This is a genomic window from Mangrovibacterium sp. (genome assembly GCF_041596335.1).
In the GTDB taxonomy this organism is placed as follows: domain Bacteria; phylum Bacteroidota; class Bacteroidia; order Bacteroidales; family Prolixibacteraceae; genus Mangrovibacterium.
In genome coordinates this window covers 1-57,671 of record NZ_JBFHIT010000031.1, presented here as the reverse complement: position 1 = coordinate 57,671, position 57,671 = coordinate 1, and the positions used below count along the sequence as shown (strand labels likewise).

Genomic DNA, 57,671 nt, shown 5'->3' with positions numbered 1-57,671 from the left:
CAAATACAGTATAAGCGGATCAACGGGAAAGCAGCGATACTTTGCCTTGGCGAGGGAGTGGAAGCCATCCACGATTTCTTTTCTAATTACAATGGCGAAATAATGCTGGGGCAAGAATCAATTGAATTAAAGGTTGAAAAAATAAAAGCACACCGCCACACGCTGAATGTATGGGATCGTGTGTTTTCTTATCGCCTGGCCAATTGGCTGCCTTTAAATCAGGAAAATTATCTGGCCTACAGAAATGCCGCGAACTACTCGACGAAAATGCAAATCCTCGAAAACGTACTTATAGGTAATCTATTGACCTTTTGTCAATCTGTTGATGATTCGTTTTCAATGCAAATACGAGTAGAAATCGTTCGTGTTGTATCAGATAAAGTAATCCGCTACAAGGGGCAACTGATGCAGGCTTTCGATTTAGACATCCAAACAAACCTGTCACTACCGGATCAGATAGGCATCGGCAAGGGAACCAGCCTCGGTTTTGGAGTGATCACCAGAAAATGGGAATAGATTTGCGAAAGAGCAACATCCAAATGACAATTCAAATCAGACTACCACATAAAACACACAACAATATTCTTAAAACACTATGAACCAAAGCATAAACACAGAACGTGACAAGATTTATTTAGCTGCGTTGTTGCATGACATTGGCAAGTTCTATCAACGAGCTGATGACGGAGGTGCAGCAAAGTCGTCAAAATTATTGGAGCATGTTAAGAATCTGGAGCAGATCCTTTGTCCTTCAAATCAAGATGGAATTCGGACACACAAGCACGTTTTGTGGACCGCTCAGTTTTTCGAAGACCACCACAGCGTTTTTAGTCAATTGATCGACAAAGCCGGATGGGATGGGATGACAGACAGGGAAAGTTTAATGCATTTAGCATCTGGGCACCATCTTCACAAATCACAGCTCAATAAACTGGGTCAAATAATTCAAGAAGCAGACCATCTTTCATCAGGAATGGATCGAACATCCATTGAAGCCTATAAGGATGACCAGGACACAAATCGTTGGGATGCTTTCAAAAAGAAGAGAATGACAAGTTTAATGGAAAACTTATTGTTATCCGACAAAACGAATGCTTACCACCTACCGGTTCAAGCAATGTCAATTAATAAAAACTATTTCCCTTCATCTAATTTTGAATATGATCCTCAATATAAGGTACTCTGGAAGGAGTTTGAGAATGAATTCAAGTTTATTCAGTCCAAGAATGGGTATGCTTTTAGTGAGACCTTTTTCAATTTGCTTCAAAAATATACGAGCACAATTCCTGCTAGTACGATACATTTCCCTGATGTTTCGTTGTTCGATCATCTAAAAACTACCGCAGCCATTGCCGTTTGTTTGTACGATTGGCAGCAAGGGGAAAGTGCCGATGATGAACCTTTCCTGATGATTGGTGGGGACTTCAGCGGAATTCAATCATATATTTATAATATTATTTCAGAAAATGCTGCTAAAAACCTGAAAGGCAGATCATTTTATTTAAAATTATTGGCGGACAGCGTAGTTGCCACGATATTGAAGGCACTGAATCTGTTTCAAGCGAACGTCATTTACAATTCTGGTGGTAGTTTTTATATCCTAGCCCCAAACACCAGTGAAGTCCGCCAGACCTTACGACATGTCATGGACGATTTGGAAGCGAATATTTTTAATACACACGGCAATTCAATCTATGTATCAATTGCCTATCAAATCATAAGTAAAGACGCACTAATGGGGCGCAATGGTCAATCGCTTCAAAAATGCTGGGGGGAATTATTTGAATCACGCGATAAACAAAAAAGTAAACGATATGCAAGAAAACTCGTTAATGACTATGGCCACTTTTTTCTACCTGGAGAATCAGGTGGTTTAAGTCCTCGTGATGCAATTACAGGTGAGGAGATTGACACGTTTTCTAAAGGGAAAATCTATTCACTGATCAAAAGCGAGGTTCAAGTATCTGAATTAACGTGGAAGCAAATTCAACTTGGGAAAAAATTAAAAGAAGCTGACTATTGGGTTGTGTCAAATGAACCTCTAGCGTATTGGACCGAAAAAAATGCAATTAATCCTGCAAACCTGGGCATTTATTACTACTTCTTATCCGAGCGCGAAGTTGTCGAAAAGAAGGCCTTACTGAAGGCTTCAGCAGATAAAGTTCGGATTATCTCTATAAATGGGAACGACAAAGGAATTTGTGATTTCTTGAACACAACTATCATGGGCACTGATAATATCTATGGTTTTGATTTCTTTGGAGGAAACAATTTCCCAGCCGATGATGAAGGCCTCCCCAAGTCATTCGACCAACTGTGCGATTCTGAAGGCTACAAACGCTTGGGTGTATTGAGGATGGATGTTGATAATTTAGGCCATGTATTCAAGAACGGCATCCCAAAACAATTGGGGACACTTTCTCGCTATGCGGCATTAAGCCGGAACCTCGATTGGTTTTTCAAAGCTTACCTGAACTCTATATGGAAAGCAAAATACAGTCAATCATCTTACATTGTTTATAGCGGTGGTGATGATTTATTTTTGGTAGGAAAATGGGACGAAATGATAGAGTTCGCGGAACAAATCAGACAAGATTTTGTCGAGTTTACATGTTACAACCCAAACTTATCTATTTCCGGAGGGGTTGCAATTGTAGCCCCCAAATACCCAATCAAACGTGCTGCGGAAGAGAGTGCAGAAGCTGAACGGTTAGCCAAAAATTACGAATTGGGCAACAGCGAGAAAAATGCGATTTCATTTATGGGGTTAGCCCTTGGCTGGGATCAGGAGTTTCCTATTGTAAAAAAGCTAAAAAGCGAACTAGTTAGACTTATTGAAGCTGAAAAGCTACCTAAGTCTTTTATATCCAAAATTTACCAGCACTACAGGCAGGCCCAGTTTGAAGACGAAAAATTAGTAAGTCCCAGAACCTACTGGTTGATGGCCTACGATTTTGGTCGGATGCTCGAACGTGAAAAGGATCCGGCTGCAAGGCAGCTAATTGAAAATTGCAAACTCGATGTAGTTTCTAATCACAACAGGTTGAACAATGAAGTTATTACATCAGCATACCACAATCTGAAACTTTGGAACTTTGCTGCTCGCTGGGCCGAGCTAGAATATAGAACGAACCATAATAGATTTGACAATTAAAAATACAACTTATGACATTCAAACAACATGGAAATTATTCCACGAACAATGGCCAAAGAGAGCGCCAGAGCTTTACTGAGCCGTTTAAACCGGAGTGGATTAAAAAAGGGATCAGCCAGGAAACTGTAAAATTTGCTGACAGCTTGGGAAAGTACGTAAAGGATAATGGATTAACAGCATCTCAAATCCGGAACGTTTTTGGTGAAATAAAACGGATACAGATGAAAGGTTTTGACAAGGAAACATCCAGTTTTTATCTTCTTCGCCCTAAAATGGCTTACGCTGCGAGCCGACATAACAAAGCTGGAATTAACACATTGAAGCGTTATTTCGACGAAGCCCATGAGGCGGTCACAGACAAACTTTCCTACCAAAATTTTGTCGACTTCTTTGAGTCGATTCTAGCCTATCATAAAGCTTACGGAGGTAAGGACTAGTAAAATTCGTTTAACTGTTAAATTGAGAAAATCATGACAAGCTTAGTAAAGAAAATAAAAATCAGTTCAGTAATAATACTGAAAACCGGGTTACACATTGGCGGAACCAACTCATCGCTAAATATAGGAGGGCCCGATAAATTTGTTGTAAGAAACCCTCTTACCAATATCCCTTATATTCCGGGCAGTTCGTTAAAAGGAAAAATGCGTTCATTGCTCGAATTAAACGAAGGTACAATACATATGGACAAAGGTAATTTTGGGCCTACAAAAGACACAACAACAAAAGCGGGAGCCCTTTTCGGAACTATCGGAGATCAGCAACAACCTTCCAGAATAATTGTCAGAGATGCCGAGTTGATCTCAGATTTGGAAGAATTCAATAATACCGACTTGCCATACACCGAAAGTAAAACGGAAGTCGCTATCGATCGGATTACGGCAAGATCCAACCCCCGCACTTTTGAGCGAGTTCCAGCCGGTGCTCGTTTTCGAATGGAAATGATTCTAAATGTTTTTGACACCGACGATGAAGCGAAACTCGTGAGTTCTCTGAAGCAGGCACTAAAACTGTTGGAAGATGACTATCTAGGGGGCCATGGCTCCAGAGGCTATGGGCAGATTGGAATTGAAAAATTATCCTTTGAAGAACGGGATCGAACTTACTATGCAAAAAACTAACCTATGGCAGAACACAAAATTGTAAAACTGAAGTTCGTCAGTCCACTACATTTGGGACACGGACAAGGGGACGCCTACGATACAGGACAAAAATTGCTACATTCTGATACCATTTCCGGGGCAATCGCATCTGTTTATTGTTCGATGTTTTCCCCCCGCGAGTTGTTACCATTCATGAAAAAGTACCGGCTGAGCAGCGCTTTTCCGTATGCAGGGGGCAGTGTTTTTCTTCCCCGCCCTCTAGCGAAAATTCCATTGCGATTTTCTGATCTGGACGATTATCGCCAACTGAAAAAGCTTAAGAAAATTGAATATATTGATTATAACCTGTGGCAGAGAATAGTTAGCGGCGAACCAGTAATAAGTTCAAAATACTGCTTGTCCGCTGACGGTCGCTTCCTTTTTTCATCGCCCGATCTTGTTCAAAAGGTTTATCGCGACGAATTACAACAACGTGTTTTCGTTCCACGTACAGGTGAAGATGCAATGCCATATTATTTCGAACGACGCTTTTTTGCCGCCAACTGTGGGCTGTATTTTTTTCTGGATACCGAGTCACCGGAAGTGGAAGCAAAAGTTCTATATCTGCTTCAAGTATTGGGTATGCAAGGATTTGGCACAGACAAAAGTATTGGAAATGGACAATTTGAGGCGACTCTGTCTTCTGTAAATCTTAATATTGAAAAGCAGTCTCACGCGCATATGTTAATCTCGTTGGCTTGCCCGGAGCAGAACGAAATCTCTGCTGATTTACTGGAAAAAAGCTCCTACCAACTTGCAAAAAGGGGTGGCTTCGTTGCAGGAACCGGCGACAATCGATTTCGACATTTACGGAAAAGATCGATCTATATGTTTACCGAGGGATCCGTCTTTATCGGAAAAACACCTTCAGGAAAAATTGAAAATCTTCGCCCTGAATGGAATGATGTTGATTTGCACCCTGTATATCGTGATGGCCGGTCATTTAGTTTACCTCTAAAGTTTACCTTATGAGTATTTTTGAAGTGCAAACAATCGGCCCGGTACATGTTGGAAGCGGACGTTTTCTCCAAAATAAACTGGAATATGTTTTCGGGGGCCAAAGGATTGGAATTATAGATGATAAAAAAGCGTTTGACCTAATCGGCTCTGACAGAATTGGCGCATGGGTCAGCTCGATTGACCGAGGCGAATCACTTGTCTCCTTTTTGAAGAATTATGGGATCAAGCCCAAGTTGGGACAATTGTGTTCAAGGCAGATAAAAATTCAATGCGATATTGACAAAGCAAAAAGCATGCAGAATTTGAAGGAGCTGATACACAATGGACAAGGTTTACCATACATTCCTGGCTCAACTATCAAAGGTGCAATACGGTCGGCTGTGCTCAATCATGTAGTCCGGGAAAAAAATCGGTTGTTTGACCAAGTAATAACCGGAGGTGGACGCCCTTCTGCCAAACTTCTGGAAAAGGAGCTTTTTGGTTCGGACCCCAACACCGACCTATTTCGTTTTTTACGAATTGGAGATGCTTACTTTGAGCAAGGCTCGGAGACTGCGGCTATTTTTACATCGCTAAACCAAAAGGGAAACCCTGAACGTCCAAAAGTCGCAATAGATCAAACAAAAAACCAGTTGGTTGAAACGATTGGAGCAGGACATAATACCAAATTTAAGCTCTGGTTCGATATGGTTGGGATGCAGAAAAATATTCATCACCGTAAAATCAACGTATTACAAGAATTCTGGGGCAATCCGCTGGCATTGGTTAAACTGCTAAATCAGAATACAACGCTCATTCTAAACGAAGAAATAAATAGTTGGTCTGAGTTTGATTCAGATGATGCTATGGTCTACAAGCAGAATATTAAAAATCTGCAAGAAGAACTGCAACAATGTCTGCCTAATGAATGTATCATTCGCCTAGCTCATGGAGCCGGATGGACATTTATTAATGGTAATTGGATAAAACAGGAAAAGTTGGTTGGGGATGAGGTTTATGAGCAGGTGCTTAACGCTGCTCGCCCCCAAAACGAAGCTCGCTACAGCGAATATAGTTTTCCTAAATCGAGAAGAGTCTCCAACAATGGGGCACTACCGGGATTTGTAAGATTGAGATTGATCGCTGATTAATTCTGAGATTAATGATCGAATCGCTTCTGTTCATTGACATGTTGAAAAAGATAGCTAGACAATAGAAAAAAAAGGTTAATTTTGCAGGCCTTAAAAAGGTACCCTTTTTTTGGCCTGCAAAGCCCTTTTCGACCGAAAAACACACGTTAAAACACTAATAAAAAGACAGTTACCACCAGGTACTGTCCGAGAGTATGTTCCAGCTAAAGAAGGATTAAGACTTTTCTTTATTGCTTCTTAAAATCTGAGTAATCAGGGTCCGAGAGTATGTTCCAGCTAAAGAAGGATTAAGACTTCAGCTACAATTGCCCAATGTTTAAACGAGCCCTCGTCCGAGAGTATGTTCCAGCTAAAGAAGGATTAAGACCGATGGATGTCGTATCGAGTCTTATCATTTTGCACTTGTCCGAGAGTATGTTCCAGCTAAAGAAGGATTAAGACAGTTAACTGCTTCTGTTGTGATCTTCTTTATCGTCACAAGTCCGAGAGTATGTTCCAGCTAAAGAAGGATTAAGACTAGCACTGCCAAACTCGAACCTACTTTTCTCTGATGTCCGAGAGTATGTTCCAGCTAAAGAAGGATTAAGACTAGCACCTAACGTACTTCACACCGCCCAGTGTCCTAGTCCGAGAGTATTTTCCAGCTAAAGAAGGATTAAGACTATTTCCCCGCTTTGGGTTTCGGCTGTCAAAAGTGTGTCCGAGAGTATGTTCCAGCTAAAGAAGGATTAAGACCCAAAGTGGTCAAGCGGTTACCACAGAAATAAACTTCGTCCGAGAGTATGTTCCAGCTAAAGAAGGATTAAGACCGGTTAGATTATTTACAAAGTTCAGCGATACAGATTGTCCGAGAGTATGTTCCAGCTAAAGAAGGATTAAGACAATTTTATGGACGTGTTAGAGGCGGATTCATGGAGCCGTCCGAGAGTATGTTCCAGCTAAAGAAGGATTAAGACCTACAATTCGGTCGATGTGAATTGTTACTGCCCCACCTGTCCGAGAGTATGTTCCAGCTAAAGAAGGATTAAGACCGATCTCGCGAATAGCCATCCAGGAAGTCCAATCAGGTGTCCGAGAGTATGTTCCAGCTAAAGAAGGATTAAGACGGATGTAAGATGTCGAGATTGCCTTTTTCTGATTTAGTCCGGGAGTATGTTCCAATACTTCGAAAGGTATCGGATCCTAGCTCGATTAACAGATTCTTTCAGTCTATCTTTTCAACTACACAAGTGACTATTTGACTTTGCACTTTTGTTTAAACCCAGAACCTCATGGTGTGGAAAAGTTGTCCACACCTCTAAAATATTATGCAAATACAAATGAGAAAAATACTATTAAGTTTCCTGGGAACAGGTTCCTATGTCGAAACGGGAAAAACCAGGCAGTACAAAACAGCCAACTACAAAATTGACAATAAGCAGTACGACACTTCGTTTGTATCAGCTGCACTGGCGGAACATTTAAACATAGATCAACGAGTAGTGATCGGAACAGTAAAATCTATGTGGGAAGAGTACTATCGCTACTTTGCCGAACAGGAAAACAACCTCGACGAGGATTTCTACCTCAATTTGAGCGAATTTGTAACCAATGCACAATACACCGTTCCCGACTTTCCGATGGCCAAGCAACTTGAAACCAGACTGGGTAAAACGAATATTGTACTCCTCAAGTACGGATTAAACCAGCTAGAGCTACGATACAATCTTGAGAAAATTCTAATGATTGACGATTTACTAATGGATAACGACGAATTGTATGTCGATGTCACGCATGGCTTTCGTTCGTTTCCTTTATTTGCCCAGCAAATTATTATGTACTTGAAACAGGTTAGCTCCAAGCGCATTCACATAAAGAAGATTTACTACGGGATGCTGGATGCATCACGCGATTTGGAGTATACTCCAATTGTTGATTTATCGATCATTCAAGAAATGAATGATTGGATAAACGGAGCAGGCTTATTAATTCAAAAATCAGACGGCAGCCAGCTAGTACCTCTCATCCAGCAAGAAGACCCCGATTTGGCAAAACTGGTCGACAATTTCAGTAAAGCATTAAATATCAACTACTCACACGAGATAAAAAAACAATACCAAAAAATTTTGGCATACGATTTTACCCGATTAAACCCAATGGAGCAGTTAATCGCAAAAAAAGCGTTCTCCGAGTTTAAAAAGCATTTTAAACACATCGGTAGTAAACACTCCTTGTTTCAGCTAGACTTGGCTTTCTGGTATTTTAATAAAAGACTTTACGGTGTAGCATACCTCACCCTTACGGAGGCAATTATTACGTATGCTGCCGAATACGAATCTCAAGCGAACTCTCTGGACAAGGAACTGCGCGAGAATGCCAAGCGGAATATTTTCAAGATAAATAAAGACCTTGGAAATCTTTACAAAACGGTCAATAAGATTCGTCGGAATGTTGCACACATGCTCGATCAACGACACGACTCGTACCTAAACGATGTTACCAATTTGGAGAAGCAATTACAAAAAGCTAAACGACTAATGAATTATTAATAAATAGCATGTTTATAAATTTAAGTAATCATCCGTCAAATGAATGGACGAAAGAGCAACTGCGAGCCGCCTCTGTTTGGGGTGAAATACTGGACATACCATTTCCTTCGATAGACCCCCTGCTAAATGAACAGGAAGTTGAAATCCTGGTAACTGCTTATCTGTCGAAAATAAGAGCAATTCGCCCCGTAGACAACTCAATATTTGTTATCCACTTGATGGGAGAATTGACTTTTTGCTTCGCCCTGGTAGCTCGTTTGCAGCAAGACGGAATTCGCTGTGTGGCTTCTACCACTAAACGTGAAACAAAATCCGGGATCGATGGAATAAAGCAGACATGCTTCCGTTTTATAAGATTCAGAGATTATTTGCAATTAACTAAATCGACCGATTGGGTTCGCTAGAAAAAGGACACGACAAAATTAATCAATCAAAAAATCTTACGTGCAGGGCAATTGCTTTAACACACATTAAATCAACTAATAAAAAAACCATGACGAAAAGACGTGTTTTCATGTCGGTGCTCGGATCCACCGCATACAGGGAATGTACTTACGTTTCATCTCGAAGTGGAGCTAAAACCTACTATCGAACTAAATTTATTCAGGTTGCAACTCTTAGCCTGATCGCTCGTGATTGGCAATCCAATGATTGTGTGTATATTTTTTTAACACGTGGAGAATACGGCTCAGAGCAACGCAATTGGATTGACAATGGACATAAAGACAAAGAAACCCAAAAGCCGGTTATGGCTGAAGGATTAAAATCGGAACTCGAAAATCTACAGCTCTCCTGTCAGATCAAGTCGATTTATCTCGAAAATGGAGACACCGAAGAACAAATATGGACAAATTTCCAACGACTATATAATTGTCTGCAAGAAGGAGATGAAGTATATTTTGATATAACGCACGGATTTAGGTCGCTACCAATGCTTGTCTTAGCTCTCAATAATTATTCTAAGTTTTTGAAAAACACACAGGTTCTTTCAATTACCTATGGTAACTATGAAGCGCGGAATCAGAACGACGAGGCACCAATAGTTGATTTAACTTCGGTGTCAGAGTTACAAACCTGGACCGTGGCAGCAAGTATGTTTATCACATCTGGGAATACAGAAATGATTTCACAACTCCTCGGTACAGGCAACCTAAACTCATTAAACAACTTTGTCGATGAAATTGCAACCTGTCGAGGTCTAAGTATCATTGATGGTGAAACTGCCCAAAATGCCTACAAAGAATTAGATAATTTAAATTACCAAAACCGCATCTTCTCTGAACTTATTGACAGAGTCAAGCAAAAAGTAGCCTGCTATACGAATAACGAAGTGTTAAACGGATTTCGAGCTGTTCAGTTTTGCATCGATCACCGACTTTTCCAACAAGGATACACCCTACTGCAAGAATTTATCACAACTTACATCCTACTGGATTGTGGCTATGACGATTGGAAAGATGAAACCTTACGCAATGCTGTTTCGGGTGCGATGAATATTAATAAGCGAGAAAATTTTAGGTTAACGAGGATTCCTGAATATAAAAGTGAAAACGAGGACGATGAAGATTTTGATAAGCGCATGAAGGACGTTTTAAAGAAACGTGAGATAGAGTCTAAACTAGCCGATAAACTGTTTAGTAGGCCCTATAAAAAGAAACTTTCCGACAAGGTGTTTAAAAATCTTTCTCAAGGAGCCAGAAACGATATTAACCACGCCGGCATTAGAAACTCACCGAAATCAACGAGCTATTTAAAGGATCGCCTGACAGGTTATTTCAACGCAACCCGTACTATTTTTAATCTTTCGATTTAAAAAATGACCCCATGCCAATTGAATCGTACATTCCTTATCAGCCAACAACCGGGCAATGGTTAGCATTGAAAAAATTACAGCAGTTTTTCGATGGCGGCGACGATGTTTTTATCCTTCGTGGTTTTGCCGGAACCGGAAAAACGACCTTGGTAAAAGGCGTGCTCGACTACCTGGATTCGCGCCACCGCCCCTACCAGCTAATGGCATCAACCGGCCGTGCAGCCCGGGTGTTGGCAAACAAAACCCAACGGCATGTGAACACGATTCACAGTTCGATCTACGAGTTAGATTACCGAAAAACCAAAGTGAACGAGAAAGTTAAGCAGCTGGCTTTCCGCATCCGTCCGAATTCTGATGGAGCCGAAACAATCTATTTTATTGACGAGTCGTCGATGATTGCCGATAAAACGGAAGTAAACCAGAACCTGCTGTTTGACGATGGCCGATTTTTGGAGCATATTTTTCGTTTTGCCGGAAAACGAAAGATTGTATTTATTGGCGATACAGCCCAATTGCCTCCGGTAAACTGCAATTTTTCGGCTGCCCTCGACCTGCCGTACCTAACCGATCGTTACCGAAAAAAGGTGATTGACACCGATTTGACTGAAGTAAAGCGACAAGACGAATTTTGTGGCATCCTTCAAAACGCCACCCGCCTGCGCGAAACACTTTCCACTGGCCGGATTCCACCAATGAGCCTCAACGCTTCAGGCTGGCCCGATGTGATTATTAAACCCAATGTGTGGTCTTCCATCAGTCATTTTGTGCGTTTCGGACATCCGGCAGGTCCCGACAAAGCGGTTTTCACAGCACTTTCAAACGGCTCAACTCACTTTTTAAACAACCAAATCCGGAAAAATATTTTTAAAGAGGCAACACCACCACTCATGCCCGACGATTGGCTGATGGTGGTTCAAAATAATTCGGCTACCGGCTACAACAATGGGCAACATCTGATACTGAAATCCTATTCCGATAATGGCGAACAAGTTGGCGATGTGGAGCTAATTGATGCAGTAGTGCAAGATCAGGATGGCGAACTGAAAAAAGTAAAATTGATAAAGAATTTACTCTTCGACGTTAAAACAAATCTCAGCCAGGAACAAGACCTCGCCCTCACGGTTGACTTTTCCATCCGAATGAAAAAAGCTGGCATTATTGCCGGCACCGAAGAGTTCGTACAACGACTCATATTCGATAAACGACTAAACGCGTTGCGTGTAAAATTCGGCTATGCCATTACCTGCCATAAAGCGCAGGGTGGCGAATGGGAGCAGCTGTATCTGCATCTGGAGCCAGCCTTCGAAAAGCTACCACGCGATGCTCAGTACCGTTGGATGTATACAGCAATCACCCGTGCTTCGAAATATCTTCTTGTACCCGAGCACCCAATGATCTACTAACCTATGGACCTAATTCTAAACAGCTACGGCACAGCACTCTCCCGCGACAACGAGTGCTTCGTTGTAATTCACACCGACGGGAAACAGCGGATTCATCCGCAAGGACTAAAAAGCATTTGCATTAGCAAAGGAGCGCAAATTACCAGCGACGCAGCCTTGCTGGCTATTGAACACGAGATTGAAGTCTTGTTTGTCGATCAAAGCGGAAATCCTCAGGGGCGTCTTTGGAGCCACCGATACGGATCGGTATCTACCATCCGAAAAGGGCAACTCGAATTTAGCTTTTCCAAAGAAGCCGTGCAGTGGATTTGCAAGCTAATCGCGTCGAAAATAGAAAACCAACAGGCGCTTCTGCTATCTCTGGCAAGCTCCGGTTCCGATGAAAAAAATCCGGTGAATAAATCCATCAACAAACTGGAGGACTATCGTGGAAAAATTCTTCAGCTCGAAGGCGAAGTTATACCCGACATTGCGTCCACACTGCGCGGATGGGAAGGAGCCGCTTCTCGTGTTTACTTCGAATGTGTCAACATCTATTTGCCAACCCCCTACCGACTAACTGGCCGAAAGCAACATCCTGCAACCGACCTCAGTAATTGCCTGCTCAATTATGCCTATGGCGTGTTGTATGGTAAAATTGAAGGTGCCCTGATCAAGGCCGGAATCGATCCCTATGTGGGCATCTTCCACCGCGACGACTACAACCGTCCCGTATTAGTTTTCGATGTCATTGAGCTTTATCGGGTATGGGCCGACTATGTGGTTTTCAATTTAGCGATGCAGGAAGCTATTAACGAAGACTGCTATAGTATTCGCGACGATGGCTCCTACTGGCTCGAATCTCTCGGCAAACGAATCTTGATTCAGTCGCTGAACGACTACCTCGACGAGGTTATCAACATTGGCGGGTTGCAACGCAGTCGGGCCAATCAGCTTCTTGCATATGCCCGGGATTTGGCTCAGAAATTCAAAAACTTTGCCTAAAACCAAACGCTATGCTACAAGCCGGAAAATCAATCACTCAAGCCAACGACCCCATGGTTAAAGTGCAGCCCGATTACCTGTACCATGCGGTATGCCATCCGAAGCCAGCAATCGAAGCAGCTATTCGCCAACTGAGGAATGTTCGACATCTGGATCAAAACAGCTATCGCTCGTTAAAAAAACAGCTGCCTTATGTTACCTGCGGAGTTTTTAACCCTCCATACCGTAAAACTGAAAACTTTGCCTGGATTAATCACTTCATTCTCGACATCGATCATCTGTCGGACAAAGAACGAAGTATCGAATCAATGCGTGAAACCCTTTCTGCCGACTCACGCGTTAAACTTCTTTTTACCTCACCGGGCGAAGATGGACTAAAAATTCTGTTTCAACTGTCCGAAAAATGTTTCGACGCCAATAAATATTCGATCTTCTACAAAGTGTTTGCCCAAAAGTTCTCGGCCCGATACGGCCTGGAGCAACTACTCGACAAACGAACCTCTGATGTTACGCGAGCCTGTTTTGTAAGTGTTGACCCCGAAGCCTTCTACCGGGCCGACTGTGAAATGGTGCGGATGGAGGACTATGTTGATTTTAATAACCCGTTTGAAGTTCAACAAATAGACTATGAGTTGAAATCGCAGGAAAAAGCCAAGGCGCCCGCGAAAACCGAACCTGCCGACAAAGAGCCCGCCGACGACTCGTTAGCCGAGATAAAAGCACGCCTTAATCCCCGATATAAACTTAAAGCCGAAAAACAAATTTTTGTTCCCGACGAAATAGAATCGGTCATCGAACAAATTATCAATCAGATGCATGAACTCGGAATAGAAACAACCGAGCAGCAAAACATCCATTACGGGAAGAAGTTTCGATTTCGATTGGGCAACAAAGAAGCCGAAATCAATCTGTTTTATGGCAAACGCGGATTTTCGGTGGTGCAGTCACCCCGACGCGGAACTCATTCCGAGTTCAACGGACTGTGTGCTCAGGCCATCGCCCAGTTGGTATCGCCTGAATAAACGTGGCAGGTGTGCCAACTAATTGCGCCGAAAAATTAACACGTATGCGAGAACGCCCCAAAAAACAGCCCGTGAAAAAGAAAAAAACGCCGCTTGGCTTTGTTGAAAAAATGAAACGAATGAAGGCGGCCGGGCTTGAAAATGCCGATCTAAAGACCAGAAAAACTGATCGGGACGATGGTATGCTGCCCCTACCCGAGCGGATTAGTAAACTCATGGGAATTGTAAAACCGAACGAACTAAAAGCCGGCCAAATGATCTATTTTGTAATGTACGATATTGAAAGCAACAAGGTAAGAACACAGGTGGTTAAGTACCTCCAGCGAAAAGGGCTGACACGGGTTCAGAAATCGATCTTTGTTGGGAAAACGGAGCGTATAATCTACGACCAAATTCGCGAAGATCTGAAAGCCGTTCAAGAGTGCTACGACAACACCGACAGCATTATTATGATACCGATATCGACTGACGAAATTCGGGCGATGAAATTAATTGGCAAAAACATTGATTTTGACCTGGCTCTGAACAACAGGAATACCTTATTTTTTTAACTTTGAAAAGGTTACCAAATCTGGGTTTTAACCCGCTTCTTTGACATGCTGAAAAACACCCAGCTAAATTATAAAAGAATGAGTATTTTTGCGCGCTCTAAAAACAGCCGCTTTTTTAGGCGTTTTGTTGTTATTTTGTTTGTTTTTAGGAGTTATACAACTCCTAATCAGCACCTTAACCATGGGTGCTGTCCGAGAGTATGTTCCAGCTAAAGAAGGATTAAGACCGTTTCACCCGATACTATATTCTTCGTAACTTTCTCAGTCCGAGAGTATGTTCCAGCTAAAGAAGGATTAAGACCCCTATCTTTTTTCTTATTTGTTGAATGTTACAAATAAGGTCCGAGAGTATGTTCCAGCTAAAGAAGGATTAAGACTTTTTGATTCTACAGCTTCATTTATTTTATTAATAGTCCGAGAGTATGTTCCAGCTAAAGAAGGATTAAGACAACCCTTCACGTCCGGTTTTCTTCACTTCTGATATGATGTCCGAGAGTATGTTCCAGCTAAAGAAGGATTAAGACACCTTTTTACTAATTAAATCTCTCTTTCCGGTAATGGTCCGAGAGTATGTTCCAGCTAAAGAAGGATTAAGACAGTAGTCAAGGTGTTTCACCTCTTCAAGTATCGAGCCCGTCCGAGAGTATGTTCCAGCTAAAGAAGGATTAAGACGTTATCCAACTCTGTGTAGGGTGACTCTTTCTTGCGTCCGAGAGTATGTTCCAGCTAAAGAAGGATTAAGACAGCCCTCGTTCTGCACGAGGCCAGGTGCTTCCACCAGGTCCGAGAGTATGTTCCAGCTAAAGAAGGATTAAGACTCGCGTACAAATTTCGCAGGACTTACCAGGTCGTGTCCGAGAGTATGTTCCAGCTAAAGAAGGATTAAGACTCCTCCAACTCGAAGTAAGGCTCCTCGCCCTTACCATCCGAGAGTATGTTCCAGCTAAAGAAGGATTAAGACACTCCTGAAACACTACCATTAAATTACCCTTGTAGGATATCCGAGAGTATGTTCCAGCTAAAGAAGGATTAAGACCATTATAGAAATTACGTCCTCCAGCTTCATGTTAAATCCGAGAGTATGTTCCAGCTAAAGAAGGATTAAGACAAATAATTAATTAATCAAATGTTGATGGTTTTATGTCCGAGAGTATGTTCCAGCTAAAGAAGGATTAAGACTCCAAAGTTGTCGTCATTAACAACGATACTGCGTAGAAGTCCGAGAGTATGTTCCAGCTAAAGAAGGATTAAGACAGGTTTGATTTTAACTTGGCTAATAATGATTTTAGAGTCCGAGAGTATGTTCCAGCTAAAGAAGGATTAAGACCATAGCGGGCTCTCACCTCGGTGGCGTAATTGCCGCCGGTCCGAGAGTATGTTCCAGCTAAAGAAGGATTAAGACAAGGTTGTTTTTTATTAAAGGAAAATATAAAATAACAGTCCGAGAGTATGTTCCAGCTAAAGAAGGATTAAGACCGGTTACCACAGAAGTAATATTCGTTTTTCATTTTAAATGTCCGAGAGTATGTTCCAGCTAAAGAAGGATTAAGACACCTTAATTTTAAGATCAAAGCCTTTTGAGCTGGTCCGAGAGTATGTTCCAGCTAAAGAAGGATTAAGACTATCTACAATTCGGTCGATGTGAATTGTTACTGCCCGTCCGAGAGTATGTTCCAGCTAAAGAAGGATTAAGACAATTGGCATAATTGCCGGCTCCTTCTTTAACTGGGTCGGTCCGAGAGTATGTTCCAGCTAAAGAAGGATTAAGACTGAATTTAACTACTCCGTTTGGCAGAAAACTGCCAGTGTCCGAGAGTATGTTCCAGCTAAAGAAGGATTAAGACTGCGGCTAGAGTTGTCAAGTTTGAAGATAGTCCGTGTCCGAGAGTATGTTCCAGCTAAAGAAGGATTAAGACCTAGCATACAGACCGCGTTTTGACGCGTTTTTTACCAGTCCGAGAGTATGTTCCAGCTAAAGAAGGATTAAGACTACACCATCCTCGATGGCTTGTTTGGTGGTGTAAGAGGTACGAGAGTATGTTCCAGCTAAAGAAGGATTAAGACTTGCCCTCTACCAGACCATTGAAGGCTGGAACACTAGAGTCCGAGAGTATGTTCCAGCTAAAGAAGGATTAAGACGATGTCGTATCGAGTCTTATCATTTTGCACTTGCTATGTCCGAGAGTATGTTCCAGCTAAAGAAGGATTAAGACCGGCGCGTTCCTTATTCTTATTGAACACTCCGATAGGTCCGAGAGTATGTTCCAGCTAAAGAAGGATTAAGACTCAACGAACACACATCGAACGCACTCCGAACACACTCCGAACACACTCCGAACAAATGTCGGCCAGCATGTTCCAGATTCGGAAGGATTATGATCTCATTTATGTTTCAACCAATAGATTTACTATAGTGTGTCTGAGATTCCGGATTACGACATTATAGGATGAACTCATCCCAGCCCAATGCTGTCGGCTTATAATCAGGTCGACTGATTCCGCCTTCCTTTTGAACTTTTAACAACAATTATGAGCTCTTTGCGACCCGTGCGAAATTTTATGCAGTATAATTTTAATTTATCGATAAAGACCGATAGCATACTAAACTATAATTTTATAAATTTGGTTTCTACAGCACAGTGCGTAATATAAGAGTTCATTGAATCTGAGGGATGCCGAATTCGGCGCGGGAAACATGTCGAACCGGGGCTATAAATTTGAAAAGGTGATGACCAGGTTAGGTTTCTCGATCAAATTCAAGCGATCGTCTATCCCCTCGCAAACGATCTAAAGACAAAGAGCTGATAATTAATCCGGAATCCGGAAAGAGCCGGGAAATATTTGGAATGCCTGATGTTGAAGAGAATCAAGCGATACCGATATTGGATCCAGCACCACTATTGCAAAAAACTGGTTAAAAATCAACACACCTAAACAGCACAAAATGGCCTATATAGACTTAACTATTGACAAATTATTACCCAATAAACTTTCTGAAAACGTGTTTTCGGGCGCCTATACTTTTGTGGGGATCGACTTTGGCACATCAACAACCGTAATATCAGTCGCCTCCATGTCGGCCGATAGCCGCAAGATAGGCAGTAAAACACTTTGGATTCCTCAAAAGTCGGCTGATGGTACCGAAATAAAAAGTGGCATTTGCCCTTCGGTTATCGCAGCGGTTAACAACACCATTTTGGTGGGCCAGGGTGCCGCCGATCTGAAGTTTGACTTAAAACGCAACCGCGATGTGTGGTATTCCTTTAAAATGGATTTGGGCGAAGACCGCGGTTCGTCTTTCTCCGAAAGCATTTTAAATACCGATAACGAATGGCGAATTCTGAACGGAAAGGATGCAGCCAGGGTGTTTTTTAAATACCTGAAGCTAAAAATCGATGATTTGATTTTATCCGAAGGGTGGTCAACCAATATTCAGTACGCCGTGAGTATCCCGGCGTCGTTCGAGGCCAACCAACGGAAGGATTTGATCGAATGTCTCGATGCTAATGGCATGCACGTGAACAGCCAGGCTTTGATTGATGAGCCCAACGCGGCCTTTATTAGTTATGTGTGGGAGTCAACTCAAAATAACAAACCGGTTAAAATACCCGATTACAACTCGAACATACTCGTGTTCGACTTTGGTGCCGGTACCTGCGATATTTCGATCCTCGAATTGGGCGCGGTGAAAAATGAAGTTTATTCAAAAAACCTCAGCATCTCCAAATTCGAAAAACTGGGCGGCGACGATGTCGACCGCATGATTGCCTTTGAAGTGTTGATGCCGCAGTTGTTTGAGCAAAATAAGGTTACTGCTCAAAACTTTAGAACGAAAGTCATCAGCAACACGATCTTGCCCAAATTATTAAAAACCGCCGAAAGCCTGAAAGTTCAGGTTTGTAAAGGTGTATCCATCCTCTCATACGGCTTCGAGCTTCCGGAAGAAGCAGAGAGTGATTTAATCATTGATCTGGACATCACGATAGACATACCGGTTGGCGACAAGGTGTTAACGCTGAAAAGGCCTAAAATGACCTATGCCCAGTTTAACAGGCTCATGCAAAAATTCACCTCCACCAGAGGATTCCGATTTAACTCAGGCGTCTATCATCAGGATGGCTCCACCAGCATCTTCTTGCCAATCGAATCTGCCCTAAAAAAGGCAAATCTCCTAAAAGACGATATTGACAATGTGCTGCTCATTGGGGGAAGTTCCAAAAATCCATATATACAGAAAGCACTCAAGGACTACTTTGGCCAGGCAGATATTTTGATTCCTTCCGACACGCAATTGCAGGTTTCGCGTGGGGCTGCCATCCATTCGCTGGTGCTCAATGGCTTAGGCAAAAATATCATTAAGCCAATCACAAGCGAGCCCATCTTGGTCATTACCAGAGACGAGATACCGAAAATCCTGATCGATCCGTCGACTGAAATTCCGACAGAACTAGCTCATTTTGAAGATTTGTACATCGATAGAGACAACCAAACCCTATTGGAGCTCCCCATTTGCATTGGGAATAGCAATAAACTGCTTTTCAATGTGAAAATTTCCCCGGAGTCGGGTTCGTTCAATCGGGGCGATAAGGTAAGCCTGTCGGTCGAGATTAGTGCAGATAAAATACTTTACATCAGAGCTTCAGTAGGCGGACAACAAATAATGGTTACCCCAATGAATCCCTTTTCAAATAAAGAGCTGTCTACCGTGGAACGCATGATTTTGGAAGCAGAAAAGGAATACAACAACGAAATTGCCCGCTTAAAAGGCGCAGATTCTGAAAACGCCCTGCGCAAACTATACCGCGTTTACCGGGACAAGGATGAAGAACTAAAGTCGGCAGAAACCCTTGAAGAGATCAATGAGAAATTTCCGGGCAACCACGATTATAATCAAATCGGCTTGCATTATAGCTCGGCAGGCAATACGAATAAGGCCATAGAGTATTATGAGAAAGCATTCCAATACTCACCTTCAGGGACAACGGCGTTTAACTCGGGCTATTTATTGGCATATCGCGATCCTGAAAAATTCGTGAAATATATGGAAGAAGCCATCAAACTGGAAAACGACCATGCGCACGCCCTGTTCGAATTGGGAAAGTACAAAATAGCCCACGATGAAAATGAAGAAGGGGAAAAGATGGTAAACCAGGCTTTTGAAATATGGAAACAACGCTATGAAACCCAGTCGCTGAATGATGGTGAATACGGATGGCTAAGCTCCTGCGCACACTACCTGGGTGAACACGATTTGGCAAGGGAAGTTTCCAACGCGAAACCTAAACGCCAAATTGAAAAGGGTTACAATGCGCAGAATTTGGCTGCAAATAAGGATTAACAAGCTTAAACAGGAGGTTAATATGGGTACTGAATGGATGATTCGCGAGGATCAATTGGATCCCGACCAACAAGAGTTCGTCAATACGAAAGTAAAAAGCAAAGGAAATATATGGATTCAGGGATTCGCCGGGAGCGGTAAATCAGTTTTGTTGATTCACAGCTTATTGGATACTATTCGAAAGGAACCGGGAGCAACTATTTGCATCGTTGTTTACACACATTCCCTGATCGATATGTTCCAAACGGGCATGAAAGAACTGAAATTTCCTAAAAAAATTCCGGTAGTGACTTACCATGAATTTCAGCGAAAAGGACTGTCCTTCGACTATATTTTTTGTGATGAAGTGCAGGATCTTCCCGAAGATGTTGTCACAGAGATGAATCGCAGAAGCAAAAAAGTAATTGTCGCGGGTGATACAAACCAGTCAATTTACGAGGATAGAGTCGTTCCGGCTCAAATCGAACGAATCCTTTCGGCTGAACCCTATGTTTTAACCATCATCCACCGCCTAAGTCGATCCATTATTTCGTTGGTTCAGTCCCTGATTCCCCGAATGGATATCTGGCGTGCTAAACGCGACCAAACCAAGGTCGATGTGGAAGTACGGTACTGCGTGGCATCTTCCAGAAGAAAAGAGATTGAGTATGTCTGGAAGGAAGCAACAAACGCGGTAAGGTATAATAGCACCGCTGTAGTATTACTGCCAAGTCATAAGAAAATTCTGGAGTTTATAAATCAACTCTGCGACAACAATAACACCTCGTATTGGGTGGTTGCAAAAAACAGCTACGGGAAACCGGATTACAATGATTTAAACCGTTTCATGAGATCAAAGGGGCTTAATCTAGAATATGTAGGGAATAGCTACGGATCTTTTCAAAATGCGATACAGCAAAAAAATGTTATCCTCATGACCTACCATAGTTCCAAAGGCATGGATTTCGAAAATGTATTCATGCCTTTATGTGAAACTCCAATGGGGCTTATGGGTGACGCGCAGGAAACAGTTTTCATGGTTGCGCTAACTCGCAGCCGAAAGAATCTTTATGTATCGTACTCTTCAACTCCGTATCACTTACTCGAGAAAATTAAATCCGTATGTCGATACATCGATATTGACAGAGAGCTGGCCCCCCAACAGGCATCTTCAAGTTCACAATTTGGTTTCTAAAAAAAACAGCAATGAATAATATATATACTTTTTTATCACGTTTCCAGTTCAATGCGTTGTATAAATCGGGAGAAATAAACATCGACCTGAAAAACTGTATTGATGCAGATATGCCGGAATCGGTACTCATAAAAAAAATGGCTGATGCACTGCTGCTATTGCCATTCTTTGAATACGACGAAGAATACCTGATTATAGGAGCGAAAATCAATTCGAATGATACATCCTTCCCTCGTATTGAAATTCCGAATATCGATGAGGTGCTGGTACTGAGCAATGAGGCAAAGCTCTCGCTTTCTACCAAATTGGATAACCGGATTCAGTTGAGCTACTACCCTTGGTGCAAACAAGTTCTTTCTGAAGTTCAGCAGCTATGGCAGCTCAAAATTCAAGAAAAAGGAGTCGACGCCTTATGGAAAATTAGTGGTTTTCAAGAGGATTGGAAAACGCTGGATTTTCTTCCACCCAACCTGACAGACGATATTTTTCAGGGACTAAAAGCACGAGAGTCATACAAATCAAAGGATAAACAATTTAATAATTTGATCATTCAATCGATCGTTTACGACCGAACTGAATTCTTCCCGGAAGGTTATGACGGTTACTTGTTTGATCTGTTTGAGATCATGTGTAATCATCTTCAGGAAGGTTATCAATTTAAATCGACCCAGCTTTTTCCGGTTTTGGAGGAGCTACACTACCACAAGCCCGGAAGATGTTGGGAGTTCTTTAAGTTGGACAGAGAAAATAAAAATCTTGAAGCAATTAAAACGAAGTTTAGAGAGCTGACTTCTGATAACCTAAGATGGGAATATGTTTTTGCCTGGTTTTTAAGTCAAAAAGAATACATCCAGAAAAAAGGCGAATTCAACCTGGAGCATTACCGGGTTGAACTGGAGAGAACTTTCGATGAATATAAAAATGAACGCAAAGTAGCTGTAATCATGTTAGGGGCCTTTTTTGGGTACAAATACTTCTACGATGCTTTATATGACTCGGTAACGCTCAAATTCTTTAAGCCAAAGAAAACGTCAAAAGGCAATGGTTCATCCCGGCTAGCAGAAAGTTCATTAAAAAGCCAAACAAGTAATTCAGGCAGCAGAGCGAATAAAAAGCAAATTGGTCTGAAAAATGAACCAGGTACTTTGTTATTCAAAGATGATGAAGGCAATGAAACAATTGTCACCTCGACGATCGAAGATAATATCGAATTCGTGACTGTTCAGAAAAAGCAGGCACCTCTGAAGGATGAAAAAAAACAAAGCGCGTCACTAGCCCCCGAAAAAACAGCGTTACCAAGGGGAAACAATTCTTTCGCTACAAGAAAGACAATAAAGAAACGGAAACCTTATAACAGAAAGATAAAAGGCCATCTAGAGGAAAAATCCGGCGTTTTCATCCGATCAAAACGGTATAGCAGCGATTCCCATTGGAAGAAGATCAGGAATAAAAAGTACCCTGGTCGGATTTGAAAACAGAGGGATCCGGACTGTAAACACCTACAAAATGCAAGAGGTAAGACAAGAGAGGTTACCAGACAGGTATTGCAATACTAAATGCCGGAAAGGATAACGAATTATAATGGAACTGCTACATTTGACTGGACGGTAGGTTAAGTACAATTTATTTACCTACATTATGAGTCCTATGAGAAAGAAGTTTGACAAAGAATTTAAGAGAAAGGCAGTCGAATTATCGTATGCAAGAGGGAACGCGAGTGAGATTGCAGATGAACTTGGGATCGACCGAGCATTACTTTACCGATGGCGCAAGGAATTTAGTCAGTACAAAGACAATAGTTTCCCCGATTACGGGAACCCGAAGATGTCGGATTTGGAGCGGGAAAATGCTCGTTTGCAAAAAGAGCTTCGAGAAGCCAGGATGGAGCGCGATATCCTAAAAAAGGCAATCAGCATCTTCTCCGTGAGCGATGGGAAATCTACCAATTTATAAGTGATCACCGCAATCGATTTTCTATTGAGATGATGTGTAAAGCATTCAAAATAAGCAAAAGCGGTTATTACCACTGGCTTCAGAACGGAGAGTCAAACCGATGGAATGAAATTCAAAAGTTATTGGTGGAAATTAAACGGATCTCTCAGGATAGTGGTCAAAGCTATGGAAGCCCACGGATGACCGAGGAACTCCGTTCTTTAGGGTACACAGTTTCACGTCCGCGCACGGCTCGAATTATGACCGCAGCAGGGCTACAAGCCAAGCGGAAACGAAAGTTCAAAGCGACAACCGACTCTAGACACAAATACCCAATTGCTCCCAACCTGTTAAATCAGGATTTTTCGGTTACGGCTCCAGCAAAAGTTTGGGGTTCCGATATCACCTATATCAGAACAAATAAAGGTTGGATGTACCTGACTGTCATTATTGATTTATTTGATCGTTAGGTGATTGGCTGGGCCATGAGCAAAGGCTTAAGTGCGGAAGAAACGAGTATTCCAGCATGGAGGATGGCCGTAAAGAATGGTCCGATTACGGATGAACTAATTTTTCACTCAGACCTTGGTGTCCAGTATGCCTGCAATGCTTTTACCAATCTTCTGGAACGTGAGAAGTTGGTTAGCCGAAGTATGAGCAGAAAGGGCAACTGCCGGGACAATGCTGTGGCCGAAAGCTTCTTTAAAACGATAAAAGTTGAGTTGGTCTATCAACGGAGCTTCCTCGATCAGGAACAAGCCAAGTTAACCTTGTTTCGGTGGATCGAAACCTGGTACAACAAACGAAGAAGGCACTCGGCTTTAGGGTACAAAACAATAATCGAATTTGAACAACTAAATAATAATCAAACAATAGCAGCGTAGCGCTTAATTAGCCGTACAGTTTTTTGTTGCATATCCATAACAACAACATTGGGTTTTTCGAGTAAAACAGCGAGAGCTTTTGTCGACTGACTGCAGGCACCAACCAGCGCAACTGTAGTCAATGACATCATCCTAAAACAGTATTTTTCCTGAGTATTTTCATATCGATATATTTTTCGATTTTAAATGACATCAACAAATTATTTTTTTCGGACCGTCCAGGTCGCTTTTTCGCGAATGGCTATGTTGCCTACTCTGCAACTTTGAATTGACTGGCGGATGGCTGTAAACTTTCTGCTTTAGCGATAACCTTCACTTCGCCGGCTTTGGCTTTTATTCGCACCAAAGCCGTTGCAATTCCTGCCTCTGCTTTAATCGCCCCTTGGTTCATGATTTCAGCATTCTCGTTGATTTCGAGATTGATCTCTCCGTCGAAATTCGGATTGATGGTTCCGTTTTCATCCACGGCTGCGATATACAGAAACAACACATCATTACAACCGGCCTCTGCCCTACGGCCACTTTCATCCAACCATATTTTCAAGGCAGTTGGTTTCTTGGGTGTCCTTACGACTGACTCTGCAACTGCGTCCCCTTCGATATAACCAACCGCTTTCAGTTCTCCTGGCTCAAATGTTTCCATTTTAAATGTAAATGGCGGGTGACTCAGGTTTGCCGATATGGAGTCGCTGTCAGGATTTTGGCGGGCAATAAGCTCTCCGTTCAGGTAAAGTTCAACCTCATCACTGTTGGAGAAGACTTTCACATCAAGTGGCGATCGTTCATTCCAGTAGCTGGCAATTTCAAGCACCTTTCTGACTTCAGGACTTTCCTGACTTTGGTAGAAGTAGTATGCATATTTTGGCAACCGGAAGATGTCCATCAAACCTGAATACTCAATATCATCGTGGTATCCTCTGTTATAATCGTACATTACCCAGTAGCTGTCGGCAAATGCGGCTGTTGTCAGGTTATCGCTGTGCGCTTCCTGCACGTTGCGGCACTGGTTTAACAAACGCGCCTCGCCGTATCCCCGCTTTTGGCGGCTGCTGGTCTCGTAACGGGTGGTCTTGTCCATTTTATGTTGGTTCAAACCAGCATTGCTTGAGTAGTATTCCCAATCGCCGTATTCTGAAACAGAGTAGAATTTTGTTGTGTCGCGATTTTCATAATCTTCGCTGTGACCGATTTTGTGCTGACGGGCTTGCAGAAAAATGTCGTAAACGCCATCCATCCAGCCAGCGGTATAGGTGTATGTACTGGGATATTCAACATGGGCTATCCGGTGCAATTCTTCCTGAAAAAATATCGGCATCTGTGTTTCATTCAACGAAACCTCCCAGCCCAGTACGCAGGGATGATTTCGGTCCCGGCGAATCAGCTCTTTTGCCGATCGGTAGCAATAATTCCGGAAATGGTCGTTGTCGGCATAATACTGCCAGCCTAAAATTGCGTCCAGAACCACAATCCCAAGCTCATCGCAGGCGTCCATAAATGCAGGCGACTGCGGGTAATGCGACAAGCGAATGTAGTTGAATCCACCCTCCTTAATCTTTTTTGCATCGCGATATTGGGCATTATCCGACAAGGCATATCCTACAAACGGATATTCCTGGTGACGGTTTACTCCCCGCAGAAAAGTCTTTTCCCCGTTGATATAGAGTCCATCCTTTTCCAGTCTGAATTCGCGAATGCCGAAACGGGTTTCTTGTTTATCAACCGGGGTTCCGTCAACCAAAACAGTTGTTTCCAACGAATACATGTTTGGTGAACCAGGAGACCACAACATCGGATTTGAGACCGGAATATCAACTGTAGAAGAAATATTTCCATTCGGGCTTACAACCAACGTTTCAGATTTTTTCCCGGCCACAACAAGTCCGTTTTGAACAACTGATTGTACAACCTTAACTGATTTTGGCGTTTGGTCATCATTCTCGATGTGCGTCTTCACCCGCACAACAGACTCCTCTGCTGAGACCTTTGGGTAGGTAATAAAGATACCTCCTCCGGCAACAATACCGGCCTCATTGGAATGACTGACATGAACCTTGTCTTTTACAATCATCCAAGCATTGCGGTACAAGCCACCATACATGTTAAAATCCAGAATCTTTAGCGGCTTGGGCCCGGTAATTGGGTTATCCATATTATTCAGGCGAACTGCGATCATATTCCTTTCCCCGAAAAGAATATGATCAGTAATATCAATCACAACTGGCAAATACCCGCCATGGTGTTCAGATACCTCATTCCCGTTAATCCAAACTTGAGAATAGTTCATCGCTGCCTCAAGTTCAATAAGCAGCTTCTTTCCTTCCAAATCAGCCGACACAGGAAATGTTTTCCGATACCAACAGATTCCCTGCCATTGGTTATTAACAACCAGCGACTCCAGTCGGGCGGTGTGAGGCAGACTGACGGCCTCCCAATCGGCATCGTCCAAACCGGGACTCTCATACGAATCGCCCCAAAGTGTCTTATCGTTGAGCAGCTTGAACTTCCATCCTTGATTAAAATTCTGTCGCCCGATAATCTCGGCCTTCAAATTATGGCTGCCCGACAAAACGAATAACAGTATCAGCCCAAAAATTTTATTCTTCATCCTGGTTGTTTCAATTATTATCTTCAAAATTTAGTTACAGCCGTTTTTTCCCATTCCTCCAGTTCAGCATGAAGCAGTTTCGCTTTTTTCGGATTGACGAAAATCAGGTCACCGGCTTCGCCAATATCGTCGCGAATGTTGTACAATTGTGAGGGGCCCTGGTGATACTTGATCAGTTTCCAATCGCCGTTGATAATCGCAGCATACTGATTTTCGTACGAACGGAAAAAGTACAGATTACGCTCGGGGAATTCCTCACCATTGATCAGCGGCATCAGGCTTTTCCCCTGAATGGCGGTATCGCTGCATGGTTTACCGGATGCAATCTCCAGCAGGGTGGGAAAAACATCGAGCGTCTGAATTGGCACGTGACATACAGCTCCTGCCTCGGTTATTCCCGGGTAATACAAAATAAATGGCACCCTAGCCCCTCCTTCTCCCAGTGTATTTCCACCTGTTTTCGCTCCGCGCAAAGGATAGTTCGAGAAAAATCCACCTTGATCTGAGGTAAAAATGATAATGGTGTTGCCGGCAATTCCTTTTTCGGTCAGTGCTTTTCTTAAACGCCCCAGCGATTCGTCGAGTGCGGTTACCATGGCTCCATATTCAGCATAGCGATCCTCCCAGCCCAGATCTTTGTAATGCTGAATTAAGTCTTTCCGTCCGATTTGAGGACCATGCACGCCAAAATGAAAAAGCGAAAGCTCGAAAGGCGCATCCCGCTCGTAATTTCGGATGAAATCCACTGCTTTATCTGTCAACAGGTCGGTCAGGTATTCGCTATGAGTTTTCGGAAAGGGATTGTCCTCCTTCCAATAGGGCGGATAATAATTTTGAGGATGGCCATGGGGGCATTCGCCGATTGCTTCGTCAAATCCCTGTTTGGAAGGATAAAAAGCCTCTCCGCCCAGGTGCCATTTACCAATGAAAGCATTGTAGTAACCCTGTTCATTTAAGCACTCGGCATAAGTCGTCTCTTCCAGCGGTAGCCAGTTGCGAGAAGGCATCTGCACCGGATCATTCGGCCACAGGTTGAATTCATCTGTTGTATTCTTCGGATCTTCATTCGTAACATGGCGCGGCATTGCAAATCGAATGGGCTCTTTTCCCGTCAGAAGCGATGCACGGCTTGGGCTGCATGTTGGCGTGGCAACATAGGCCCGGGTGAACTCCAGACCATCCTTTTTCAACTGGTTAATGTTCGGTGTATTGAAATCTTTGTTTCGGTAGCCCAGGTCGGCCCACCCCAAATCATCGGCAAAGAAGATGACGATATTGGGTTTTTCAGAAGCTGCCACATGCTCTGGAAGGCCAGCAAACAACATTCCGGCCTGTATAAATATTTTCAATTTCATTTGCTCGGGTTTGTTTTTATGATTCATTTATGGTTGACTTTCGATTCAATTAAATCCAAATCAACATCGCTGTCATGAATCCACTGCGAAGGAACATTTTCGTCGTTCATCTTTCGGTTATAAAAATTTCGGGCCTGACCTGCATACTCATATTGTTCGAAGATTTCGCCATTCCCCAAAATTCGCGGATCCTCTTGTTCTGTCAATTTCTCAATTAATTTCGATTTAAGCTTTTCCTTTAACTCTGAGTGAGCTGCTACAGCGGCCAGGTTAGTCATGCAATACGGATCTTGCTGTACGTTGTAAAGTTCTTCGGCCACCCGCTTGCCAAAATTCCACTGCCAATACCTCCAGTCGGAATTGTGACGACGGGTATTGAGGATGTAACTTTTTGTCGGACTTGCATCGCAATTGGGATATCCAACTTCGGGATTGCCTACCGGCCAACGCTCCGCTTCAAAATTGATCAGGTAAAGAAAGCCGTCTTCCACGATGCCCCGGATTGGGTAACCTTCATCGTCAGGCCGGCCAACATCGTGCCTCTCCTTTCCGATCAGCACATAGTCGCGTGAACTGGTTACGCGGCCATCATTTTCAGCATAAAGAATATCTGAGAGGCTTTTACCCTCAATGGACTGCATGCCTGCTGAGTGATCTGTCAATCCCGCCAGATCGAGAAAAGTCGGTGCAAAATCGATGAAGCTCACATAGTCGTCAACTACCCTTCCCGGATTTTTGATTCCGTCGGGCCACATGATTGCCAACGGCAGGTGGTTCGAATATTCATACTCCTGACCTTTGATACGGGGGAAAGGCATGCCGTTGTCGGCGCAAACCACCACAATGGTATTCCCGAGTTCTCCTGCCTTTTCGAGTGTTTCCAGCATCTTCATCAGCTGCATATCGAAATACTCAAGTTCGAAGGCATAATCCAATAGATCAGTTCGAACTGTATCCACGTCGGGCCAAAAGGGCGGCACTTCACGAATCTCTTGCATATATTTGCCACCTTTTCTGATTCCGGATCCATAGTCATAGGATCGGTGGGGTTCGTGTCCGCCATACCAAAAACAAAAGGGCTTGTCTTCAGGGCGCAACTTCAGGAACGTTTCAAAATTCGCTGCATAATCGATATCTGAAATACTGCTCGTAGGTGGTTCGGTTTTTATTTCATCGATCTTCGGACCGGCAAGTTCCCGTTTTTTCCCGTTTACTTTGCCGGGGTCGCCCGGAGACCAGCCTTTGGCTACACTTCCGACAAAATAGCCGTTTTCGCCCAGGGCTTCGGCATAGGTTTTAAACCGAGCCGGGAACCGGGGATTGTGGTTGCATGCCTCCGCCAGTTGCCAACTGTTTCGGCCGGTTAAAATACATGCCCGCGAAGGTGCGCATTTGGCATTTGGCGTGTAGGCATTGGTGAACAGGATGCCATCATTGGCTACTCTGTCGAAAGCAGGTGTTTTGATCCATTCACAGCCGTAGGCTCCAAAACTTTTCCAGGATGCATCATCAGCAATGGCAAATAAAATGTTGGGCTTCGGAGAAGCTGCTTCCGCCAGGCCGGCAAGAGTTAGCAACGCCAATGCAGCTCCGGCTATTTTCAACAATCTGTTTTTCATTTTCTTCATTTTCTAAACTATTTCGCAACGACAAAGGAGTACCTAAAAACCTGCATTAGATTCCATCATCAGCGATTGTCCGGATGTTTGATCCGACGCAATACTTGTTTTGCAGATCCCCTCGTAACTATTCCGGGTTAGGCTGACGTTTTTGCAATTTGACAACTCAATCAGCGGGGCATCAGGATAAAGCGGTTTGGCATCAAATGTCTGAATGATCGTGTTTCCTTTTACAACTAAACCATCAACCCTATCTGCCCATACGATGCGGTTATCAAAAGTCGTTATCTTATTGTTTTCAAACCGAATGTTGCGGTCGTACGTCAGGTGGGAGTTATAATTTGAACCCAGTTTTGGAGTAATGAAAAGCACCGCATGCTCGGTTCCGCTGTAGGCACAGTAATCGAATGTATTGTTACGAATGACAACATCTTCAACCGCCCCTGATTCAAACCAGAAAAAAGTTTCGCCCCTGAAAAGAATTGAGGACATCATAGATGAGAAGTAGTTATTCTCAACAACTGTTTTCAGCGGCGTTTTCAGAACGACATTCCGCGCCCGGTGGTCACGGATCGTACATCCGCGCATAGTAAAAGTCGGGTTCCAGGTTTTATTTTCCAGCACATCGCCAATTTTCAGATCTTTGGGCAAGGGTCTTTCAAATTGAAGATCGATAAAACGTTCGTTTACCGGCTTTGCTGCCAGGACAATATTAACTTCCCCTCTGCCCGGATCCGGGCTTTTTACAAACCAAACTTCATCCCCCGGAGCGGCAAACTCAAACCCATATTGCTCGAAATGTTTCAGTTCAACCTGCACCGCGTCTTCGTTGAGTATTTTACTGACTTCGACATAAGTACCATGAACATTGGTTCCATCGTCGAGCATATTTTCGAAACGGCAGTTTTCGATTAAAATATCGCCTTTACAATTCGCAAAGTGCGTTGCGTCAGCGGTGGATGATACGACGCGCGACGAACCTTCGCGCAGGTAGACTCCGCAATTTAAAATCGAAATATTTTCCGTCCGCTCAAACAAATACGCCATCCCCAACGCATGATGTACCACTGTATTTTCAAAAAGTACATTTTTAGATGCTTTCACTTGAAAAGCCGGAGCGTAGCGGTCGTGTTCCCGATCTCCTTTTGAGCACAAAACGTCCCCCTCTTCGGGATAGTGTTTCAGTGTCTCGTGAATGCGTAACATTCCACATGGCATTTCTTCCACCCATCTCGGCGAGCTGTGAAAATCCCAGGCTCCGTGCGCGACTCGACTTTCAACTTTATCGAAAGCCATCGTGCTGCCTAATTCCGGATAGATAAATCCGTCGATATTTGGGAATTGTATTTGTTCGTTTTTCAGTTGCCATGAAAAGCCATCCGTATAAGGCAAAACGTCAATCCATTGTTCCTCTTCATTGACGGCAAGAACCTCGCTTTGGAAAAGAAAAGGAATATCCCAATCAATTGTCAGGTTCCGTACTTGAATTTTATCACAGTCATCGAATAAAAACGGCATGACTTGTCCGTGAAAAATAAACTCAGAACCGTTGCCTTCGATCTCTACAGATTCATAACCTTCAAAATTGAAAATGATCTTCTTTAATCCGTTGCCATGATTGGTCACGACGCAGTATTTTGCCAAAGCGTAATCAGGTCGAAAGAAATAGGTTCCCTTTTCAAACACCAGTTTGATATTCTTATCCGTACAGCGTACCATTGCTGCGCGAACCACTTCTGTCATATCGTCGCCAGATGAAGAAAGACGAAGGATCTGTTGTGCCCCGGCCTTCAGTGTAAAAATCAATAGGAAAGTGATTATTTTTAACTTCATTTCAATAGAATTCTTTTGTACTCTTAAACTATACCCGGGTATTATTCTAAATCGTATTATTTCAATTGTTATTAGAAGTTACAATATCGGCAATACCGCTCTTTTTTGATTTATTCTTTTTACCCGGTATTGGCACAATTTTACCCCCTGATTAACCATAAAATGACTCAGATTGAGGAAAAATGACTTAACTTTTTACTGTGTCTTCGACATCTTAGCTACTAATTACGGGTTACTTTCAGACTTTTAATCAGATCGGCAGACAAGGTCTTAAAAATATTCGGCATTGGCCGTTCTATACTTCCGAAGTACAGCCTCCTGCTCAGCAGAGAGTTTCTGATTATTCAAAAACCAATACGCCCTGCGGCTGATTAGAATACTTCTGTCAAGAAGTAAAATTAATTTCTCATTTATGAGTTCACTTCCGGCATTTTTTTGCTCCATTAATCTCAGGAACAAATCCACAACTTGATACGAATCTAACCCGGGCAATAACTCGCCGATTTGGTCAAAATAACCCGCTGGTGCTAGCTTTTTGGTTTTCAGCAATGAATTTAGAGAAGCCACCTTTTGAAATTCATCATCTGTACTCACTAAAAGCCGCAACATTGAAAAGTAAACCGAATCAGGAGCTTGCTCCAAATAACGGATTTGATATCCACTCCATTCACGCATATCGGAACAGGAACTCCGAACGACTGAAGCAACAGTCTCAGGATCAAACAAGCGCCGCCTGGAGATTTGGTCAATGGCATACAGCTTCAAATTATCTTCGGCGTCAAGGTAACTTCTTAGGATAACCGGGCTCAATGCGTCTCCGGATATTCGTCTGATCGAGTCACAGACATCGCCATTGCCCCACCTCCACAGCGTGTAGCAAGTCAGTGTCGCTCCCCTGACTGTTGCATTATCGTCGAGCACGATTGTAGTAGCTCCTGAGATAGCGTCAACACCTTCAGAACTGCTGGTTTTCGTAATTTCACTCAGGGAGATCCCGCCGAAAGGAGAAGTTTTATCCTGAAGAATACGATCTAACTTTTGGCAATCTTTCTTTGAAAATGGCTTGCCTTTATTTTTCTCAAGTTTGTTGCGCTTCTCAAGTTCAAAGCGTTGATATTCTCCAATCGGATTCCAGAAAATCCGAACGGGAACTATTTTACATACACTGTCGTCACAATAGACGGAAGGGACATCCAAAAAAAATTCGCTTGGCAGCCCATTGGGGCTCTTTCGTTCCACCAGGTCGTACACTACCGGTTCTTCCAAAAAATGAGCCGGGTCAGAGAGGCCGACTCGATGAATCGTCCCTCCTGGATCCGTTCCGGGTGCAAGTACTCCATGCCGGTTAGCACTGCAAGCTAACACAACCAATATTAAAGCAGTATAGAAATAATACCTGGTCATTACGAGTAGCAGCGTACCTCAAACAATTTTGCGATTTTAGCGCCATAAGTTTCCTTTAAATTAATACGAACAGCTGTAGTCCTGACTGTATCAAAATTGAATTTCACCAAGCGGGTTTTATTCTTTTCAATTGAACCAATCTTCACCCATTGCCCATCTACTCTTGCTTCCAGATTGAGCGTTTTCATAAGTTCAACAGGAACATCATTCCAATGCGCATCATCCACGGTCGACTCTTTGAGCATCATCAGGTTACGTTTTACATTTGTATCACACTTCAGCTCTACTTTCGACAAATCAACCGGCTTTTCCCATTCCATTTGCACTGTTGACGGTAAGCCTGCAGAGGCCCAATGGTGGATTGTGCCCTCGAAATCGCGCGACACCCCATCGGTAAGCAATTTTGCATCGCCGCTCGATGTGGAAGAGGCAAAAACTGTGGCCGCTTTTGTCGCCAAATCAAGCGGATCGTTGGCCGGACGATTCGGTATAAAAGCATCGTCGCGCAGCAATTGCTCCTGCAATTCACTAACATGCTTAGAGGCAATATCACGCGGATTAACTCCCTTGGCTGCACAAAGAGCAGCAGCTGTTCCTGCGGCCTGTCCCATTAGCGAGCACGTGGCCATTACTCTCGACGACGACAAAGCGATATGTGTTTGGCTGATGTTACGCCCTGCGAACGAAAGGTTGGCTATGTTTCTGGAATATAAACTCCGGTAAGGAATTTCGTAAACACGATGGAAATAGTGGTGGAAATAACTTGGCGGGTCGGCGAGATTTTCGATCCCTGCCCAGCAGTGCTCGTCGAGCGACCAACCGCCATAAGCTACAGCATCGTCAAAATGGCGGTGTTCAGTAAGGTCCTTTTCCGAAAGGATGAAATCGCCGATAAAGCGACGCGATTCCCGCCGGCCAGGCAATGAGCCAACCCACTCCAGAGCCATATTTTCAGCCTCCGGAAACTTGCCCGAGTTTTTAATGTAATCCCATACTCCGTGCAGGTAGCCCATCAGCTTGTGCCGAATCTTTTCAGCATCAGCAATAATATCATCATTGCTTCCAACTTCGATCCACCAAATGCCGTTTTTGAAATTGATCAGCTTGCGTTTGGGGTTCGACTTATCTCCCTCATATTTAATCACGTAGTGCGGCGGCTCATAAGGCATGGGCTTTCCGTAGTCGCGGGCCGAAATGAGCAGTGTAGCACCCATCTGCCAACCATCGGGTTGGTCGGGAGCGTATTGTTCGTTGAATTCGGCTTTCCCTTCCCGGCCGGTACGGTACTCCGCTCCGGCAGTAGCTGCAAGCAAACCATCGCCCGAACAATCAATAAACTGCTTTGCCTCCAGGGTATATTCCATTTCGGTAGTTGCCTGCCAGCATATGGCCGCTTTAATTTTAGTACCGTCCATCACCGCTTCTACAGCCTGGGTGTTCAACATCAGCGTCAGGTTGGGCTCCCGGATAACGAAGTCATACAACACATGATCCCACACCGGGAAGGATTCCTGTTTGTTATTGAATCGGTTATGCAACAGAATTTCTTCAATGACCCCTGTTTCGCGCTCCGGTTTGTTGTCGGGACGAAGGTGCGACACACCATGAACATGCACACGCATCTCGCTGGAGCTGTTTCCGCCCAACACCGGCCGATCCTGCACCAACACGGTTTTTGCACCGTTACGGGCTGCCGACACAGCAGCACAAATACCCGTCAATCCGCCGCCTAATACCGCTACATCATACCGTTGCGTCTCTTTCCGATTGGGCATTTCTTTCTTCCCGCTTCCCAAATGGGTCCATTTATCCAATTCCCGGTCACCATAAGCCTGCTTGCTATTGGAAGCACTCCCTGCCAACGGGATCAAGCTGGTGGCCACAGCTGCAGTAGCCCCTTTTCTAAAAAAATCTCTTCTTCTCATATTGGTATTAGTAAGTTAGTTATTGCTATTTTCTTTCGGCAAATTACCTTTCCAACCTGCCTCCAGTTGCGCCATCAAACGGGCAACCAGCTCGGGATTCTCGGCGGCAATATTTTTTGTTTCGAGCGGATCATTAAGGTGGTCGTACAATTCAATAAACAAAGGATTTTCACCAGGTTTTCGGTCATCTTTCCAGGCAATCAGCCGATAGCGTTCGGTACGCATGGCATAGCCCATCAGGTAATTCTCGAACAATTCGCGATCCCACTTTCCCTTTTGCTGAAGCTGAATTCGTTCTTCCACCTCTTCGAGAAGCGGTCCAAAATAAGTTTCGCGCATGGCCGGCCTCAACGGGAAAGCCCCCCATTCTCTCAGCGCCGGAGTTGGAAACTGGCTGAATGCAGCGGATTTCCATGGACGATCGGGCTCACTCAACAACAGCTTAAAGCTACAGCCCTCCAACTCTCCGGGTTCCTCAATGCCAGCCAGATCGCATAAAGTAGGATACATATCCACCAACTCCACCAATGCATCACTACCTTTTCCACGGCTACCTTTCGGCATATCCGGAGTCCAGATCATAAACGGAACCCTGGTTGAAATTTCATAGTTGGTGGCTTTTCCCCAGATTCCCATATCACCCAGATGAAAACCATGATCGCTCCATACAATAATGATTGTATTATCACGAACGCCAGCCTCATCGAGCGCCTCAATCATTCTTCCAATCTGTGCATCGATGTAACTCACGCAGGCCAGGTAAGCATGCTTCAGGGTCCGTGCCAGTTCCGGATCAAGGTCGCCTTGCTTGGGAATTCCATCCCGCACACGAAGTTCGAACGATGGGTGAATTCCCATCTCTGCGCCTTCCTCCGGCGCTTCGGGTTGCACAGATAGCGGTATTTGGTCCCGGTCGTAGTAATCCCAGTATTTCTTGGGGGCAATCCAGTTCAGGTGCGGCTTATGCATACCCAGCGCCAAGAAAAAAGGCTTCTCCCCTTTTGCCAATTCCTTCAAGGCGGTGATGGCTAAATCCGTATTGTAACCGTCGACATACGCATTGTCGGGAACATCTGCACATTCGTAAGCCGGTCCGCTGGCCAAACCATATTTCGCCACTTCGCCATATTTGGCAAACATGGCTTTTTTCGTTTCGAGGGTAATGTCTTTGTTATCCTGAAGAGCAAAGCCGCTCCGTTGATTTGCCTTACGAGCCTCCTGCAGTTGCGGGTAATTCCACGATTGCTCATCCTCATCGCCATGATGAAAAATTTTGCCGTACGAAACAGCATCATACCCATTGGCGATAAATGTTTGCGGAATGGTAGCCATGTTGGGCAGATTTTTCCTGAACGGTATGTAATTGTGCGTGATGCCGCTGGAATGCGGACGGATTCCGGTCATGAGGCTTGCCCGGGAAGGGCCGCAGATCGCCTGCTGGCAATAAGCCCGGCGAAACAGCATGCCTTCGCTTGCCAACTTATCCAGGTTGGGCGAAACAGCAATATCAGATCCGTAGCACCCTAATTCTGTCCGCAGATCATCCACACCAATAAAAAGGATATTTGGCTTTTGCTGCTGAGCACCGGTCGGACTGCATCCCAAAACAAGAAGAACCGAAGTTCCAATAATTGATTTTTTCATAAGCAGGAAATTGGTTTGCTCGTGGTTTTTTGATTGTACTAAATTAGCCCGACAGGTCTTAAAAATCGAAAAATTCCCCCTAACAAAAACTTAATCCGACCAAATTTCAACTTAATTCCACCTTAATTTCCGACGGGAAAACTTATCTTCACATAAAAATACATCCCACTGAATATGTGCACGATAGCAAACCACTTCCAAATCAATCTCCGACAAATCTTCCTTTGGACGATTTTATTTTTCCTTTTTGAGAACTTACATGCACAACAATTCAAGGACTACACCTTTGAAGGTCTGATCTCCCCAGAAATCAGTTCTGATTCGGTGGCACCAATACTAAATTCGCGATATCATCAAGCCATCGCCGAACAGGATACTTCAGATGCGATCCGCTCCCTGCTGTCGATGAGCGCACTGGAACGCAAACAGCTCAACTATATGCTTGCCGTAAACCATTCGGGCGAAGCGCTCTTTCTGGCCGGGGAGTACAAAAATGCACGCCTACTCGCCCGTGCGCATGAAGAGTTCGGTGTGCTGAACTACCTCTTCAAGCAGGATGATGAGGCCGGTGCAAATTTCAAGAGGTCATACACCTTTTATCGCACAGCCCTTCATAAAGGACAGGTTACGCCTGCTGAGCTTTACGCACCCTACTACAATTTACTGCTGTATTACCAGCGAATTGAAAATGCCGCGCTGCTGACGGCTTATGCAGACAGTTGTCGGCAACTGACAGAGGCAGTCGGGATAGAAAACTCCCACACCCTGTTTTTAACTGAGAAAAGCGCTAGTCTGCTGATGAAACAAGGCCAGCACCATCAAGCCTTACCGCTTTTAGCAGCAGCAGCCCACGAGCTGGAAAACCTGGCAAAAAGTGGTGCTGTGCACGCCAGCACAAAAAGCTTCCTGATCATCCTGTATGCACAAATTGCCCAGTGCTACCAGGCAACCGGCCAAGCTGAACAGGCCAAATCATTCTTTCAAAAATCGCTCTTGGTTGAAGACACAAACGGCGAACACACCTTTTACCGGGCCTATGTTTACCGGCGATATGCGCAGTTGCTTTTTGAGGACGGTGACAGCCGCAAAGCCTTCGTCAACCTAATGCTTGCCAACGACATTAACGAGAGGTATCTCAATCCCAGAAATGAAAACACGCAGGGCTTTCTTTCGTTGAAAAATCCGTATTTAGAGGAATTGCAGAAAAAAAACAAGGAACTAAACGCCAACAAATTGGCCTTGGCCGAAAGCACCGGAGAAGCCTTGCGCTTCCGAATCTCTTTCTTTATCACCCTTTTTTTACTGATCAGTGCAGGCTTGATTATCCTGATTCGGGTACAGCGCTTAAAACACCTGCGCGAGAAAGCAAAAAATGAAGAAGAACAGCATCTAGGCCAAATGCTGCTGGAAGAAAAGAACAAAGAACTCACCACCAACACCCTTCAACTCATCGAAAAAGAAGAGCTTATAAAAACCTTGAGTGAATTGATTTCGAGGAATCCGACCGATGATACTTCCAAAAAAATACTATCGAATATTGAAAAACGCTCCGGTAACCTGTGGGAATCGTTCAATGCCCGGTTTGTGAGTCAGAACGAAAACTTCTATGAGCGTTTGCAGGCTAAAGTTCCCGACCTGAGCTCGACCGACCTGAAGATCTGTGCGTTGATCAAACTCAATTTTTCGGGAAAAGAAATGGCCTATTTACTGGGCATTTCACTGGGAAGTGTTCATGTAGCCCGTCATCGCATCCGTAAAAAGTTAAACCTCGAACGGGATGTCAATCTGACGAGCTACATCAACGCTATCTAAAACCGGATCAGGCTTCCGGTTTGAAGGTCTCTTTCAGCAGAACCGAGCACAGGATGGCTCCCACAAATGCCAAAGGCATAATCCAAATGGAGGTTTGCAGAGCAGCCTGAAGTTGTTCGGTGCTTGCATCTGCACCACCTCCAAACAACTCGATCAACACTCCGAACAAGGGCTGACCGATAGCTCCGATTCCCATTAAAACCACGGCAGACAAGCCATTGGCCGTACCCAGCACCCGGTCTTCGTTCGACTCGGCAATAACAGGATACCCAATACTTTGCGCGGCAGTAATCAACCCGAGCAGGAAGAACAGCACATAAAAAAAGCCTGCGCTTGTAACTGGCGGGAAGATAATCAGCAACATCACCAGCAGAGACAATATGCCGCCGCCGATCATGGCCTTTTTACGCGATTTCAAACGGTCGGAAATCAATCCACTCAGCGGAGACCCGATGATGGTACCGATAAATATCATGCCGATGATGCCGGTGAATGTAGCCTCCGAAAACTCCGGATTGACAAATTTCAGGTAAGTGGTTCCCCACATGGCACCAAGCAGCAGAACGGCCAGGTTGAGGAAGCCAATGTACATACCGGCCAACCAGTTTTGCAGGTTTTTGGCAGCCAGCTTCAATCCATCCAGCAAGGACAATTGAACGGTCGATTCGCCGGCAGCCTGATAACCAACCGGATAATCTTTCAGGAACACCAACGAAACCAACAAGATTACCACGCCAAGAATGCCGTTCATAATCATGGCCGTTTGACCGCCAAACGAATTGATAAGCGCCAGTAACGGAGCACCGGAAACCCATCCGCCCAAAACGGCGAAAGCCACCAGCAAGCCGGAAACCATGGCCAGATGCTTTGACGCAAACCAACGGGGTGCCAGCCTGAAGGGTGCCATAAATGCGATACAATGAGCAACCCCGGTAATAAACCGAAGTACCGAAGCTGTAAAAGCGTCGCGGGTAAAGGCCATGCCAAGTACGCAGAGCACATCGAGCAAAACCATCAGCAAAATGATTTTTCGTACCGAGAACCTATCGAGCATAATGCCTGCGGGTATCAAAAACAGCACTGTTCCGTACAAAAATGTGCCGGCAAAATTGCCAAAGGCAGCTGTGTTGACCAGCGAAAGCTGGCTCATAAAAAACAGTTTCATGGCCTCAGTACTGAACAAGGTCATTTGAATGAAACTGTAAAAGAAAAAGGCACCGGCCGTGAATACGACCAATGCGGATTGTTTTGAATTTGATTTTTCCATTCGTATAGTTAATTGGTCATAAGAATCAATTTACAATCAATTTATGAACTTTCATCCCCGCTTTCACAAAATACATCCCACGTGTAAAGCTTGAGATATCCACCTCGACTGCCTGGGAAGACTGAATTTGCCGAAGCAGCACCAACTCACCCATGTTGTTGTAAAAGTAAACGGGGACCTGTTCGTTACTCACCGATGCATACTCGATTTTTATGGAGTGGGAAGCCGGATTGGGATAGACCGACAAAACCGAATCGGATGTTTTTTTAAGCGGATTAGCTGATGAAGTTGACAAAGCGATTTCAATCGGGTAGTACTGCTCCTTCAACATCACATTCTCACCGCCACCTTTTGAAGTCCGGAATACGGGTTGCAGCACGTATTTATTCCCTTCGGGCAAAGTCGAGCTGGCTTGCCATCCATTCAGTGAAAAGCTGAAGGAGGCCGTACCCGAGACTTTTCCTACGGCGCTGGCATCAACCTGCTCCACTTCGCGGACAACGGTGCCGTCGGCCTGAATTTCCAGCAGTTTGCAGGAAACACCGCCCCAGCTATCAGCCAATACCGAATGGTCGTTTCCGGCAAAATACCGGCAATCGAAATTCAGCACACCACCCGACTGGAATTCGGCATTGTAATACTTTTCGCGGTCCGCATAAAGCTGTGCCGGTGTGTTCCAAACCCGGACATAGTCGCAATACATCTCTGTCGGGAATCCGGGCTCAGGGGTTGACTCCGGGTAGGGCATCACAGTTCGAACACCATCAATGTACTTTTCATAGGGCGTTCTCAAACCCATGGAAACAGTGAGGCGCATGGGCAAATGCCAGTAGTGGTTCTTTTTTGCTCCCCGTTGAATGCCATCAACATACCAGAAAATCGAGTCAAGTCGGTTCCACACGGCATAAGTGTGATATTTGTCGCGAGGATCCCAGGGTGCATCCCAGGAGTTATGTGTCAACTCCGAATCGCCCTGCCCGGGCCGTTTCCAAGTTAAAACACCGTTCTCAATAATCCGCGTGTGAAGGTTCATCTCCAAACGCTGTAATTCGTTCGCCACCTGGAAAATCTCGATGGCATCAATCTCGCTGTATTGAACACCGCCTTCCTCGGTTGGGGTAGGTTGCCCCACGCTGTACACCCAGAAGGCAGGACAGGTTCCCTGGCCCTTGTCACTGGCTTTTATCTTTGCTTCGAAATAGCCGTAGGTAAATTCCTCGCGCACCTGAGCAATGCCCGAGGTAAAATAATAGTCCGTTCCTCCCCGGCTGTGCTGTTGCTGTTTCATGCGCAAGGTCAGCACCGTGTCTGTAATGTACGCATTCTCGGGCTCCCATGACCAGGTTCCCCAGTCGCCGACATCGGTATTCCATTTGGCCTGGTCGATGACCGGATTGTTGAACTCATCGGAAAAGTCGGGATTGATCTCCCAATTGAAATCGGGATCCAGCAGCGGTGAGTATTTCACATCCGCACTGCCACTTCCGGTGTCTTCGAACAGCCCGATCTGGTCAACATATAAAGTGGAAGATCCGGTTAGTCCGTTGTAGTCAGTTCCGTATATGCGCAAACCGGTTTTCATTTCGGCAATATCGGCCGAAAATGTGACGACTTTCGAAACGGTCTGCCAGCTGCCGGTTGCCACTTCCGAGAGCGGGATGTTGAAACTGATATGGCCGGTTAGCGACGCCGACTTTTCGGCCATGAAAACAGTAATCCTCGACGGAGCGGTTCCTTCAATAAAAACCTTCGCCTGGAACAGATAAGTTCCGGCAGTTACAGCAATGTTCCCCACCGGAAAATCCGGGTTGATTCCTCCCAGAACAGCATTGGCATTTCCTGCAGTAGGGAGAGCAGCGTCGGGGCAATCGAACTTTACCGCCCGTGTGCCGTCAAAAACTTTATCGGTCACAATGGTGCAGGTGTATGAATTCGACGGTTGAGCAGTGCTGTTTACCCAAAAACCGACTTCGAACCCGGAAATATCCACGGGATAAAGATTGGTTTGAGCATGACCAACAAATAGGGTCGCAAAAAAGGCGACTCCGGTAAGAAAATATTTCAAGCAAGTTTTCATATTCTTGAGCTCTATTTTTAAGAAACAGTAAGGTCGTAAACCACCCTTATTCCGACACTGCCGAAGGCGGGGCCACTAATTTTTCAACTTCAAAAGTACCTTCGTACCCGGGAAGTACTCCGCTATTCCACAGTTCCAGATCTTTTTGGGAATACACCCACAGCGGACGGATATGCGTTTTGCTCCACTCTTCGGTCATTTCAACCATTTCCTTCAGTTTATCGGGATGGCGATAACTCATATCCTTTTTCTCGCCCAAATCATCCGAAATCTTGAACAAGTTCCAAGGTTCATTCCCCATACGGGTTATTTTCCAGTCGTCGATGCGCATACCGACATCAGCATAACCTTCACGATAGCGCAACAGATAAACCGGACGTCCTTTCAGGTTGGTCTCGCCATTAATCAAATCGCCCATCATATCTTTACCATCCATTTTTTTTGCTTCCGGTATTTTCGCCCCGGCAATCTTGGCGAAAGTCGGGTAAAAATCCAATGATGTTACCGGAGTATCAAACTTCATCCCGGCCTTCAGCTTGTTTGGGTAGTGGAAAAACATCGGGGTACGGTAACCACCTTCCCAGGCATCTCCTTTCATTCCTTTAAGCGGATCATTGCTCGCACCGTGATCAGTGTTCCCACCATTGTCGCTCAAAAATACGATCAGAGTATTTTCAAATTGACCGTTTTTCTTTAGTGACTCAACAATCTGTTCCACCCCACGATCGACGGCATAAACCATGGCTGCATAAGTCCTGCGGTCGACATCTGCAATATCCGCGAACTTTTCCAGGTCTTCTTTTTTGGCCTGAAGCGGAACATGAGGCGCGTTATAGGCCAGGTACATAAAAAATGGCTGCTTTCGCTCTGCTGCGTCGTTAACAATGCGAACCGCTTCGCGGGAGAGAGCATCAGTAACATATTCAGTCTCTTCCACTTCGTCCTGATTGTGAACCAGTGGCCGTATATACTCTCGAATGGGATGTCGCCCCTCGCTCAGCTGTTTTTCGTACGCCTGCTTAAATTGATCCGGGAAATAGTCGTGTCCTCCGGCAAGAAATCCATAAAACTCATCGAACCCGCGATTGTTGGGGTGATATTGCGGTGCAAAACCCAAATGCCATTTTCCAACCACGGACGTATAATAACCTGCTTCTTGCATCACATTACTGATGTAGGTTTCGCTTACAGGGACCCCCAGATTCGGACGAGTTCCATCGTCTCTCAGATTATAGGGAGTGCCAATAACATGCGGATAGCGGCCTGTCATAATTGAAGCGCGACTAGGCCCGCAAAAAGGATGTGACACATAGGCCGAAGTAAAGACAACCCCATTTTTCGCAAGTTGATCCAATGCCGGTGTTTTGATATCTGTTGAGCCATTGAAGCCGACATCATTGTACCCCAAATCGTCGGTTAAAATTAACAGGATATTGGGCTTGTCGCAGTTATCCTTTTCTTTGGCTTTCCCATTTGCGAAACTTGAAGTTCCAAGAAACGCAATTGTTAGGCCGCTCAGGTACCACTTTAGGTTATTTTGATTTTTCATAGCTTAATATTGTTCGTTTATTTTTTGTTACTGGTTGTTTATTCCTGGGGTTGAAATCCCCTATATATTTCACATGGTGTTCCGGTTTTTCTACTTGGAAAGAAGCCCCCACACACCAACAAGTTAGTATGCAGGTGCTTTCGATCAACGATAAACTAATCCCTATCGATTTACACAAACCGAACAACTAAATCTTCATACAACAAATTATCAGTCCCCCAAATCCGCAAGGTTACCCTGCCAACCTTTATTAAACTGCGAAAGCAGCTGTTCTACTAATTCGGGATGCTGACCAGCCACATTGACTGTTTCTTCGGGATCATTCCGATGGTCATACAACTCAATGAAAACCGGTTCGCTTTCAGGTTTCGTATAATCTTTCCAAACCACAAACCGGTAGTTCTCGGTTCGCATTCCGTAGCCCATCAAACGATTTTCAAACAGATCGCGGTCCCATTTTCCCCCCATTTGGTCAATGATCTTTTCTTCAACCTTTTCGATCAGTGGGCCAAAGTAAGTCTCGCGCATGCCTTGCGATAAGGGGTTGGCAGCCCATTCGCGCAATGCGGGGCTGGGGAACTGGCTGAAAACTGCCTTTTTCCATGGGCGATCCGGATTTTCAAGAACGGGCATAAAGCTTTGCCCCTCCAAATGTGCAGGAGCTTCAACGCCGCAATATTCCAGTATGGTTGGGTACATGTCAACCAATTCCACTAACGCATCAGTCGATTTCCCCCGAACATTTTCATTCATATCAGGCGTCCAAACGATCAGTGGTACGCGCGTCGAAATTTCGTAGTTGGTTGCTTTTCCCCAGATGCCCATGTCACCCAAATGCCAACCGTGATCGGTCCAGAGTATGACAATGGTATTATCCAGCTGGCCTGCTTCTTTCAGCGCATCCATCATCATCCCGATCTGGGCATCCACATAACTCACGCAAGCCAGATAGCCATGTTTCAGGGTGCGTGCCAGGCTATCCGGAATATCGCCTTCTTTGGGGATCCCATAGCGGGCCCGCAACTCAAAGGAAGGATGAAGGCCAACGGCTGCGCCTCCCTCGGGGCCTTCGGTTTGCGTGGCCAACGGAATTTCATTCCGCTGATAGAGATCCCAGTATTTTTTAGGTGCGATAAAATCGAGGTGCGGTTTTTTAAATCCAAGTCCCAGGAAGAATGGCTGATCGGGATTCTCGGCCAGCATCACTTTCATGGTCTCAATGGCCTGTAGGGTAGCGTAACCATCTTCATAGGTTGCATCAGGCACATCGGCACATTCATAGGCCGGGCCTTGGCCCAGGCCGTTTTTAGGCGCATCGGGACCGTATTTCTCGATGCTCTCCTGCCGGTTCTTCTGCCAGTTTTCTTGATTTTCGGCCAGTGCATAGCCGCCCTTTGTAGCCGGGCGCTCCACCTCAGGCTTTTCCGGTTGCCGGCTCCACGAATGATTCATATCCTGGTACGGCCCGTGAAAAATCTTACCTACACAAACTGCCTGATAGCCGTTGGCCATCAGATGCTGCGGAAGAGTCACAATATCGGGGTTTTCTTCCCTGAAATCGGTAAAGTTTTCGATGACATTGATTGTTTCGGGCCGGGCACCGGTCATGATGCTGGCGCGCGACGGGCTACATATAGCCTGCTGGCAATGTGCGTTATTAAACAGCAAACCTTGCTGCGCCAAAGCATCGATATTTGGCGATATGGCTATTGGCGAGCCATAGCACCCGAGTTCAGGCCGAAGATCGTCAACAGCGATGAACAAGATATTCGGCTTTTTCTGAACGGTTTCTTTCGGAGCAGAGCAGCCCATCAACAATCCGGCTGCGGCTACAGTTAATATTTGTTTATTCATTTTTGGTGAAACAATTTATATGGTTTGGTATTGATTCATAAAATTACAAGTCAACACCCAATCGATCACACTAACTTTTAACCAATACTTGCATTATTTTACCCTTTATACCATCTTCGTTCTGCCCATCGATTAACTAAACGACTGAATTTCCAACTATTACTCCAATGAACTATCGTTTAATATCCTCGTCACGCAATGGGATAAAAGAAAGCGTGTAGGGTTTGCTATGGGCCGTATTGACGAAGCCTTCTCCGGTCATTAAATCGAAGTTTGAAATGATGAGTTTGTCTTCCCAAATAGTCAAATCAACCGGTTGATCCAATTCTCCGTGACAACCGTCATTATCCGGATAGTCCGCGATAATCGAGGCTTTTCGGTTATTATCAATTTTCCACAGCTGATTCTGCGAGAAACCGGTCACATACAGGTTGCCGTCTTGGTCGAAGATCATACCATCGATTCCGGTTGAGTCAGGAAAAGTCGTGTATACTTCTTTTGATTCTATAGTTCCTGTCTCTGAAAGCTTGAGCTTATAGATGATTGCATCGCCAAAATCGCCCACATAAAGATCGCCGCTGTGATCAAAAGCAATTCCATCCAGGCCGAATTGCCGTTTTGGGTTTTGGGTTTGAGTGGTGAAGAGCAGGTTTGAATCCGTGCTGTCGCTTTTTACTTCGATATTTCGGTCGGTCAACTTAAAACGATAGACACCGCTTGTATTTTTCGCTGTATTGATTTTGGGCAGCTTTGGGACGGTGACAAACAAATTATCACCGTTAATTTTGAGCCCGTTGGGGCCGTTTATCCCTTCAGCTATCGTTTCTATTTGTGCCACAGAATCGTTTACAAAAGAATATCGCAGGATACGCGGGTTGGCACAAACATAGAGCGAACCATCCGGAGCAAAATCAATTCCCATTGGCCGGGCGCTCGTACCCAGGTCAATGCCCGGAACTTCCGCAATCCGGATAATCGTTCCATCCGAGTTGACCCGCACCAACAGCCCGGGCAACGAATTGTCGGCGTAATTGGGGCACGACAGAAAAAGACTCCCATCCGGAGAAATGGCAAACGCATCCGGTGTAGGACAGTCATCTGGCAGTTCGGCAAATCGTTTAGTCTCTACTCTTTGAAAAGCCTCCCGACAGTTGCGTTGTGCAAATAATCCAGTTGAAATGGACAAAATACAAGCAACAATGATAGTTTTCGCCATGTTTCGATATTCATATTTTAGTGCGACATCTTAGCATTAAAAGCTTTCAAAATTAAAATACCACTTCGCCTTATCTCATGCAAAGTGGTATTTTTTCTATACAAACTTTTATTTAGTGATATTGCTACCGATCTGTTATTCCCAGATAATCGGCACAAATACAGTCATTTCACCTTTACCGCGGTTACTCCATGCGAAATAAGGTACAAACTGAGCCTTCACTTTCTCAAATTCCGGCTTCTTCACCGCTTTGTACATTTTATCTTCGTTGTTGTCTTTACGAATGTATAGGTCTGTTTCGATTGCAGTTACACCATCTAACAGATCTTTCTTAAATACCGCTTTCATGTCTGCGCTGCTTTTCAGGTAAACGTCAAGAATACCTGCATCTTTGGGTAAATCCGCGCTTTCGAGACAATAGACCACAGGACCACGCTTAACAGCTACCTGATTGCGGGTTTCTTCAATTAAAGTGTTTCCTTCAACTAACGTGATTTCCATTGGCATGTCGACCGTAATCACATCGCCTTTACTCCACTTGCGGCTGATCGTCGCAAAATCACCAACTTTAACATCAACACCGGCATCTTCGCCGTTAACTTTTAAAGTAGTTCCTTTTGCCCAAGCCGGAATACGCAACATGACGTCGAAAGGCTCTTTCTTACACTTGTTGATTGTAATTTCTACTTTCCCTTCCCACGGGTATTCAGTTACTTGAGAAAGCTCTAGTTCAGAACCGTCCAATAAGGTTGTTTTAAGTTTGTTCCCTCCGTAAAGGTTTACTGAAATACCGTTCGCAGATTTGCTGTAGGCCCATCCTGAAAGTTTAGAAACAGTACGAACTAAGTTTGGCGGACAACAGAAACACTCCAGGTATGGCTGACGCTCCTCAAAATCGTTCACCAATTTCGTATAATCGCGTGCGCCATCAACTTTACGTAAGTTATTTGCATAGTAATAATGCTTTCCTTCGAGGCTAATGCCAGAAAGACCACTGTTGTGCATTACCAGCTCCATGATATCGCCATATTTACCTTCAGCGTGGATATCCAGCATACGTTTGCTAAACATGGAGTTACAAAGGTTAGCACACGTTTCGTTGTAGGAAGTTAAGTTAGGCATCATGTATTTATCGATAAAACCTTCTTCAATTTTATCTCTGTTTGTTGATGCTCCGTAGTGAGTTTGACCAACTGCACCAGTTACATACATTTTTTGTTCGGTGACGTTATACCATAAACGGTCCAGCGCTTCGATCAAAGCCTCTTCGCCTGTTTCAGCATAAACATCAGCAGCACCTGCGTAATAGTATAAAGCAAGAACGGCGTGGCCGACAGCTTCATCCGCTTCGCGCAAAGGAGTACGTTCCTGTACCATATCACCAATTGGGTACCCAATCGTAGTTATGTGATCTTCTACCGGGTATTTACCACGGTTGTTTATGAACTTCTCCGCCAATTGCAGGTAACGCTTGTCGCCAACGGTACGGTACAATTCAACAAGTCCCATAATTTGAGTTTGGTTGAATCCGAAACGTCCGTAATGGTCATTGTCGGGCATAAACACACTGTACAACAAATCGGCTTGTTTAATGGCAATGTCCAGGAAGTTACGCTTACCCGTTACACGGTAGTGGATACAGGCACTTGTTAGTAAGTGACCCTGGTTATACATTTCGTGGTATTTACGATTCGAATAACGGTTGAAGTTACCAACATTACGTGGAGCTGTTTGCTTAGCTTCGTCTTTGGTAAATGTATGCTTTTTGTTAACGGTAGTATGCGTTTGAAGATATCCGTCCGGTTCCTGTGCTTTGGCGATCGTTGCAATATAACCATCCAATTCTTCCAGTATTTTGGGGTCTTCGTTTTGAGCATACATGTACGTTTTCGCTTCCATAAATTTATAGAAGTCACCATCGTGCCAATACCAACCTGCGAAAGGTTTTTTATCCTTGCAATCATCATGGTCGCATGCGGCGCTCTTAAAGTTGTTTAGTCCGTGACCAACATCACCGGTAAAAACTTCTTGCATGTATGGTAACATGCTTTTCTCGGCTATCTGAAAACGCTCAGCCCAGAAGCCATCGGTCCAGATACAGTCGCCCATATCGATACTTTTCAATTTCACATAGGGGCTTTTCGAGTTGTTAATGATACCATGCTGCTGCGCTATCGATGTTTGTATGAAAAATGCGCAAATGGCAAAAAAGATTAATTTTTTCATTATCATGATTGTTTTATTGTTTTAATTTCGTTCAGTTAATGAATTTAAGCAAACTCAAGATTCTTTCTAATACAAATTAGCTATAAATCCCCATTTTTCCATTCTTGAAATTTATCCGTTTATAGCATTATTTTACCCTTAACTGTTAACGACCTTTAACGTTATATTGAAATAAAATCCGGAACAATAGGATCACGGGGAAGAAATCCACGAAATGACGATGTAACGGACAGCATCTTGAATTGGCGCAATTCCGCCGGAGACAGGACTCCGCAAACTTTCGCTCTATGGAATTCTTTAAAAAGAATTTGGTGATCCCCCCTGGATTGAACCTGATGGTTTTCGGGAAAAGCAATTAAAAACACACAATCTATCTACAAATCAACACTTTTTGAGTAGCCCCTCCATTCTCGCCAACAATGGATACAAAATATAGTCCCGGCAAGAGATCAGAAACACCAACCTGCTCGCTTGACGATTTTTTCTCGGTTGTTTTAATTACAATGCCAACACTATTTGAAATCCTGATCTGACCACTTTTAGTTGAATTAATTGTCAGAATGTTGCTTGCCGGGTTCGGGTAAACCGAGAAATCGATTGATTTTTGATTTTCAATCCCGGTGGCAATGCTGTTTTTAAATGAAATATCGTCGATATACAACAACACATCCGGACTTGCAATATCAGCTGATGCGATGGTAATCTGCAACCGGTCTCCGTTGGTCAGGCTTAGGTTGGATTCCGCATTTCTTGTAAAATTTTGTACTAGTTCAACCCACTGTCCTTTTTCAACACCTGACAAATCAAAGGTCAGTTTGATCCAGGGATTATTCAGAACAACATCCAGCTTGTTGACGACCGTCGCCGGATCAATCCAAACTTTAAAACGCATCTCATTATCGCCTGCCGCCAAGTTGGACGAGCCAAAGGGCGAATAAATCGTTTGGCTTCCGTTCAATGTACCACTATGCTGAAAGCGAAGGCTGAAATCACCGGTTGAAGACTTCTCGTCTTTGATCCGCCATGGTGTTGACGCGGCAGCCCACCATGGAACACTTCGTCCCTGAAAATAAAATGGTCCTTCAAATCCTAAGGCTTCAAAATCAGGCTCTGTTATTTCTTTCTGCCAAATTCGTACATAGTCAATTTTATATTCTGCCGGAGAAGCCAAATCGGCCTGTGCCGGCAGTCCGTACCAATAAAATACCTCTGAATCGATCCACAACTCTTGTGGATATTGATGTCGCCATTGGTCGTTAGCCTCCAACTCCTGCCGGGTAGCGTGCCGGATTAGTTTTCCGTTGAAATAGGTTTTGATATAATCTTTATCCCACTCAAAACCATATACAAAATAATCGCTGGCAACCCGCACATCCAGTACATCTTCCACTTTCCAGTTTTGATGATCAGCCGCTTGGTCGGGATCCCAGCTAATCATATTGGTTCGCATTTTTCGTTCGAGCGACTCCGGTTTATTTTCCGGATTTCCGATTGGCCTTTTTCCGTAATTTTCGGTCATATCAATTTCCGAATGGTAGCCTGTAGTCCAGAAAGATGAAGTTACCGGAGCATCGGCAGCTTTGCATCGAATCTCCATGTAGCCATATCTGAAAAATGTTTCGCTCATGACACAGGCCTGCGTGATGGGTTTGCTGTTATCGGCATTGGTCGAAGTACCGCCATAATACACTCCGTTATTCTTCTCCGGAGCGAAGTTAAAGCCGGGTTCCCATTGGCTCAGCAGAATCAGATCACCGTTTTCAACCCGCACATTATGTGCAGCAAATTGTCCGGGTGCGCGGCCTTTCCACTTATTCCGGTAATCACCGTTTTCGCCCAATATCCACCATTTGGTTTTGTCCAATTGTGTTCCCTCAAACTCATCACTTAGGTTTTGATTCAACATCCATCCGCCGCTATTGCCCGGATCCGACACCGGGTACACCTGAGCGTGAAGTTCACTAAATCCATTTAGCAAGAGGCTAAGGACAATTATTATCTGAACAAGGATTTTGTTTTGCATGATCTTAATTTTAAATAAAAACGGGGATGCCAATCATAGGTAAAGTTTCTACTCCCTACTTATTTGACATCCCCGGAATATTTACAGAAATTCGCTTAGTTTAACCTCTCTCTCAAAACGCATTAGAGAGGGGTTAATTTGATTCTGTATTATTACGGACGTGGGGCAACATCAACCTTTTTCAGTCCCATGTCATCGAGGTAGAAGGTTTGATCGCCTGTAACACCCACATTAAGGCTTGCTTGCACATAATAGGAATACCTGGTTTTATCAGAAATGTTATAAGCTACAGGGAAGTTCATGATTTGCTTAATGGTTACCCACGTTCCACGCTCCACGTTTTCAACGTCCCAGGTAGCTGCAACATCATCACCCCAACCAGTAGACTTTCTGGCAATAGCAGTTCGCAGCATTTTTAGGTCCGAACCTTCTGCAATATAAATCTTATGAGAAACTTCGTATGCTCCAGCCTGAATATCCAAATTATCCCCAAAGTTCATCCCGTATAGTGGTTTCACATCAAAACCGCCTGTATATTTCATACTCGCAGCTCCGGAGGCAAACAAATCTGTAGTGCGCTGCCATGGCAGAGCCGTACCCACCCAATAGCCAAAAGCGCCTGCCGAGTTTCCATCAGCGGTTCCTTCAAAACCAGCCCACGAATTACCTTCCAACAGGTTGGCACCGGCAACCGGAATAGATACCTGTTGAGCCGTAAATGAAAGCAATGCTTGCTCATCAGCCGATACAATCTCACTACCGCTGTTGTCAAATGCAATGGTAATCATATCATCAGCGTAAATCATCTCAGCCAATGTTACCATAATTCGGGCAGCATTTGTCGGATCAAGACTTAGGCTGCTAATTTCCACATCCTTATCAACAAATTTTGCAGTATTCGTAACATGAACGGTAAAACCTGCAGCAGGATTATTGCCCAAACTACCAACCGCACCCGAAACATTAAATGCAAATGACTGTTCGCCTGTATACATAGCACTGTTGGCTGAATACTTAATCGGCACAACATCCCGCACATTGATCATCACGGTTGCAGAAGTTGCCTGGTGAGTTGCCACTGATGGGGTAAAGTCAACTCTCAGTTCCTGATTTTCACCTAAAGGCAACACGGTACCCAGGGCCGGGGTATAAACAAAAGTACCCGGTACATTTGCTTTAGCGTTTAATTGTTCATCCGTTAATGCATCTCCTAAGGGAAGAACAGCGGGGGTTCCCCAGGTAATAACCGGCATGTATTTCTCGACAATGTTAATGTTCACCGTTTTGGAAAGACTCGGATATTTACTATCCATTGGCGTAAACTCAGCCTTCAGTTCCTGATTGTTACCCAAGGCTAAAACGGTTCCTAAAGCGGGTGTAAAAACGATCTTTCCCGGCACATTGGCGGTTGCATTTAGTTGCGTTTCCGTCAGTGGCAAACCTTCCACCAGTTCGGCCGGAGTCTCCCAGGTAATCACCACTTCCTTAATCGAGAAGAGCTCATCTTCTGTACAGCTATTAAGGACAACAATCCCCATTCCGACCATACATAAGCTTAGAAAAAATATGATTCTTTTTTTCATTTCATCAATTTTTAAGATTTCTTCAATTCATCTGAATTATTAATACCCGAAGTTTTGCACCAAAGCAGGTGCTTTTTCGACTTCAGAGGCTGGAATTGGCAAGTAATAATGTTTATCCCACCAAGGACGTGTAACCACCTTGTACTCTTCAAATGCCAGGCTTCCGTCGCCTTTCTTCGTCCATTTAAGGCCTTTGATGTCAAATCCTAAGTGGTCTTCTTCCATCCATCTTCTTTCGTCGAAGAAGCTGTGACCTTCGAAACAAAGCTCCACACGACGTTCGCGCTTAATGGCTTCCAGAAGCTCTTCGCCGGTTGCCGTAATGGCAGGCTGAAGTGCGCGGGTCGACACTTTACTTACAAACTCACGCGCATTGTTTTCGTGGGTCGCACCTCCAAGGTTGTACTCAGCCTCGGCATAGTTCAGGTAAATTTCAGCCAAACGATACAGTACATACGGGCGGTTGGGAGAAATATTGGTCAGCGTGTTGTAGGTTTTCTTTTCAGGATCCCAGGTACCGATACTCTCATCCTGAAACTTACGGATATTGTATCCGGTTTTCGAAGAGTGCTGAGCATTTCCCAGACCATTTGGTGAATCATACCCATGCGGATTAACCGTTGGATTTTCTGAAAGATAGTATTGTACGTCGCGGCCGCGGAACTGCGCACCGTTATAAAGCAAGTTGGCATAATACCTCATTTCGCGACCCGTGTTCGGGTTGGCAGCATCGAAGGTTGAACCGTCTCCGTTTGTCCCCGTACCATCAGCCATGTTAAACTGCAAGGTGAAGTTATGGGTAGGCGAAGACAAGGCCCAGCCACCGTAGCCGTTTGGCGACATACACTGGTCGGGAAGCGAGTTGGCATCAGTACCAAAGTCGTAGTATGAAGAACCATAAGATCTTGCAAAGAGAATATCCTGATTTGGGCTCAAAAACATTTTCTGATAAGCATCGGCGTTGGCAACAGCAATCAGATCGCGTGCATCAACCAAATCAATCACGGCTTTGGCAGCATCCGAGGCATCCTGCCATTTAGTTGATTTTGTGTACACATACAAGGGATCGTTACTGGGTGCAAAAGCGGGATCGTGCAATTTACTTGCAGCATAAAGTAGGGTACGTGACTTCACTGCCAAAGCAGACAGCTTGGTGGCGCGACCAAACTCACTGTCTGGACGAGTTAACGGCAATACTTCAGCGGCTTCGTCCAACTCGCGCACAATAAAATCAACGCATTCTTCGTAGCTGTTCCGGGGCAAATTAAACTCTTCGGTCAAGCCCAAGGCATGATCCATAATTGGCACACCACCGTAGAACTTAATCAATTTAGCGTAAAGATTTGCTCTCAGGAATTTCATTTCAGCTTTCAATACGGCCGTTTCATCCGGATCAGCCTGCATTGCTCCACTGGCATCGATACGATCCAGGAATTCATTGGTCAGACGTACATAATCCCAATAATTTCGCCACTTTTCAGTAAGTACACCAACATTACTCGGGGTCCATCCAGCACGATCTCTGTAGACATCCAGATCCTGAAAATTAAACTTTGCTTCAAAAGAAGCCCCTTCCAAATTAAATCGTCTACTCCACCATTGATAACGGTTGAGCGACCAAGCTTCAGTGCTGTTGTAAGCTGTAAAGACCAATTTCTCCACCTGGCTTGGGTCGCTGTAGATCAAGTCTTCAGCAAATGCATCTTTTGCTTCGGTATTCAGTACGTCCTCGCAGCCAAATGCTGTCAGCAGAACGAACACCCCAAATAGGATTTTATATTTTATATTTCTCATTTTGATTTGCATTTTATGTTTTTAAAATCTTGCCTTCACCGGCGTTAGTTGTAATCGTTAGAAACTAAGGTTAAAACCAAATGAATAAGATTTCAGCGATGGATATTGGGCAAGCCTGAAGTTATTGTAGCCACTTGCTTCCGGATCCAATCCCATATCATATACATCAGAGAACAGGGTCAGCAAGTTATTTCCTCTCACATATACTTTCAGACTTCCAAACTTGATCAGGTCTTTAGAGAAGGTATATCCCAGCTCAATTTCTTTGAGGCGGACAAAAGATGCGTTATGCAACCACAAGTCGGCACCCTGGAAGTTGTCAGCGTTATTGCTTTGGTTTGCACTATACGGATCATTCTGAACAAAAGCTCTCGGATATCTGGCATCGCGATTTTCCGGTGTCCATCGTTCGTTGAACAGAAAATCTGGTCTTGCACCTTCCTGCATATCAAAGAAAACCAACATTTTTGCTTGCGCCTGACCTTGGAACAGGAAGTTCAAATCGAAGCCTTTGTAGTTTAGGCCACCAAAAATACCATACTGAATTTCAGGCACGTTAGACGAATAAGATCTAACTGCATCATTCGAAGTAATTTCGCCATCACCGTCAGTATCAACATAAGCCGGTTCACCTTCAACGGTATTTTCATACTTGGCAGTCAAATTGTCAACCATGTCCTGATCTTTGAATAACCCAAATGTGGGGTAAACAATGTAGGAGTCCATCGGGTGCCCTTCGCGTTTTCTCCATTCCGGTACATCGGCTGCTTCGTCCATGTACACCACTTCGTTTTTCGCTTGGGTGAAATTTGCACCAATGTTATAGCTTAATTCACCAATCTTGTCGCTCCATGCCAGTTCCAGTTCCAATCCGTAGTTATCCACTTTGCCCAGGTTTTCAGCGGGTAAAGTTAAGCCAGTAAAATCGGGCACTGAAGCATTTCTGGTAATCAGGATGTCTTCGCGTTTTTGGTAGAAGTAGTTCACATCAGCAGACAGTTTACTATCGAACATCAGGAAGTTCACCCCAATATTCTTCATGTCAGCCGTTTCCCACGTAATATCCGGGTTTGGTACGTTTGCAGGAGTATAACCGTTGTATCTTGTACCACCAAATATATACCAGTTTGGCTGGGCAACATCTGTTAGCCCCCCATAGCTATAACGGGTCAGGAACTGGAAGGCACTAATTTGGTCATTCCCCATGATCGCCCATGATGATCTGATTTTCAACGCATTTAACCAACTATTGGTAAAATCCATGAATTTTTCGTCGCCAATTGACCAGGATACAGCTGCTCCCGGGAAGATACCAAATTGCTTTCCTTTGGCGAAGTTGCTTGAACCATCGCGACGCAAAGTCAGATCCACGAAATACTTTTTCGCGAAGTCATAAGACAGCGATCCAAAATAGTTCACCCTTCCCCACTCTGCTGAGGTTCCATAAGACAATTGTCCTTCATCACTACCGGCAAATAACTCGTAATGCTGTTTGGTAGGAAAGTCTTTTCGCTCGGCCCAGAAATTTCGTTGATCTGAAGTTGTTTGTTCGATACCGGCAAATCCTCTCACGGTGTGATCACCAAATGTACGATCGTAGTGAACAACGGCATTCAACATCAACTCATCGTATTTCCAGAAGCTTTCGCGCAGGATGGCTTTATCGCCCTGCTGTGATTTCCCCTGAGATTCCAGGTACGTACCGTCTGTCTGAAGCTGGTATACAGTCCAAGGTGTGTACCAGTTCTTAATGTCGTTGCTCATTTTGCGGATACCGGCAAAACTTTCAATGCGCAAGCCCTCAGTAACCAAGTTGCTCAAATCCCACTTCATTGAAAACTTAGCCCGCAAATCATTGTCAGTTTGCGTAATAAAACCAGCTTCTTTGCTGGACATGATGTAAGGGTTTGAACCGTTTTCGCCCCCCCAGGCAACCAGACCATTGGGATAAACACCTACCTGCGTTGGTGAGTTGGCATAAATGTGCTTATAAATGTAGCTCTCAGGAACACCAGGTTCGTTGCGAACACCAAATCTTCCGGATAAGTCAACGCCTAATTTAAGGTCTTCGTATATTTTGACGTCCAAATTGGAGCGCACCTGGTATTGTTTGAAGTTCAGGTCGCCCGACTCATACATCCCCACCTGATCCATGTAGTCGCCACTCACGAAATAGTTGACATCTTCATTTCCACCAGATACAGACAAGGAAGTCCGATACTCCGGCGAATAATCGGCGAAAGTCAAATCCAGCCAATCTGTGTTCGGATAATTTAACGGATCTTCGCCCGACGCATATTTAGCAATCGCTTCCTCTGAGTAAAGAGCAGCAAACCCGTTTCTTTCGCGAGCTTCATTTTGGTAAACAGCGTATTGCGCCGAGTTCATCAACTTTGGATTCACCGAAAATGAAGACATGGTATACGATGAAGACAGGTTAATCTTTGGTTTACCGGTTTTCCCGCGTTTGGTGGTAATCAAAATTACACCGTTCGCCGCACGGGCACCGTAAATTGCTGCTGCACCGTCCTTTAGAACAGTCAACGACTCAATATCCTGCGGAGACAGGTAGGAGAAATTACCTGCTACAATCCCGTCAATCAGGATCAGCGGCGAGTTGTTACCCAAGGTTGACTTACCACGAATCAGCAGCGTCATATCCCCTTCACCGGGATATCCACCGCGGTCGTTGACAATCAAACCTGGCACTTTACCCGAAAGCGATTTTGCAATATCCTTATTTCCTGAACGCTCAATTGATTCGGAGCTCACGGTACTGATAGAACCGGTCACCTCGCCCTTTTTGCGCACCGTATAACCAATAGCTACCACTTCTTCCAGGCCAATGGATTCATCTTCCAGTTTAATATTGATTGTTGATTTGCCGGCAACAGCAACTTCCTGCGCTTTCATCCCAACAAATGAAAAGAGAAGAACGGCTTCCTCCGGGACGTTCCCAATTGTATAATTTCCATCGAAATCAGTAATCGTCCCGGTTGTCGTACCTTTTACCAGGACTGTTACTCCGGGGAGAGGTAATCCTTGCATATCAGTAACTTTTCCTGATATTCCCCTTTGTTGGGAAACGGCTTCCAGATTACCATCTGCTAAACTTCCCCTTCCATCTGAAGCATTAACAGATGACAAGCTGATAAGAAAGCAAAAGAAAGTGAAGCTTAAGATTCTTGAGATCCTTGTTAAGGTTAGATAATCTAACTCCTTAAAATCAAATGATCTCTTTCTTTCTCTACATTTTTTCATAGATTTGATCGGTTTTAAGTGATTACAATTTACACGTTTTAGTCTCTTAAAATATAGCAGGAAAGTGGTCAGACTTTTCTGCTTTTCTTTTAAGTCTTTCTTAAGTCATATGACCTTCAAAAAACTATTCAGAGTTTGTAACAAAAATAATAGGGATCAAGGGGGATACCGTAACGGATTTTACCAAGTATTTGCACTATTTTACCCCTACTCAAAATAAAACGTTGCGAACTCTTTCCTTTTTACAAAGTCGTTATTTTTGTACGATCCCGACTCCGACACTATCGAAATTTATTTCAACAGTAACAAACAGCATGATGGCAAAATGGTGAGAATTGAAAAAATAAACGAACGTACACACTGAATTTCAATGCAATACAAAACAAGAGCTGAATTCCCCCAACAGGACGAATCAAGTTACTTAAATACAATTTAGTTGTTTCGCTTACGGGTAATCAGTGAATAATATCTACTAGTACACAAGTGTACCACTGCCATGAAGCTGTCTGAAATCCCGGGGAGTGTTGTTCAAAATTTGCTTGAACTGCCTGTTGAAATTCGTTATTGACGTGTAACCAACCATATCGGCAATTTCTGACACCGATAATTCCT

General features: G+C 44.2%; 35 protein-coding genes, 1 pseudogene and 2 CRISPR repeat arrays (1 of these 38 running past the window's edge). Of the genes and pseudogenes, 18 read left to right on the top strand and 18 right to left on the bottom strand.

All coding sequences use genetic code 11. The features are described 5' to 3' along the window. From ABZD21_RS12065 to ABZD21_RS11985, 17 genes and pseudogenes are all read left to right on the top strand, one after another. Positions 1 to 516, top strand: the 3' portion of a protein-coding gene (locus tag ABZD21_RS12065) for a CRISPR-associated endonuclease Cas6 (protein WP_372775258.1). Its footprint begins 165 nt before the window's first position; 516 of the gene's 681 nt are visible here — the last part of the coding sequence; its start codon lies beyond the left edge, outside the window; its stop codon occupies positions 514 to 516. A 79-nt stretch (positions 517 to 595) separates the two neighbouring features. Further along, positions 596 to 3,154: a type III-A CRISPR-associated protein Cas10/Csm1 gene (gene cas10 / locus ABZD21_RS12060; RefSeq protein ID WP_372775257.1), complete on the top strand. Its 2,559-nt coding sequence runs from the start codon at positions 596 to 598 to the stop codon at positions 3,152 to 3,154. A gap of 11 nt (positions 3,155 to 3,165) precedes the next feature. Next, entirely contained in the window at positions 3,166 to 3,591 is a 426-nt protein-coding gene (gene csm2 / locus ABZD21_RS12055) for a type III-A CRISPR-associated protein Csm2 (RefSeq protein WP_372775256.1), read from the top strand. A gap of 33 nt (positions 3,592 to 3,624) precedes the next feature. Next, positions 3,625 to 4,272, top strand: coding sequence for a type III-A CRISPR-associated RAMP protein Csm3 (gene csm3 / locus ABZD21_RS12050; protein WP_372775255.1), 648 nt, complete (start codon positions 3,625 to 3,627; stop codon positions 4,270 to 4,272). 3 nt (positions 4,273 to 4,275) lie between these two features. Continuing rightward, on the top strand, positions 4,276 to 5,265 hold the full coding sequence (gene csm4, locus ABZD21_RS12045; protein WP_372775254.1) for a type III-A CRISPR-associated RAMP protein Csm4: 990 nt from the start codon (positions 4,276 to 4,278) through the stop codon (positions 5,263 to 5,265). Then, positions 5,262 to 6,383: a type III-A CRISPR-associated RAMP protein Csm5 gene (gene csm5, locus ABZD21_RS12040; RefSeq protein ID WP_372775253.1), complete on the top strand. Its 1,122-nt coding sequence runs from the start codon at positions 5,262 to 5,264 to the stop codon at positions 6,381 to 6,383. The genes csm4 and csm5 overlap by 4 nt, the downstream gene beginning before the upstream one ends. Before the next feature lie 184 nt (positions 6,384 to 6,567). Then, positions 6,568 to 7,562: direct repeats of the CRISPR family, unit length 37 nt; unit sequence GTCCGAGAGTATGTTCCAGCTAAAGAAGGATTAAGAC. 140 nt (positions 7,563 to 7,702) lie between these two features. Beyond that, positions 7,703 to 8,911, top strand: a complete 1,209-nt coding sequence (gene csx2, locus ABZD21_RS12035; RefSeq protein WP_372775252.1) for a TIGR02221 family CRISPR-associated protein — start codon at positions 7,703 to 7,705, stop codon at positions 8,909 to 8,911. Positions 8,912 to 8,919: 8 nt separating this feature from the next. Further along, positions 8,920 to 9,315: a CRISPR-associated protein gene (locus tag ABZD21_RS12030; protein WP_372775251.1), complete on the top strand. Its 396-nt coding sequence runs from the start codon at positions 8,920 to 8,922 to the stop codon at positions 9,313 to 9,315. An 89-nt stretch (positions 9,316 to 9,404) separates the two neighbouring features. After that, on the top strand, positions 9,405 to 10,724 hold the full coding sequence (gene csx2, locus ABZD21_RS12025; protein WP_372775249.1) for a TIGR02221 family CRISPR-associated protein: 1,320 nt from the start codon (positions 9,405 to 9,407) through the stop codon (positions 10,722 to 10,724). A gap of 11 nt (positions 10,725 to 10,735) precedes the next feature. Beyond that, positions 10,736 to 12,127, top strand: a complete 1,392-nt coding sequence (locus tag ABZD21_RS12020; RefSeq protein WP_372775248.1) for an ATP-dependent RecD-like DNA helicase — start codon at positions 10,736 to 10,738, stop codon at positions 12,125 to 12,127. Positions 12,128 to 12,130: 3 nt separating this feature from the next. Beyond that, on the top strand, positions 12,131 to 13,111 hold the full coding sequence (gene cas1 / locus ABZD21_RS12015; RefSeq protein WP_372775247.1) for a CRISPR-associated endonuclease Cas1: 981 nt from the start codon (positions 12,131 to 12,133) through the stop codon (positions 13,109 to 13,111). 11 nt (positions 13,112 to 13,122) lie between these two features. Then, positions 13,123 to 14,133, top strand: coding sequence for a CRISPR-associated primase-polymerase type B (locus tag ABZD21_RS12010; protein ID WP_372775246.1), 1,011 nt, complete (start codon positions 13,123 to 13,125; stop codon positions 14,131 to 14,133). A 71-nt stretch (positions 14,134 to 14,204) separates the two neighbouring features. Continuing rightward, complete coding sequence (cas2, locus tag ABZD21_RS12005) at positions 14,205 to 14,684, top strand: CRISPR-associated endonuclease Cas2 (protein ID WP_372775245.1); 480 nt, start codon at positions 14,205 to 14,207, stop codon at positions 14,682 to 14,684. A 190-nt stretch (positions 14,685 to 14,874) separates the two neighbouring features. Continuing rightward, a CRISPR array of direct repeats spans positions 14,875 to 17,064; the repeat unit is 36 nt; unit sequence TCCGAGAGTATGTTCCAGCTAAAGAAGGATTAAGAC. A gap of 564 nt (positions 17,065 to 17,628) precedes the next feature. Beyond that, complete coding sequence (locus tag ABZD21_RS12000) at positions 17,629 to 20,022, top strand: Hsp70 family protein (protein WP_372775244.1); 2,394 nt, start codon at positions 17,629 to 17,631, stop codon at positions 20,020 to 20,022. Beyond that, complete coding sequence (locus ABZD21_RS11995; RefSeq protein ID WP_372775243.1) at positions 19,991 to 21,196, top strand: 3'-5' exonuclease; 1,206 nt, start codon at positions 19,991 to 19,993, stop codon at positions 21,194 to 21,196. The genes ABZD21_RS12000 and ABZD21_RS11995 overlap by 32 nt, the downstream gene beginning before the upstream one ends. Before the next feature lie 11 nt (positions 21,197 to 21,207). Beyond that, the gene (locus ABZD21_RS11990) at positions 21,208 to 22,668 is read left to right on the top strand and encodes a hypothetical protein (RefSeq protein WP_372775242.1); all 1,461 of its coding nucleotides are present in this window, start codon (positions 21,208 to 21,210) and stop codon (positions 22,666 to 22,668) included. A 166-nt stretch (positions 22,669 to 22,834) separates the two neighbouring features. Next, positions 22,835 to 24,012: pseudogene (locus ABZD21_RS11985) on the top strand (IS3 family transposase). 250 nt (positions 24,013 to 24,262) lie between these two features. On the opposite strand, the gene ABZD21_RS11980 reads toward ABZD21_RS11985, so the two are convergent. The 7 genes from ABZD21_RS11980 to ABZD21_RS11950 all read right to left on the bottom strand — a co-directional run bounded on the left by ABZD21_RS11980 (position 24,263) and on the right by ABZD21_RS11950 (position 36,397). After that, positions 24,263 to 26,617, bottom strand: coding sequence for a glycoside hydrolase family 2 TIM barrel-domain containing protein (locus tag ABZD21_RS11980; RefSeq protein WP_372775240.1), 2,355 nt, complete (start codon positions 26,615 to 26,617; stop codon positions 24,263 to 24,265). Between the two features lie 23 nt (positions 26,618 to 26,640). Next, positions 26,641 to 27,972: a sulfatase gene (locus ABZD21_RS11975; RefSeq protein WP_372775239.1), complete on the bottom strand. Its 1,332-nt coding sequence runs from the start codon at positions 27,970 to 27,972 to the stop codon at positions 26,641 to 26,643. Between the two features lie 23 nt (positions 27,973 to 27,995). Further along, positions 27,996 to 29,600 carry a sulfatase gene (locus ABZD21_RS11970; RefSeq protein ID WP_372775237.1) on the bottom strand — a complete coding sequence of 535 codons (1,605 nt, stop codon included), beginning with the start codon at positions 29,598 to 29,600 and terminating at the stop codon, positions 27,996 to 27,998. A gap of 33 nt (positions 29,601 to 29,633) precedes the next feature. Next, a complete protein-coding gene (locus ABZD21_RS11965) occupies positions 29,634 to 31,424 on the bottom strand; it encodes a right-handed parallel beta-helix repeat-containing protein (RefSeq protein WP_372775236.1) in 1,791 nt (596 codons plus the stop codon). Between the two features lie 270 nt (positions 31,425 to 31,694). Further along, positions 31,695 to 32,828 (bottom strand): hypothetical protein, encoded by a 1,134-nt coding sequence (locus ABZD21_RS11960; protein ID WP_372775235.1) that lies wholly within the window; start codon positions 32,826 to 32,828, stop codon positions 31,695 to 31,697. Further along, positions 32,828 to 34,753 carry an FAD-dependent oxidoreductase gene (locus ABZD21_RS11955; RefSeq protein WP_372775234.1) on the bottom strand — a complete coding sequence of 642 codons (1,926 nt, stop codon included), beginning with the start codon at positions 34,751 to 34,753 and terminating at the stop codon, positions 32,828 to 32,830. Before ABZD21_RS11955 ends, ABZD21_RS11960 begins: the two co-directional genes overlap by 1 nt. A 15-nt stretch (positions 34,754 to 34,768) precedes the next feature. Beyond that, positions 34,769 to 36,397, bottom strand: coding sequence for a sulfatase (locus ABZD21_RS11950; RefSeq protein ID WP_372775233.1), 1,629 nt, complete (start codon positions 36,395 to 36,397; stop codon positions 34,769 to 34,771). A 174-nt stretch (positions 36,398 to 36,571) separates the two neighbouring features. Between ABZD21_RS11950 and ABZD21_RS11945 the strand changes: the two genes are divergently transcribed. Continuing rightward, positions 36,572 to 38,209 carry a hypothetical protein gene (locus tag ABZD21_RS11945; RefSeq protein WP_372775232.1) on the top strand — a complete coding sequence of 546 codons (1,638 nt, stop codon included), beginning with the start codon at positions 36,572 to 36,574 and terminating at the stop codon, positions 38,207 to 38,209. Positions 38,210 to 38,216: 7 nt separating this feature from the next. Here the strand turns inward: ABZD21_RS11945 and ABZD21_RS11940 are convergent, their stop codons facing one another. The 11 genes from ABZD21_RS11940 to ABZD21_RS11890 all read right to left on the bottom strand — a co-directional run bounded on the left by ABZD21_RS11940 (position 38,217) and on the right by ABZD21_RS11890 (position 57,660). Further along, a complete protein-coding gene (locus ABZD21_RS11940) occupies positions 38,217 to 39,476 on the bottom strand; it encodes an MFS transporter (RefSeq protein ID WP_372775231.1) in 1,260 nt (419 codons plus the stop codon). 25 nt (positions 39,477 to 39,501) lie between these two features. Then, entirely contained in the window at positions 39,502 to 41,553 is a 2,052-nt protein-coding gene (locus ABZD21_RS11935) for a family 16 glycosylhydrolase (protein WP_372775230.1), read from the bottom strand. Positions 41,554 to 41,599: 46 nt separating this feature from the next. Further along, on the bottom strand, positions 41,600 to 43,102 hold the full coding sequence (locus ABZD21_RS11930; RefSeq protein WP_372775229.1) for a sulfatase-like hydrolase/transferase: 1,503 nt from the start codon (positions 43,100 to 43,102) through the stop codon (positions 41,600 to 41,602). A 210-nt stretch (positions 43,103 to 43,312) separates the two neighbouring features. Then, positions 43,313 to 44,956 (bottom strand): sulfatase, encoded by a 1,644-nt coding sequence (locus ABZD21_RS11925; protein WP_372775228.1) that lies wholly within the window; start codon positions 44,954 to 44,956, stop codon positions 43,313 to 43,315. 172 nt (positions 44,957 to 45,128) lie between these two features. Further along, a complete protein-coding gene (locus ABZD21_RS11920) occupies positions 45,129 to 46,172 on the bottom strand; it encodes an SMP-30/gluconolactonase/LRE family protein (protein ID WP_372775227.1) in 1,044 nt (347 codons plus the stop codon). Positions 46,173 to 46,307: 135 nt separating this feature from the next. Continuing rightward, positions 46,308 to 48,398, bottom strand: a complete 2,091-nt coding sequence (locus ABZD21_RS11915) for a glycoside hydrolase family 127 protein (RefSeq protein WP_372775226.1) — start codon at positions 48,396 to 48,398, stop codon at positions 46,308 to 46,310. 370 nt (positions 48,399 to 48,768) lie between these two features. Further along, on the bottom strand, positions 48,769 to 50,421 hold the full coding sequence (locus ABZD21_RS11910; protein ID WP_372775225.1) for a T9SS type A sorting domain-containing protein: 1,653 nt from the start codon (positions 50,419 to 50,421) through the stop codon (positions 48,769 to 48,771). 152 nt (positions 50,422 to 50,573) lie between these two features. After that, positions 50,574 to 52,004, bottom strand: a complete 1,431-nt coding sequence (locus tag ABZD21_RS11905) for a hypothetical protein (protein WP_372775224.1) — start codon at positions 52,002 to 52,004, stop codon at positions 50,574 to 50,576. 39 nt (positions 52,005 to 52,043) lie between these two features. Further along, a complete protein-coding gene (locus tag ABZD21_RS11900) occupies positions 52,044 to 53,798 on the bottom strand; it encodes a RagB/SusD family nutrient uptake outer membrane protein (protein WP_372775223.1) in 1,755 nt (584 codons plus the stop codon). 57 nt (positions 53,799 to 53,855) lie between these two features. After that, positions 53,856 to 57,059, bottom strand: coding sequence for a SusC/RagA family TonB-linked outer membrane protein (locus tag ABZD21_RS11895; RefSeq protein WP_372775222.1), 3,204 nt, complete (start codon positions 57,057 to 57,059; stop codon positions 53,856 to 53,858). A 472-nt stretch (positions 57,060 to 57,531) separates the two neighbouring features. Further along, a complete protein-coding gene (locus ABZD21_RS11890) occupies positions 57,532 to 57,660 on the bottom strand; it encodes a helix-turn-helix domain-containing protein (protein ID WP_372775259.1) in 129 nt (42 codons plus the stop codon). Between the last annotated feature and the right edge of the window lie 11 nt (positions 57,661 to 57,671).

Bases quoted from the DNA above. Each gene is read 5' to 3' on its own strand.
- cas10 (WP_372775257.1), top strand. From the start codon at position 596: ATGAACCAAAGCATAAACACAGAACGTGACAAGATTTATTTAGCTGCG.
- csm2 (WP_372775256.1), top strand. From the start codon at position 3,166: ATGACATTCAAACAACATGGAAATTATTCCACGAACAATGGCCAAAGA.
- csm3 (WP_372775255.1), top strand. From the start codon at position 3,625: ATGACAAGCTTAGTAAAGAAAATAAAAATCAGTTCAGTAATAATACTG.
- csm4 (WP_372775254.1), top strand. From the start codon at position 4,276: ATGGCAGAACACAAAATTGTAAAACTGAAGTTCGTCAGTCCACTACAT.
- csm5 (WP_372775253.1), top strand. From the start codon at position 5,262: ATGAGTATTTTTGAAGTGCAAACAATCGGCCCGGTACATGTTGGAAGC.
- csx2 (WP_372775252.1), top strand. From the start codon at position 7,703: ATGAGAAAAATACTATTAAGTTTCCTGGGAACAGGTTCCTATGTCGAA.
- ABZD21_RS12030 (WP_372775251.1), top strand. From the start codon at position 8,920: ATGTTTATAAATTTAAGTAATCATCCGTCAAATGAATGGACGAAAGAG.
- csx2 (WP_372775249.1), top strand. From the start codon at position 9,405: ATGACGAAAAGACGTGTTTTCATGTCGGTGCTCGGATCCACCGCATAC.
- ABZD21_RS12020 (WP_372775248.1), top strand. From the start codon at position 10,736: ATGCCAATTGAATCGTACATTCCTTATCAGCCAACAACCGGGCAATGG.
- cas1 (WP_372775247.1), top strand. From the start codon at position 12,131: ATGGACCTAATTCTAAACAGCTACGGCACAGCACTCTCCCGCGACAAC.
- ABZD21_RS12010 (WP_372775246.1), top strand. From the start codon at position 13,123: ATGCTACAAGCCGGAAAATCAATCACTCAAGCCAACGACCCCATGGTT.
- ABZD21_RS12000 (WP_372775244.1), top strand. From the start codon at position 17,629: ATGGCCTATATAGACTTAACTATTGACAAATTATTACCCAATAAACTT.
- ABZD21_RS11995 (WP_372775243.1), top strand. From the start codon at position 19,991: ATGCGCAGAATTTGGCTGCAAATAAGGATTAACAAGCTTAAACAGGAG.
- ABZD21_RS11990 (WP_372775242.1), top strand. From the start codon at position 21,208: ATGAATAATATATATACTTTTTTATCACGTTTCCAGTTCAATGCGTTG.
- ABZD21_RS11980 (WP_372775240.1), bottom strand. From the start codon at position 26,617: ATGAAGAATAAAATTTTTGGGCTGATACTGTTATTCGTTTTGTCGGGC.
- ABZD21_RS11975 (WP_372775239.1), bottom strand. From the start codon at position 27,972: ATGAAATTGAAAATATTTATACAGGCCGGAATGTTGTTTGCTGGCCTT.
- ABZD21_RS11970 (WP_372775237.1), bottom strand. From the start codon at position 29,600: ATGAAGAAAATGAAAAACAGATTGTTGAAAATAGCCGGAGCTGCATTG.
- ABZD21_RS11965 (WP_372775236.1), bottom strand. From the start codon at position 31,424: ATGAAGTTAAAAATAATCACTTTCCTATTGATTTTTACACTGAAGGCC.
- ABZD21_RS11960 (WP_372775235.1), bottom strand. From the start codon at position 32,828: ATGACCAGGTATTATTTCTATACTGCTTTAATATTGGTTGTGTTAGCT.
- ABZD21_RS11955 (WP_372775234.1), bottom strand. From the start codon at position 34,753: ATGAGAAGAAGAGATTTTTTTAGAAAAGGGGCTACTGCAGCTGTGGCC.
- ABZD21_RS11950 (WP_372775233.1), bottom strand. From the start codon at position 36,397: ATGAAAAAATCAATTATTGGAACTTCGGTTCTTCTTGTTTTGGGATGC.
- ABZD21_RS11945 (WP_372775232.1), top strand. From the start codon at position 36,572: ATGTGCACGATAGCAAACCACTTCCAAATCAATCTCCGACAAATCTTC.
- ABZD21_RS11940 (WP_372775231.1), bottom strand. From the start codon at position 39,476: ATGGAAAAATCAAATTCAAAACAATCCGCATTGGTCGTATTCACGGCC.
- ABZD21_RS11935 (WP_372775230.1), bottom strand. From the start codon at position 41,553: ATGAAAACTTGCTTGAAATATTTTCTTACCGGAGTCGCCTTTTTTGCG.
- ABZD21_RS11930 (WP_372775229.1), bottom strand. From the start codon at position 43,102: ATGAAAAATCAAAATAACCTAAAGTGGTACCTGAGCGGCCTAACAATT.
- ABZD21_RS11925 (WP_372775228.1), bottom strand. From the start codon at position 44,956: ATGAATAAACAAATATTAACTGTAGCCGCAGCCGGATTGTTGATGGGC.
- ABZD21_RS11920 (WP_372775227.1), bottom strand. From the start codon at position 46,172: ATGGCGAAAACTATCATTGTTGCTTGTATTTTGTCCATTTCAACTGGA.
- ABZD21_RS11915 (WP_372775226.1), bottom strand. From the start codon at position 48,398: ATGAAAAAATTAATCTTTTTTGCCATTTGCGCATTTTTCATACAAACA.
- ABZD21_RS11910 (WP_372775225.1), bottom strand. From the start codon at position 50,421: ATGCAAAACAAAATCCTTGTTCAGATAATAATTGTCCTTAGCCTCTTG.
- ABZD21_RS11905 (WP_372775224.1), bottom strand. From the start codon at position 52,004: ATGAAAAAAAGAATCATATTTTTTCTAAGCTTATGTATGGTCGGAATG.
- ABZD21_RS11900 (WP_372775223.1), bottom strand. From the start codon at position 53,798: ATGAGAAATATAAAATATAAAATCCTATTTGGGGTGTTCGTTCTGCTG.
- ABZD21_RS11895 (WP_372775222.1), bottom strand. From the start codon at position 57,059: ATGAAAAAATGTAGAGAAAGAAAGAGATCATTTGATTTTAAGGAGTTA.